Origin of the sequence: Chryseobacterium aurantiacum, from assembly GCF_003020585.1 — a bacterium.
In the GTDB taxonomy this organism is placed as follows: Bacteria; Bacteroidota; Bacteroidia; order Flavobacteriales; family Weeksellaceae; genus Chryseobacterium; species Chryseobacterium aurantiacum.
This window is the reverse complement of record NZ_PXUE01000007.1, coordinates 173,015-230,685: the sequence shown is the minus strand read 5'-3', so window position 1 is coordinate 230,685 and position 57,671 is coordinate 173,015. Positions and strand designations below refer to the sequence as shown.

Below are 57,671 nucleotides of genomic sequence, written 5' to 3'. Positions count from 1 at the left end.
TACCCCAATTAATACATCAAAAAGCCCTAAACGTAGATCCTGCATAATCTGAATACGTTCCAGAGTTTCTACGTCAGAGTGAATATATCTTGTTCTGATTCCGAACTTTACAAAATATTTGGTAAGTTCTTCAGCCATTTTCTTGGTTAAAGTAGTTACCAAAACCCTTTCGTCAGCATCAGATCTTTTTTGAATCTCTTCCATTAAATCATCAATCTGGTTCAAAGAAGGTCTTACCTCAATAATAGGGTCCAATAATCCTGTAGGGCGAATGATCTGCTCAATATAGGCTCCTCCGGTTTTTTCCAGCTCATAATCAGCAGGGGTAGCAGAAACGTAAATAACCTGGTTTTGTATACCTTCAAACTCTTCGAATTTTAAAGGCCTGTTATCCATTGCTGCAGGAAGTCTGAAGCCATATTCTACCAAAGATTCCTTTCTGCTTCGGTCTCCGCCATACATGGCATGAACCTGAGGCACCGTTACGTGGCTTTCATCAATCACCATTAAAAAATCCTTTGGGAAATAATCAATAAGGCAGAAAGGTCTTGTCCCCGGAAGTCGGCCGTCAAGATACCTGGAATAATTCTCAATTCCTGAGCAGTATCCCAGCTCTTTGATCATCTCAAGGTCCAGTTCGGTTCTTTCCTGAAGTCTTTTGGCTTCCAATGGTTTTCCGATAGAGCTAAAGAAATCAACCTGCTTTAGCATATCATCCTGAATATGTTTAATGGCACCATTTAATGTATCCTTTGATGTTACGAAAAGATTCGCAGGGTAAATCTGTATCTGATCAAAACTAGAATCTACATTTCCCGTTACAGGGTCAAAGCTTTGGATCTTTTCAATCTCGTCTCCAAAGAACTGAACTCTGATAGCATTATCAGCATAAGCAGGAAAAACATCAATTACATCTCCCTTCACACGAAATGTTCCTCTTTGGAATTCATTTAATGTTCTTGCATATAAAGCATTAACCAAGGAGTGAAGCAATGCAGTTCTTGTTACTTTGTCTCCAATAGCAATGGAAATTAAAGATTTATGAAATTCTGTTGGATTTCCAATACCATAAATACATGAAACGGAGGCTACAATCAAAACATCTCTTCTTCCTGAAAGAAGACTGGCTGTTGCAGAAAGACGCAGTTTTTCAACTTCTTCGTTGATGCTTAGATCTTTTTCAATATAGGTTCCGGTTGTTGCGATATAGGCTTCCGGCTGATAGTAATCATAGTAGCTGACAAAATATTCTACAGCATTTTCCGGAAAGAATTCTTTAAACTCCATGAAAAGCTGTGCCGCCAAAGTTTTATTATGAGCTAAAACCAAGGTGGGACGTTGCACATTTTGAACAACATTCGCTACGGTAAAGGTTTTTCCGGATCCCGTTACCCCAAGAAGAGTCTGGTACTTTTCACCAATCTCTATTCCCTCAGTAAGTTTTTCGATGGCAAGAGGTTGATCCCCTGTAGGTTTATATTCTGATTGAAGCTTAAAATCCATAAGAAAAGAATGTATACAACAAAAATACGAAAGAAATAATTAGGCCACATCAACTTTGTTTCTTTTCAGAATCAGATCATGTAATCTCTTTTATTTCAGCCTATTGTAATTTGTTTTTTAAATGAGGAATAGAAATTTAGTTACACTAATTTATGGCACTATTTTTCCATTCACTTTAGATCACCTAATCATAATGTTATGAAAATCAGTCAATTTTATATTCCTGTAATGAGTGTTTTTTTGATTTTATCTTCTTGTAAGGAGAACCAGGCAAACGCACAACAAGTTGGAAATGATGGAAGCGTTGAAACAGAAAGACCTAATTCTGAATACGAACCCGCATTCAAGGGGCAGACAAGAATTAAGGCAGTGAAAACAACTACAGTTTATCAAGTAGAGGTTTTAAATAAAGAATTGGGCAAACCTTGGGGAATTATCAATTTACCGGATGGCAGTTTTCTTATTACGGATAAAAGAGGTTCCATGAATGTTGTTTCAAAGGACGGAAAGAAGGTTTCTAAAATTGATGGGTTTCCAAAGGTAGATTCCAAAGGTCAGGGAGGAATGCTGGATGTAGCCCTTGATCCTGATTTTAAAACCAATAATATAATTTATTTCAGTTTTTCAGAACCATTTGGCAAGGGAAATTTAACTTCTGTGGCTAAAGGAAAGCTTTCTGTAGATCTTAAAACTATTTCGGAGGTTAAGGTGATTTTCCGCGCAGAACCTTCCTATGATGGAGACAAGCATTATGGCAGCCGACTGGTTTTTGATAAAGATGGAAATCTGTTTGTAAGCACGGGGGAAAGATCTGATAAAGAAACCAGAGTGTATGCCCAAAAAACGGATAATTATTTAGGGAAAATAATAAAGATTACAAAGGATGGAATGCCCGCGCCGGGTAATCCATTTATCGGAAAGCAAGGATATAAACCTGAGATTTATGCTTATGGAGTCCGAAATCCACAGGGATTGGCGATAGATCCCAACGGAAATCTTTGGGATGTAGAAATGGGACCGAGAGGTGGAGATGAAATCAATCTTATTGAACCCGGAAAAAACTATGGCTGGGGTGATGTAACCTACGGGATTGAATATTCCGGAGATAAAGTAGGGCAAGGTATTACCCAGAGAAAAGGAACAGAGCAACCGGTTTATTACTGGGATCCTGTAATTTCTCCTAGTGGTGTTACTTTCTACACCGGAAATATTGATGAATGGAAAGGAAACCTTTTCATTGGTTGCTTAAGCGGTGAGCATATTAACAGAATTGTAATGAAAGAGAGTAAAGTGGTAGGTGAGGAACGTCTTCTGACAGATCAAAATGAACGTTTTAGGGATGTACTGAATGGTATTGATGGTAATTTATACGCAGTAACAGACAGCGGAAAATTGTATAAAGTATCAAAAAAATAAAACAAAAACTCCTGAAATAGCTTCAGGAGTTTTTTTTTAAGTTTAGGAACAAAACGTTCTTTCAGTTTGTTTAAAATTTAAAATTAAGTCTGGCAAAAACCTGTCTTCCAGCAAAGCCCATTTGTACAGGATCGAAAATACCACCTGATTCTGTATTTCCTGTAGTTACTTGTGTTGTCTGTAATGTTGGGTATCTGTTAAATACATTTTTGCTTCCCAGTGTTAAGTTAAGATTCTTTGAAAACTCATATCCAAAAGAGACATCGGTGGTCACTTTTGGATTGTAGATTTGCTCTGCATCATCATATCCAATCAGAGTAACCTTATCAAACCTCACAAGTTGCAAATTAGCATTGAATCTGCTGATCTTGTAATTGAGATTTAGATTGATCTTTGTTTTAGGAGCAGATGCAAGTATAAATCCTCTTTCTCTCTGGCTTAAATAAATATTTTCTTTTCCGGCCAATTGTTCTGAGGTATTCACTTTCGTGATCTCCATATTATTATAATTTCCTGCTAAAGTGGCGGTCAGTTTTCCAGAACCTAAAGTCTCATTATAGCTTAGGATAACATCAATTCCCTTTGTTCGGGTGTCAATGGCATTGGAGAAGAACTGTGCCTGATCAATGTATGGATAATCTGCTTGAACACTAGGAGGAAGTTCATCCCTTGAAAAATTTCCTGTAAGAACAATCCTGTTCTTTACACTGATATAATAACCATCTATTGTTGCTGTAAACTTTCCGGTATTAAAAGTAAATCCGGCACTTCCGTTCACAGATGTTTCTTGTTTTAGCTGATCAATTCCCACCCTTTTTGCCAGATCACTGTCATTAGATGCCAATTGAATGGTTACCAGTTGACCACCCTGGAAATTGGTAAATTGCTGAGCATAATATTTCTGAGCAAGAGAAGGTGCCCTAAAGCCGGTAGAAACAGATCCACGGAAAGCCAACTGTGGAGTAATGGCATATCGCGTGGCAAACTTGCCATTTAGGGTACTTCCAAAGTCATTGTAATTCTCAAATCTTCCGGCGATACTGATCATCCATTTTTTTGTAATATCCAGTTCCGTATCTACATAGGCTGCAAAATTATTTCTGCTCTTACCAATATCTGTAGAATAACCCGGGAACCCCTGTGAGCCGCCTGGTCTTACCTCCCCACTTAAAGGATTTTTAACTAATAAACTTTCTGGTGTAGAAGGTGTTACCGGATTTCCATTGATGTCATACATCGTGTAAGAAGCTTCTTCTCCTTTGATAATTTCAAATTTTTCATACCTGAATTCCGAACCAAAGGCTATATTAAGTCCCTCCAATACTTTAAATTGTCTGACCGCATTAAAGCCTGTTGTATTTTGTAATAATGAATGTCCGCCAGCGTAGAAACTGGTAGGAGATTTGGGTCCCATGGTTGCGTTGAGGGTATGGGTGATGTCATAGGTAAATCTGTTATTACCAAATGCATTGTAAAAATCAACATCCCAATTGGCAACTTTAAATTTCAAGCCGTTATCAAAGGTGAAGTCTGTAATGCTGGTATCTTCAATCGGATTGAAACCTGTGGGGTAGATTTCAGGGATATTTCCATCGGCATCAGCTGTTCTGGTCCATGCATAGGCCTTGGTATTTCTATGGGAGAATCCTTGACGGGAATAGAAGGTAAGTCCATCAGACAATGGCACCTCAATATTTCCGAAAAAATAAACATTTTGAGCTTTTGCATCTCCAAAACGTTGTCTGGGTCCTAATGTTGGTTGGTTGTAAATGTCAGGATTAGCATTTCTTATCGCATAGTCTTTATTGATAAACTCTGCCGTGAAGTTTCCAAATCCTCCCTTTGATCCTATTTTTGTTCCCAGATTTCCATTGAAATTAAAGGTCATTCCATCTACCTCATGATCAGATACAATGTCATTGTTTCCAGGACTTTTAAAAAGATTAACTCCAGAAAAAGCATTTCCCTCAAAGCCTTTATTTCGATCATTAAGAATAACATTGATTACCCCTGCTATGGCATCAGATCCATATTGAGCAGAGGCGCCATCACGCAGAACTTCCACCCTTTTAATGGCCCCAATCGGGATGGTGTTCATATCATATCCCGTATTTCCTCTTCCCTTGGTTCCAAAGAGATTGATTAATGAAGATTGGTGGTATCTTTTTCCGTTGAGCAAAAGAAGGGTTTGATCCGGGCCCAATCCTCTTAATGTAGCCGGATCTACAGCATCGGCGCCGTCTGATCCCGACTGTTTATTAGAATTGAAAGATGGGGCTGCAAACTGCAAAAGTTGGTTGACCTCAACCTGTCCTGTTGACTGGCTTACCTGCTTGATGTCAATAACATCTATGGGCACGGGAGTATTGATGACCGTTCTTTTTTTGTTTCGGCTTCCTGTAATGGCGACTTCATCTATTTTTGATTCCTTTACCAGGGTGTCCTTTACCTGCTGGGCATAGGATAGGGTAGAAGCGCTAAGAAAAATGATGCTTATGTATTTTACCTTCATATTAATAATTTTGTGTGGTAGTTAAATCAAAATTATCAATATTTATTTTTAAATCATTATTAAAATTAATTAATTGTTATGGATATCCTAATTCAGTGTCATTTTTAATGAGCGAAAGAAAAATAATAATTGATTTATGTGTTTTTAATGAAAATTATCAATTTTAAAAACTGGCAATCATTCGGTTAAGGCCTTCTTCTAAAATTTCCTGAGAAGTAGAGAAGCAGATTCTGATATGTCCTTCGGCTCCTTTTCCGAACCATCTTTCTGATCCGGGAACAATAGCAACTTTCCCTTTTTGTAAAACATGTTGGGCAAATTGATCACTGGACATTCCGTTTTCAATCTTTGGGAATAATACAAAGGTGGCCTCAGGAAGATTAGGCGTTACTATTTCTGAGCGGCTCAGTATTTTAAAGGCAAGGTCACGGTTATGCTGCAGATGATTCAAAAACTCTTTATACCACGGCTTAGCTTTTTCCAGAGCTACACTTCCTGCAATTTGTGATAAGGTAGAGACCCCTTCTATGGTAGAATTGAAATTTGATTTTTCTATAAAATCTTCAAGAATTTCCTGATCATTACACAGAACGGCACCAATCCTCAATCCTGCAATTCCAAATGATTTTGAAAATCCATATACGGTAAAACTCTTTCTCTTTGCTTCATCAGAAACAGATGAATAGGTATGAAAATCTTTGTTATCATAAATAATATCACTCCATATCTCATCACTCATAACCCATACATCATAAGTAGATGCAATTTCAGAGACCTTTTTCAATGTTTCTTTTGAATAAACCTTACCAAGAGGATTATGGGGATTACATATACTGATAAGTTTCGTTTTCGGAGTAAGTAAGGAAACCAGTTTTTCAAAATCAATTTCTCCGGATGTGGTATCAACAGGGCATAGTTTCACTACACCACCTGCTATTTCCACAGATTTTTTGAACAAGAAATCAACAGGGTCAAGAATAATGGCTTCATCTCCTGGCTGTAAAACATAGGATGCTATCAAAAACATTCCCTGCGCTGCGCTATTCACGGCAAGAACATTTTCAGGAGAAAAGGTTCCTTGTTTTTCCAGATTAAAATGGTCTGCAACACTTTTTTTAAATTCCGGAAGCCCCGAAAACGGACCGTAGCTTAAATAACCGTCTTTAATATATTCGATGATTCCCTGTTCTATTTCCGGAGCGGTCCTGAAATCCGGATCAGCGGCAGTGAGGGGAATAATTCCGTCTTCAAGTGTAGCCCATCTTCCATTGTAGGCTTTTCTTTTTAATGCTTCAAAGTTGATATCGTTATTGCTGAACATTTTATTTATAAGATATGGGTAAAATATGGTCTGTATATTGGTCTATTGGGAGCAAAAACTGGTTCAGTAAAGCTCTGCCATTCCTGATATGGATTTCGATTTCCGGCTTTCTTTCTGCTTCATATTTTTTGAAAGCTTTGAGTACCGTACCTTCTTCAACTAAATATTTAGTTAAAATATGAGAATCCTTTAGTGCTGAGGTTACACCCTGGCTTGTAAATGGTATAAGAGGGTGTGCTGCATCACCAATGAATACTATATTTTCTGTATAGAAAGGATTGAGTTCTTCCAATTCATATACACACCATAAATGTACGTTTTCGTAACTTGATTTTCGTATAATGGATGAAACTAATGGATGCCATTCTTCAAAAACTTCAAGCATATACTTTTTTAGGTTATCAGAAGAGCATTCGTTAACCTTGTATTTTTCATTATCGAATTGAGAATACCAGAGAATGGTGTCATGAGAAAGCTTTAGGATTCCAAAGGTAAGCCCTCCCTGGTCATAATGAAATTTCATGAAGTCATTCTCAATACTGTTTGCTATTTCCTGGTCTTGAATAATGTTGACCACCTCATTTTCTCTTACTGTCCTCATCTTTTCATCTGCAAAAAGACTTCTTCTGATGCGGCTTCTGGAACCATCAGAAATAATGGCTATGTCAGCTTCAAGATAGCTTCCGTCAGGGTGTTTCAGTCTTCCCTTTTGCAAATCGCAGGGGATTATTGTTTTTTCATATGTTATTTTTTCCGGAGAGATGTTTTGGGATAAAAGATGGATTAATGAATGTCTTGAAATAGCAAAAACATTGTTGAGGTTTTTCTCTGCAAGTTTCTTTCCGGTATGGGAATATTGAACATATTTTTTTAGAAAGCTTCCATGTTCAAAAAGAAGAGCGGGGTCAATAATCTGGGTGAGATATTCAATTCCCTCTTGTGGAATAAGAAAACCATGACCTGCGAGATCCTCTTTTTTTCTTCTTTCGTAAATGTGGTAGTCTATCTTATTTTTTTCTAGATAATTCGCCATGCTTAAGCCGGAAATACCAGCGCCCACGACAGCAACTTTGTTCATTTTCAGAATAATAGTTTTTTTCAGGTTAGTGTTTAAATTATTTTTTAATCTGCATTTAGATCAGCACAAAATTAAAGTAAAAACATTCACTATTTTGAAAAAATAAATTATTTTGATTGCGGATTGTGGAAATGTTGGATGGAAAGCATAAGAAGCTGAAAAATAATTTAAAGCAATATTTTGAAGATGATGACTATTCAGAAGATGAGGTCATGAGAATCTGTTAATCATGAAGCTTTAATATAAAAAAACCGGAAAAAAATTCCGGTTTTATTTTTATGATTATGCTTTTTCAAGCTGAACAGTAAAGTGTCTTAAGATTTCTGGTTCCCAGGTAATTTTATATCCTTTAGCTATTTCTTCACGTCTTTCGTATACGTTCTTTATAGCTGCTGCAATATAGTCCATGTGGTTATTGGTATATGTTCTTCTAGGAATTGCAAGGCGCACAAGTTCCAGTTTCGGATAACGGTTTTGTCTTGTTTCCGGATCTCTGTCAGCCAATAATGTTCCGATTTCAACAGTTCTTATTCCGGCTTCCTTATAAATTTCAAGGCCCAAGGTTTGTGCAGGGTATTCCTCACGGGAAACATTTGGAAGGAAATTTAATGAATCAATGAAAACAGCATGTCCTCCTATTGGTTTTTGAACAGGAATTCCATATTCTATCAGTTTATTACCAAGATATTCAACCTGAGAGATTCTGCTTTCAAGATAAGCGAATTCGGTTGCCTCATCAAGACCTACAGCCAGTGCAGCCATATCTCTTCCTGCCATTCCGCCATAGGTAATAAATCCTTCATAAATGATTGTGAAATTGGATGCCTTTCTGAAAACTTCCTCATTGTTTAGAGCAATAAATCCACCGATGTTTACCAATCCGTCCTTTTTAGAACTCATCGTCATACCATCACCATAGGAGAAGATTTCCTTGCAAATTTCCTTGATGCTTCTATTCTCCTGACCTTGTTCTCTTTTTTTAATAAAATAGGCGTTTTCTGCAAACCTTGCCGAGTCGAAGAATACAGGAATTCCATATTGATCAGAAAGTTTTTTTACAGCTTTCATGTTCTCCAAAGAAACCGGCTGGCCTCCTGAAGAATTACAGGTAATGGTAATCAGGCAGAAAGGGATGTTTTCTTTAGGGTGACTTTTATAGATTTCTTCCAACTTTTCAAGGTTGATATTTCCCTTGAATGGATGTAGATCATTAATATCAAAAGCTTCGTCTATTGTACAGTCAATGGCATGTGCTTTTCTGAATTCAATATGTCCCTTTGTAGTATCAAAGTGAGAGTTACCCGGAACTACATTTCCTTCTTTTACCAATACAGAGAAAAGAACATTTTCAGCAGCTCTTCCCTGATGGGTTGGTAATAGATATTTGAAACCGGTAATCCTTTCAACAGTATTCTGTAGTTGTTCAAAAGAACGTGATCCGGCATAGCTTTCATCTCCGGTCATCAAGGCTCCCCATTGTCTGTCAGACATTGCTCCGGTTCCTGAATCTGTTAAAAGATCGATATATACATGTGAAGATTTTAAATTGAAGAGATTATAATTGGCTTCTTTAAGCCATTGTTCTCTTTCTTCTCTGGTAGATTGATAGATTTCTTCCACCATTTTAATGCGGAATGGTTCTGCGTACGGTAATTTCATGAGTTAAGTATGTTTTAAATTGTATGTAAAGAAAATGGGTTTGAAAATAATTTTCAAATTCATCAAAGTATAGATAAGGTACAGGAGCTTACTCCGGGGCCTTAAATATGTTTTCATCAGAATGGAATCCGGCTACACCGCCACTCACTGCAAACTTCATTGCAGAAGCTGCTGTCATTCCCACTACAGGTTTGATGTTTTTTTCTTCAGTAACAATTACCCAGCCCGATATTGCGTACGAGTGGGGAAGATATACCGCAACGTAATTATGCTTGTCAACGTCCGACATTTCTTTTTGGGTTAAAAAACCTATTCTCCAGATCTCCGGATTTTCGTTTGTTTTTACCCATACAGGATCGTTGAATTTTTTCTTGTCACCCACAAATGAAGACATGACGTCTTTAGTGGGAGTATAAATGTGTTTTACTCCGGGGGTCTTTTCCAATAAGCTATCCATGGTATCAAAGAAGAATCTCCCCACCACAAATTTATTACCCAAAAATCCTAAAATAGCAGTAAATAATATAGTTGAAACGAAAACAAGACCAGGAACCTGCTTGGCAAGCGAAGGGACAAGATTGTCAATAGCGCTGACAATATACCAGATTACAAAAATGGTCAGTCCAATGGGCCCAATAATAACCAATCCCTGAAAAAAGTTTTTCAGAAAAAAATTGGTAATACTTTCAAAGCTTGGTTTCTTCAACGTTTATTTTTTACTATTTATATTTTAACCGTGTATCGTTTCTTTATTGCCATAGGACTTAATGATATTGGCTTCATACTCAAGCCATGCATCCCAGCGCTCATTTACTTTTTCCGGATCTCCAAGCTGTCTTGCAAATCCTATAAAAGTAGTATAATGATTGGCTTCGGAGATCATGAGTTCTTTATAGAAGGTCTTAAGTTCTTCATCCTTAATGTTTTCAGTCAGAACCTTAAATCTTTCACAGCTTCTGGCTTCAATCATGGCGGCAAATAGCATTTTATCTACAATTAAATCCTCTCTGCTTCCCTGAATGATAAACCTTGCCAGCTCATTCACATAATCATCCTTTCTGGCTCTTCCGAAAGTGTAGCCTCTTTTCTTAATGATCTCATGAACCTGATTGAAGTGATCCAGCTCTTCCTGTGCAATGGCAAGTAGCTCTGTGACGATCTCCGGATATTCTGGAAGCATTGTGATCAGACCTATTGCATTGGTTGCTGCTTTTTGCTCGCACCATGCGTGGTCCGTTAAAATTTCTTCGATGTTTCCTTCTGCAATGTTTGCCCACCTTGGATCAGTGGGAAGTTTCAACTTAAACATGTTGTAAAATTTTTGTAAATTTAAGATAAATAGAATTAAAAAGTAGGACTTTATTTCAATTTGACAAGTAAAATGTTAAGAAGCGGTCTTTCTTCTTAGGGATTCCAAAATATTCCAACCTAGAGTGTCCACTTTTTTCAACCCTGTAGAAATGATGAACGCCAGAATGATATTAATAATATAAATAAGCCCCATCAAAAGCCACCAAGGCATATTTTCCTTTAATGGAACTACCAGAAAATAAACCAATGAAGAACTTATTCCCTGTGCAAAATAGAAGAAAATAGCATTTTTTCCGATGTAGGTGATGAAGTTTTCCTTAGTGATTTTTAATCTGTTGTATAGAACGAATAAGGTGACCAATGAGAATTGTGCCCAGATAATATAAGGGATTTTAGGAGGAAATTTATTTTTGTTGATCTTATAAAAAATTTCATTTCCATAGTACCAGAACATCCACGTTAAAGCTATGGCAACAAGAGCGTATAAAACAGGGATTGCTTTAGTGGGAATTCTATGTCCGCGAATTCTGTTTCCAATCAAAAATAAGGCAAGATAAAATGCTACATACCCCACCTGTCCTGCCGGATAATATTCAGGGAATATATTGAATAATAAGGTTAGAGCAAGGCAAAGGCCAATGAACCAATTAATATGCTTTGAAAAAAACCTTAAGATTAATACACCAAAAACGGTTAGAATAAAATAAACTTTCAGGTACCAAAAGCTTCCCATGACCACCGGAAATGTATCTGCATTGGTATACTGGTGGAGATACCAGTTGCCAAGGTTTTGCCATTGAGGGATTGTGGATATTTCTGTGGCAGAATATTTTGACCCAAAGGTTGAATAAAAACTCTGTAACCATTCCAGGGAAAAGAAAGTGAGACCAAAGACCTTAAAGAAATAATCTAAAGAGAAAAGAAACGTTACAAAGATCATATACGTGATTTGCAGTTTCAATAATCTGTAAAATGTTTTTTCAATGTTGGAACCTGATGTGATTCCGCTTAATGCATAGAAGAGGGCTACATCAAAAATAAGGGAAAATACCCTTACTTCTGTGGGAATATAAAATTGCCCGGACCAAAAAGCGGTATGGATAAAGATGATGGATAGGGTAGCCAATCCTTTTGCGAAGTCAATGTAGAGATCTCTGTTCATTATTATAGGATATGGCTCAAAAGTAAATAAACTTCTGTTATTTTTCAAATCAAATAAAAAGAGGCAGAACATGTTCGTCTACCTCCTTTCTTAAATATGCTAAAAATGAATGTTTCGATTATTGAAGGTGCTTAAATTCTTCTGCAGAAATTTCACCTGATTGAATTTTTCTCAACTCATCTATATACTGGCTCATGTAAGCATCAATTTCTGGATTAACAGAGTTTTTTGCCACTTTGTAAGTTCCGTTAAGAACTCCTTGATAGTAATAGAAAAAGTTATAGTCAAAATTTGAAGCATTAAGGTCATACTGTCCCAAAAGGAAACCTAAACGAACTGCAGATCTTCTTTGTGCAGGGGTTCCGTGGTGTCCGGGGCTAGATGTTTGGTAGTCTCCAATGCTTTGTGCGAACTCGTACGCTGCTGCAATCTCAGAGAAGTTGGTTTTATTATAACCATTTGGTCTTCTTAGATAATATCCTGCAAACCCATCTGCTTCCAGTTCATTGGGTCTTGCTGTGTTTTCCGTTACAGACGGAAGTCCGAAGATATATTGTAGCTGGTGGCCATATTCATGAGCCAGGATCATTGCATTTACGATGTCTCCGCCTTTGGTCTTTGCATCATAATAGATCGCATAACCATAATATATTTTTCCCGTAGAATAGGAAATGGCATTGTAGGTTGAGTTGAAGTTACTTGCATCATCTACAAATCGTAATGTAGGATTGCTTCTTCCCCAAAGGCTTGCAATTTTAGTCATTTGAGAATTCATGAAGTTGGTGTCTGTAGAATTCTGAAGTGAAGTTTTCAGAACGGCAGATGAACTCCAGTTGTTGTCTACGTAGTAACAAACTTTTTCAAGTTCAGTAGGTTGTTCAACCTTGGCACTAAGTGTTTCTTGTTGTGGTAGAGGGGTGTCTTCCATTTTGTCATCACTACATGCTGTCAGAAATGATCCAGCAATGGCGCCTGCTAGTAAGCAGAGATTAAAGTTTCTTTTCATATAATAATTTAGTTGGTGGAACGAAGTTATAAAATTATCTCTTATATATGAGTACATTATTATGAAAAATTATTCAAAACATAGTGAATTTGTTTTTTATTAAAAAAACATTGCTTTGATTGTAAGCTATTTAGAAATTTAATTGTATATTTGCACCTCGAAATAACTAAAAATTTTATAAACAATGTTTGCAATTGTAGAAATAGCAGGGCTTCAATACAAAGTTGAGCAAGACCAGAAGTTGTTTGTAAACCGTTTAAAAGGAGATAAAGGAGGAAAAGTTTCTTTCGATAAAGTTCTTCTTACTGTAAACGGAGCAATCACTGTAGGCGCCCCAGCTGTAAGCGGTATCACTGTGGAAGCAGAGATCCTAGACCACGTAAAAGCTGATAAAGTAATCGTTTTCAAAAAGAAAAGAAGAAAAGGTTACAAAGTGAAAAACGGTCACAGACAATCTTTAACTCAAATCGTAATCACTGGTATTACAGGTTTTGAAGGAGGAGCTAAAAAAGCTGCTAAAAAAGAAACTGTGAAAGCAGAGGTTCTTTCTGACCACGCAACTGTTAACTTTGGTGAAGATCATGAATTGAACTACCACCTAAAGAAAAACAACTTGTCTCAGTCTAAAGAGAACAGAGAAACTTTGATTACTTTAGGTAAAGCAGTTAAAGTTGAATTAGAAAAGAATATTCTTACTCATGAAGAAGTGGATGCTGCTATCATTAAGAATATCGATCAATTTAAAGCACTTAACAAATAATCCAGTAATAAAATGGCACACAAGAAAGGAGTCGGTAGTTCCAAGAACGGTAGAGAGTCTCACTCTAAAAGATTAGGTGTGAAGATTTTCGGAGGACAAGCAGCTATTGCCGGAAATATTATTGTTAGACAAAGAGGTACTCAACACCACCCAGGTGATAACGTTGGTATCGGTAAAGACCACACTTTGTTTGCATTAGTAGATGGTAAAGTAGTTTTCAGAAAGAAAGCAAACAACAGATCTTTCGTATCTGTAGAACCAAACGCATAATTTTAAGCGTTTTATAAAAATTAAAGCCTCGGTATTTTACCGAGGCTTTTTTCTGTTGTCAACATGTATTGACGGATGTTTTTCTTAATTATCATTCGTTGGTGAAAAATGTATATATTTGTTAACTATCAAATAACAAATCACTTGCGTAAGCCGAAAAGCATATAGAGTAGGCGACAAATTAAAACAAAATACCCATGAAAAATCTAAAAAAATTAACAAAGAAAAATTTGAAAGAAATTAATGGAGGAGCAGGAACATGCCCACCAGTTGCCAATTCTTGTATGTCTTGGTGCAGATGGACTGCCTGGCAAAAAATGCATTGCCCATCAAATGTTTATGAAGAGCCTTGCGAGTGTATTTAATGACTAATCACCTAGATCTATTGATATGAAAAATATTAGGAAAATTACCAAAGAACAGTTGAAATCAATCAAAGCAGGAAATGATTACAGATGTCCCGACTTTCTGGCAACTACCTGCATAGAATGGTGTGGATTAACTGCATGGCAGCAGCAATACTGCTTAAACGCTGTCATTGATCCTATGCCTTGTAATTGCTAAGAATTGAATCCTTTTCAACGATTATGATCTGAGAATGAGTTGATGAGGTAGGTTATAAAAATAGCAATGGCAGCTTCGAAGAAGCCGCCATTGCTATTTATCATATATTACCTTAGAATCCTACCTGGATTCCGGCTTTAACGCCAAATTTTGAAATATCAGGTCTGTCCAGATAATTACCCCTCCAGTTGAAATCTACCCTAAATAATCTAAGATTACCAATACCGATGTTTTCTATTCCGAATCCATATTCATAGTAGATGTGTTCATTGGGAGCAGAATATTTGAATCCTTCCACATTAATGGCCTTAGAGGCATCGCTTAGGGTTCCATATGCTGCTCTGATAAAGGCTACTTCTCTAAACTTTAATTTTTTTATCAATGGGATATAAGAAAGTATCTTACCATTGAAATGATGCTCCAAGTGAAGGGTAGTATAGGCATCCGTTACAAACTCATAATAGTTAAGCTGAGAGAATGAATTGGGAACCAGGCCATATGAAAGATTGGCAGGAATGATATTTTGCAATGCCAAAGGAACCGTATTAAAGTTCTTTCCAGCTTCAAAGTTGACAACTGTTTTTCCAATGGTTCCAATTAAGAAAGGCTTAGAGAACATAAACTGAAGCTTGTTATAATTAAAGTCTGCATTGAAAAGCCCCTCAATACCTCTTGTATATCTTAAAACAATCGTAGGTGCCAAATTTCGCGCCTGGTACCGGTCTATACCGGTTTGAGAGAATTTTGCTCCGGGTTTTGCTATTAAACTTATCGTAACATGGGAATCATTAACCGTTTTTCTTAATTGACCATCCTGATAATACATAAGGTTGAATTTCTCAGGGATAGCAGATTTAATGCTCTGCATCACTCCATCTACCCTTATCTGGATATTCTTCCAAGGCTCGATGGCCGCAAAAACACTAGTTTGATTGACAGAACTTAAAGAAATATTTTCTCCTCTTGCAAAAAATGTGCTTGAAGATAGAGAGCGGGATGCAACCCCATCGCCTGAAGTAAGCTGCCCTCCAAGCTGTACAATATCTCTGCTTGTTCCAGCACCAATCATAAATCTGTTGAGCCTATTGAACATATATCTTGCTTCAACACCATATTTTACCTGCTGATCCTTAAATCCATAGGCGGTATAAAACTGAACCCTCCAAGGGTCATTTAAGCCAAAATAGGTCCTTGCTCCTAATCGTATTCTGTCTCCTTCTACATCGTTTCTTCCATATATTGAGAATATAGGGCCAATATCAATGCCTTTAAAAGCGTTATAGTAACGTGAGCCAAGGGTTTCAAACAGCTTTACCATTCTGTTGAATTTCGGGGTTTGTTGTAGCTGATCCAACATTTGATAAACACCTTGTTCAGATTTGGATAAAGTGTCGGGTCTTGCCTTGGTCCAGTAAGCATCATCTTTATCCGTGAATTTATCTTCGTATTCTTCCTCTTTTCTTTTAAAAACATTCGGATCCAGAGGTTTATTGAATTCGTAATTAGAATAATCAACAGATCTCTTGGCTATAATGCTTTTGGATCCTTTCTTTTTAGAAAAAGGACTCATTTCAAACTCGGTAACGAGTTTTTTAGGCAAGAATGTTGTCTCGTCAGGGTTATCATATTCCAATTGAGTATAAACACTATTAATAAAGTTAACATTGATTTTTTGTGTTGACTTTAAGGTGGCTCCTATAACAGCATAGGTATCCGTGTCTATATAAAGGTTTCCCTGGAAGGCAAGTACATCTTTTCTTTTAGGCTGGTATCTTATCTGAAAAGCTTTTTCTCCTCGAATAGAGATGGTGTCCACCAAGCTATAATCGTAAGTTCCAAATCCGTCTGTTCCTGCAGGGCTTTGAAATCCTATATCAAAGTAATTTAGGGTATTGTCATAAATGTTGATATCCCGATATAGGTTCTTTGCTGAAACAGTAATCACCTGATTATCTTGAAAACCTGAAGTTTTTTGAGCGACCAGTGTTCTTTTGCTGTCTGTGCTCGGTTTATTTTTTCCATAGTTTTCATAAACCGCTTCATTTAGAAATATGGGAAGCCCAAGTCTTCCGCTTGCTGTAGAATCTGCATAGGTGAATATGAAGTCGAGCTTATTAAAGATCTTTTTCTTCATAAATGCACTGTCTATGTTATTCAGATCATATTCAATTTTTTCATATTCTTTGTACGAATAGGTGTCAAATTTTTCTAGCCCGTTATTTCTTTTCTGTGCCCATACTTTTTGCATGATGGCATATGCAGGATTTTCCTTTTTGTTTTTGTATTTGGTTTTTCCTGCCTGAATAACCACTTCCTGAATGCTGCTTACCTTGGCCTGAGAAAGTTGAACAAAAATATTCTCTGCATTTTCAGGAGTAATTTCCAGAGTTTCCGGAGTATAGTTTTTTCTGGAAAATTTTAATTTATGAATAAGACTGTCAGACTGAACAGTAAAACTTCCAGAAGTTGTAGTAAGGGTAGGAGTTTTGTTATCGTTGATGAAAATATCAACTTTGCTGAGTTCTTTATTATTTTTTTCGTCAACAATCTTACCGCTGGCCTTGTTTTGGGCACATACGAAACTGGTAATAGTCAAGAAAAAAAATATAAAATAGTGTTTTTTGGAGTTATTGTTTAACATCATTCGTTTCTTCAGGCAATTAGCACAAACAAAAAGTATGCAGTTTTTTAAAAAATATATAAAAAAGTAAAATATTTTTACTGTTCTACATAAAACGGCAAATTTAACGAAAATAGTACTATGATATGCTAAAAAATTTAGGGTAAATATGGAGACTTAAATTCTAAAGAATCAGGGCTTTAATAAAGAAGTGAAAAGCCATTATATTTATGAAATATTTTGTTCAGAAAATACTGTTTCTACAGCAAAATGAAATAGGAAATTGGTAAGAATCTCAATCAAAAAATGTATTATTTCAAATATATAGAGATGGTGTTGTATCGGTTGTTTTGTGGGGATAGTGTTTTTGTAGGAAGTAGTGAGTGGATCAAGGGCTGTAAAATGAAAAAGACCTACATTTCTGTAAGTCTTTTTGCTCCTCCTGCTGGGCTCGAACCAGCGACCCTCTGATTAACAGTCAGATGCTCTAACCAACTGAGCTAAGGAGGAATGTCCTTTGTTTTAAGTGGTGCAAATATAATAGGAATATCTGTACGATGCAAGTTTTTATCTCGTAATATTTAACGAAAATGGCTATCGATTTATTTTTCAATAAATTAAAATTCAATAAATTTTTACAATGATTGAAAGACCGGGTCAGAAAAATTACTTTTTGAGGTTTTGAAACAATTTTTTTGACTGCTCTTTCCCTTAAACAAAGACTTTTTCGATCTAAATAAAAACTGAATTTCTGAATTGTTAATGAATATAAAATGATCAAAATATCTGCGGATACTTGGTGGCTTAAATACATTCAGGGTGTTTTTATTGTTCATGTATTTCTGAGTAATGAATCTAAGGTTATTTCTCGTGTCATTAAATGAAATAGGTACTTATTAAGTTTCAATCTTGAAATGGAATTAAGTGCATTTCTGTTGGGTTTAGCTCATTAGGGTTGGAGATAACTGTTGTGGTGGTAAGGTTAATTTTTCTTGAGGTTTTTTGCTGAAAAGTGAAGCTGTAGGGTAGATGCATAAAAAAAGACCTACATTTCTGTAAGTCTTTCTTGGCTCCTCCTGCTGGGCTCGAACCAGCGACCCTCTGATTAACAGTCAGATGCTCTAACCAACTGAGCTAAGGAGGAATGTCCTTTGTTTTAAGTGGTGCAAATATAGGACGAATATTTATACCCTACAAATATTTTTAAGAAAAATTTTCAAAAAAATTATAAAGTTCCTGAAAGCCACTTAAATATATCGCTTCCGAAGATCAGTAACATTAAACCTAGTAAGAAAAGTACACCCACCATTTGGGCATTTTCCAATACTTTTTGAGGTACAGGCTTTCCTACGATCATCTCATACAATGTAAATAGAACGTGTCCACCATCAAGTCCCGGAATCGGAATAAGGTTTAGGAACGCCAACCATACAGAGAACATTGCTGTAAAGCCCCAAAAAGCGGTCCAGTCTATTGAAACATGACCTGCTGCATCTTTGTTCACTGGCATATTCTTTACAATGGCAATAGGACCACCTACTTTTTTGTATCCCTGAACTTTCTTATTGAAAATTAATTTAAACTGCTTAATCTGGTATGTTAAACTCTCAATTGTAAGTGTAAACCCTCTCTTAATGGAGCTAAAGAAACCATAGTCACTATGAACCATGTACTTTTTAATTTCCTTAAAAGAAAGAATCCCAATAGTTCCCTCTTTGGAAACAGGAATCTTTAGATCTTCAATTTGATTGTCTCTTGATACTTTAAAATCAATTACTTTCCCGGCATTAGGAACTACCAAAGGCTTCAGTTCGTCATAATAACTAATTGGAGTTCCGTTGATGGCAAGTATTTTATCACCAACTTTTAGTCCTGCATCCATAGTGGACTTGGTTACAATAGTATCAACAATTGGAGTCATCCTTGGTGTTAAGAATGATCTTGGTTCAGGATCATGAAACGCCATTACCTTTCCATCATCATTGGTAGGGAAAGTAACTTCTTTTCCGTTTCTTGAAACCGTAATTTCGTCACTTAATAAAACGTCTAATGCAAGTTTCTTGAAGTCTTTCTGAACTTTTCCGTCAACTTTTAATATTTTATCTCCATCCTGGAAACCCATTTTCTTTGCTGCTTGGGTATAATGAAGAGGAGTGGTTATTTTATCTGCTTCAAAGATGGTTTCTCCATTCTTACCAACCAATGCGGAGAAGATTAACCATGCAAGGAAAAAGTTTACAGTAACACCACCCAACATGATGATTAATCTTTGCCAAGCCGGTTTAGATCTGAATTCCCATGATTCAGCCGGTTTTTTCATTTGGGCAATATCCATGCTTTCATCTACCATTCCGGCAATTTTCACATAACCTCCGAAAGGAAGCCACCCAATTCCGTATTTTGTTTGCTCAGGATGCTTTCTCCAGTCAGAATCCGGAAGTTTAGATATATCGATAGGAACTTCTTCTTTCTTTCCGTTTACCTCTTTTACTTCAGTATCAGGCAGGTTTTGAGAGAAGAATTTATACTTCCACTTTCCATTAATTTTCTTCATAGAGAAAATTGAAAAATAAGGATCAAAGAAAAGGAAGAATTTTTCGGCTCTTGTTTTAAACCATATGGCCGGTAAGAAGTGCCCAAGCTCATGAAGAACTACCAGTATAGAGATACTCAGAATGAACTGAAAGAGTTTGATTGCTATTTCCATTAATAGATTTTAGATTTTAATTTGCAAAGGTAACAATTATCAAAACTATGCCAAACAAAAAAGCTCCCCGAAACGAGAAGCTTTGTCATATTTAAGGACTATTTGATTATAAATTGAATGAAACACCGAGACTTCCGTTGTTTCCTACCTCTGCAAACACGCCAATTCTCTCCGTAAAGAAGTAGCGCGCTCCGATATGTGCACCTATTCCAAAGTCTTTTCCAACCACTCCTACATCCACACCAGGGTAGATGTCCAATTTAGCAGGTAAGCTTAGGGCTTCTTGTAAGTGAAAATTTAGCCTCCCAAAAACAAACACACGATTGTCTTTATCATTGTTCTTGTAGTTGCTAAAATAACCGTTAAGTCCGGCTCCTACTGATATAAGTTTATTAAGCCCATAGTCGTAGGTCCCCGTTATACCGGTTCCATACCCCCATGCACTTAACCCCAACTGAACCTTTTGATCTCCTTTTCCTGTCCATGCCTGAGCATTGGCAGTGGCTCCGAAAAAGAATATCATCATCATAAAAACCAATTTCTTCATAAATTTTTTAATGTTTAATGATATTAATAAAAAATAGCTGTATCAAAAATGAAACCGAAAGACATTGAATACTACAAAAATAGCATACTTTAATAAATATTAAGAAATACGATTCCTCTTCTCCTGATAAATATAAAAGCCGTATTTTTATAAAGCAGATATTGAAATAATTTAAAAATAAAAAAATGAAGATTGTAGGACTTAATTTGGATATTGTCTGGAAAAATAAAGCTGAAAATTTTAAAATAATAGAAAAAGAACTTCAAAACCTTGAAGCAGATCTGTTTCTTCTTCCTGAAATGTTCTCAACAGGTTTCTGTATGGATTCTGCAGAGGTTTCTGATAGAAATGAAGAATCCCTGGATTTTTTAAAAAAAATGTCAAAAGATAAAAATGCTGCATTCTGTGGAAGTGCTCCTGTGGAAGAAAATGGTAATTTTTATAACAGGATGTATTTTGTAAAACCGGATGGTGAAGTTTCTTTCTATGATAAAAGACATTTATTTTCATTTTCCGGTGAAGATAAAGTATATACACCCGGTAAAGATAGGGTCGTCGTTGAGTATAACGGAGTAAGAATCCTGCTTCAGGTATGCTATGATCTCCGTTTTCCGGTGTTTGCGAGGAATAATGATGATTATGACGCTATTTTATATGTAGCAAACTGGCCTGAGAAAAGAGTAGGAGCATGGGAGCACCTTTTAAAGGCAAGAGCTATTGAAAACCTGTCTTTTGTATTCGGCTTAAACAGAATAGGAACGGATGGGAATAATCTTTTGTATCAGGAAAGTTCTCATTGCTTTTTTGCAGATGGAAGAGAAATCTCACATAAAGACGGAAATATTGTGTCCGCAGAACTCGATATGAACGAGCTGGAAGATTTTAGAAAGCACTTTCAGTTCTTAAATGATAGAGATCGTTTTTCAATCGATTGATGAAAGTAGTAAAAAAAATAAGGCTGAGTTTACAAAAACTCAGCCTTATTTTTAACCTTAAGTGTATTGCTGTAGAAGCTGGGTCAGCGTGTTGACATCATGTACTCCGCTTTCTTTCCAAAGAAGTTCTCCCTCTTTAAAGATCGCCAAAGTAGGAACACCCCGAACTCCATACTGTGCTGCCAGAGCAGGATATTGATCTACATCTACCTTTATAATTCTGGCTCCTTCGCCAATATTTTCCTTTACAGTATTTAAAACTGATGACTGAACCTTACAAGGCTGGCACCATGTGGCAAAAAAATCAATAAGTACAGGTCTATCGGAATTAATGATTTCCTGAAATTTTTGTGACATAATCTTGGGTTATTAATTTATTTTTTATCAGCTTGGTCTTGGATGCCTTTTACATTTTTCCAACTCGTTCCATCATAGGCCTCCACTCCGTTTTTCTTTAAAATTTCCATGGCTTGATCCGCCTGTACTCCCTTATTACAGAAAACAACCACTTTTTTACCTTTAAGGGATTCAATGTTATTCTGAATTTCAGCTAAAGGGATATTGATGGCATTCTTCGCCGTTCCTGCAGCATATTGTTCCGGAATTCGCACATCTACCAATGTTACATCTGAACTGGTTACTACTTCCTTGATGTTAGCTTTTGGAACTTCCGCTGTGTGAGTTGTTTTACAGGCACTTAGCATGAAAATAGACGCCAGAGCAAATCCTAAAAAATGAATCTTCATAAGCCTAAGATGTTTTGGATTGACAAACAAAATCGGTAGTTGGAAGTTTTTCCGTTTTTTTGATCCCGTTGAAACCACCCTCTATTTCAGTGAAATTTCTGATTCCGTGTGAGTTAAGGATGCTTGCTGCAATCATGCTTCTGTATCCTCCGGCACAATGAAGAAAGAAATGTTCAGAACCGTTAAGATTACGGGCCCAGTCGCTTATCGAGTCCAAAGGTCTGTTGTAGGCATTGTCAATATGTTCTGCAGAATATTCTGTCAGTTTTCTTACATCAATCACTGTTGAATCTGCTGTAAACTGCTCTGCAAACTCAGCAGGAGAAATTCTTTTCACTTCATCTACTTCCTTACCTGCACTTTTCCATGCTTCAAAACCACCTTTCAGATATCCTACCACATTATCGAAACCTACTCTGCTTAATCTGATAATTACTTCTTCTTCAGTACCTTCGTCTGTTATCAGAAGTAAAGGATGCTTTACATCTACGATAAGGGTTCCTACCCAAGGAGCAAAGTCTCCCTTTAATCCAATATTGATGGCATTCGGAACAAAACCTTTATGGAATTCTGCAGCACCTCTGGTATCTAGAATTAAGGCTCCGGTTTCTTCTGCCAATGCCTCGAAATCTTCAGGAGAAACAGGTTGTAATCCTTTATTCATGATTACATCCAGGCTTTCGTAGCCGTTTTTGTTCATGGCTACATTCATTCCGAAGTATTTAGGAGGAGCAGTTAATCCGTCAAGTACCTCTTTTATGAAAGATTCTTTATCGGGCTGGTTAAGTGCATAGTTTGTTCTTTTTTGATTTCCTAAAATGTCCACCGTTTCCTTTTGCATATTTTTTCCACAGGCAGAACCTGCACCATGAGCAGGATAAACAGTAATGCTGTCATCCAGTGGCATGATTTTGCTCTGAAGACTGTCGTAAAGAATCCCTGCAAGGTCTTCCTGAGTAAGGTTTGTAGCCTTTTGAGCAAGGTCCGGTCTTCCCACATCCCCTAAGAATAGGGTATCTCCTGTAAAAATTGCAGTTTCGGTACCATCTTCATCAATTAATAAATAGGTGGTGCTTTCCATGGTGTGACCTGGAGTGTGCAATACCTTGATTTTTATTTTTCCAATTTCAAAAATCTGATCATCTTCTGAAATAATTGCTTCAAATTCAGGAGCAGCAGTGGGTCCGTACACAATAGGAGCCCCGGTTTTCTTACTTAGATCCAAATGTCCCGAGACAAAATCTGCATGGAAATGGGTCTCAAAAATATATTTTAAAGTGACATTGTCTTTTTCCAGACGATCCAGGTAAGGTTTTACCTCTCTAAGCGGATCTATAATGGCAGCTTCATTTTCTGATACAATATAATAGGCACCCTGAGCCAGACAGCCCGTATATATTTGTTCAATTTTCATTGGGTATTTTTTTAATAGTTAAAGATACAAAGTATTAGATAAATTCTAAATGAAATGTTAAATCCCATTGATAGTTTCTTTCAATACTATGTTAAACGATTGTTTAATGTTCTTTGTTTTTCAGCAAAAAGAATGCCTTACATAGCGCTAATGTATAAATGCTGTTTTTTATCATGTTTAATTGCTGGGATAATTCTGTTATCCATATAATTACCGGTTTTTCCTGTCATGGTTTGAAATTTGCTTCAACTGTGGCAAAACTGTTTCCCAAGGCTGCTAATGGAAGTTCATCGGGAAATATCATTAAATATTTTATAAAAACTTTTATATTTATAAGTTTAAAAAAGTGATCAAATGGCAGACAAAGCACAATTTATTGAAGAATTAAATACTAAATACACTCCCAAGGGAGAGCATATTATATTAGGAAAAGGAATGCTGAACGGAGAAGTCGTTTCTGAAGTGAATGTAACTATTCCTTTGAAAACAATTAACCGCCACGGTCTTATTGCCGGAGCAACCGGAACGGGTAAGACAAAAACACTACAGGTCTTTGCAGAGCAGCTTTCCCATGCAGGAATCCCTTCCCTTGTATTGGATATCAAAGGTGACTTCTCGGGAATTGCAGAAGCGGGCCAGATGAATTCCATTATTGAGGAAAGATATGCTAAAACCCAGCTGCCTTATACTCCACAGGGCTTTCCTGTAGAATTGATGAGTATATCAGGAGGAAAAGGAATAAAGCTGAGAGCAACCGTAACGGAATTCGGGCCTGTTTTATTAAGTAAGATTCTTGAGCTTAATGATACTCAGCAAAGCATCATGTCTATTGTTTTCAAATATTGTGATGATAAAGGTTTGCCACTAATTGATCTGAATGACCTGAAGAAAGTCCTGCAATATGTGACAGACAATGCTCAGGGGAAAGCCGAACTTGCAGCCAATTACGGCTCAATAGCACCTGCGTCTTTAGGAGCCATTCTAAGGTCTATTGTTGCGCTGGAGCAGCAAGGGGCAGCTGATTTCTTTGGAGAATTAAGCTTTGATGTTCAGGACCTTCTGGAAACCAGAGATGGAAAAGGAGTCGTGAATATCTTGAGGGTTGCAGATATTCAGAATAAACCACAGTTGTTTTCCACCTTTATGCTTTCTCTTTTTGCGGAAATTTATATGACATTTCCAGAGGAAGGGGATAGCGGAAAGCCTAAACTTGTATTGTTTATAGATGAAGCCCATCTCCTTTTTGATGAAGCATCAAAGGCTCTTCTTTCACAAATTGAAACTATGGTAAAGTTGATCCGTTCCAAAGGAGTGGGGATTTATTTTATTACACAAATTCCAGGTGATGTTCCGGAAAATGTACTTTCTCAGTTAGGTTTGAAGATTCAGCATGCCCTAAGAGGTTTTACGGCAAAAGATAAAAAAGAAATTTCTAAGGCAGTAGAAAATTACCCTATTACAGAGTACTATAATGCTTCCAGTCTTATTCAGAATCTGGGAATTGGAGAAGCTTTTGTAACAGCCTTAGATGAAAAGGGGATTCCAACACCATTGGTTCATACTTATCTTATTTCACCGGAATCCAGGATGGATGTCCTCAGTGAAGCTGAGGTTTCAGAACTGACTGCCCAGTCGGCTTTGGTAGCAAAGTATGAAGAGCCAATAGATAGAGAGTCTGCTTATGAAATATTAACCAACAGAATGGAGCAGGCTGCCCAAAATCCCACATCTACCCAAAGAACAAGACCGGTAAAAGAAGAGCCGGGAATGTTTGAACAGGTATTACAGAGCCAGGCAGGACGAACTTTTACCAATACGCTAATGCGTGAAGGAGCAAAAGCAATTCTTGGAATGTTTGGGCTGGGAGGAAGAAGAAGATAGTTCCGAGGTATAATCTATGATGGCCTGCTATAATTTGATATTTTTTTTGTTATTTTAGCAGGTTATCTTCACCCATGAGGAAAGGTATTATCAGGGGGAAGAAATTAGGATTTTAATAAATTAGAAATAGCAGTTAAAGGGAAAACAATGTATTCAATTATAGATATAGAGAGTAATGGCGCAGGTTATAGGCATGAATGCATTATAGATATTGCCATCTACAGATACGATGGTCAGAAAATTACTGACCAATTTATATCCCTTGTCAACCCTGAGGGTGATATTACCCCGTTTGTACAGAAACTCACCAATATTACCCCTAAAATGGTAAAAACGGCCCCGAAGTTTCACGAAATAGCAAAAAGAGTAATTGAAATCACAGAAAATACAACACTTGTAGGACATAATATCGATTTTGATTACAGGATGCTTCGTCAATCATTCAGTCGGTTGGGTTATGATTTTAAAATCAATACATTAGATACTATTCCGTTAGCGAAAAAGCTGATCCCTGATGAGGTAAGTTATTCATTGGGTAAGCTTGTAAAATCATTGGGAATTCCATTGACGAATCACCACCGTGCTGATGGAGATGCCAGGGCGACCTTGGAGCTGTTCAAGCTTTTGATATCAAAAGATACTGAAAACGAAATTATTCAGAAGCAATATGATGAAACCAATGCCAAGACCTACATTAATAAGGTTAAAGAACTGACACAAGATCTTCCTAATGATAAAGGTTTTGTCTATTTTCAGGATGAGGCGGGAAGAATTATTTTCTCAGATTATGTACAGGATATTAATAAATTTTCCAAAAAAGTTTTTAATTCCAAATCAAAAAAATGGGAACAGGTTCAAACGAAAGTGGAACAGATTAATTTTGAACTTACCGGAACGGATATCATTGCAAAACTGATCCTTAACTCTAAAAATGTTAAGAAAAAAGAAGCTCTCCCTTTTGGATTATATTTCAGAAACAATAAATATGTTGTTGAAAAAAATATACTTAATAAAACGGAAAAACCCATCCTTAAATTCAGGTCATTTACTCAGGGAACAAAAGCCGTTCAGTTTATTGAAGCCATTGAAGAGTATAGTGATGCAGCCGTATTAAAGCAAAAAATAGAGTTTAGAAAAAGAAATGAACTTTGGCTGGGTACAGGAAGAAAATTAGGTGAGAAATTATTTTTAATTATTGAAAACGGAAAGGTGATGTCCTTTGGTTTTTATGAATTGTTTACCCAGATTCAGACCCTAAGTAAGCTGGCTAAACTGAAAATTGACCTCCCTTTGACTTCTGTTGATTTGAACAATGAGCTGCAATTAGCCCTTCTTCGAGGAGACTTTGAAACCTTACCGTTACCAAAATAATAGGGAAATCTATATTTTACAAGTTTTACGAGAAAGGAGATGCTTTTCAAATCATTTTTCTTAAAATAAAAAATAAATAGTATTTTTGCAAAAATAAAAATCAAGCAATGCAAAATTTTAAACAAATTAAAACTGGAAAAAAGGGAGCTGTAAAGTTCTCTAAGGTTTGGAATATTTAAAGGACTTGTCTTGCATAAAAAATAATTAATGTGGCAGGTTCTTTTTCGGAGGATCTGCCTTTTTTTATGTTAAAAATGAAATTATGAATTCAAAAGAATTATTAAAGATTGCCAATGAGTTTGGCACCCCGGTGTATGTTTATGATGCTGAATCCATCAAAGTTCAATACGAAAAGCTTACATCTTCTTTTTTAAAACACACAAAGTTTTTCTATGCAGCGAAGGCGTTGACAAACATCAATATCCTTAAGTATGTCAAGAACTTGGGTGCCTCTTTGGATTGTGTATCTATTAATGAAGTTAAACTTGGATTAAAGGCAGGCTTTTCGAAAGAAAAAATATTATTTACTCCAAATTGTGTGGACCTTGCAGAAATAGAGGAAGCAATGGCTTTTGGAGTTCATATAAACATTGATAACATTTCTATTCTTGAGCAATTCGGGAATAAATACGGAAATACTTATCCAATCTTAGTAAGAATCAACCCTCATATTTTCGCCGGAGGTAACTATAAAATTTCAACGGGGCATATCGATAGTAAATTCGGTATTTCTATTCATCAGGTTCGTCACATTGAAAGAGTGATGAAAAGCACAAACCTGAATGTTGAAGGACTTCACATGCATACCGGAAGCGAAATCAAAGATCCGGATGTATTTTTACAGGCTTTGGATATTATGCTGGAGCTTTCCGAGCATTTCCCGAACCTGAAATATCTGGATATGGGAAGTGGCTTCAAAATCCCTTACCAGGACAGTGAAGAAGAGACTGATGTTAGAACTTTAGGTAAAAAAGTAGAAAAAGTAATTTCTGAGTTTTCAAAAACGACAGGAAAGAAATTCGAGCTTTGGTTTGAACCAGGGAAATTCTTGGTAGGGAAAAGCGGTTACTTATTGGTGAAGGCTAATGTGATTAAGCAGACTACAGCTACTGTTTTCGTGGGGGTAAATTCCGGATTTAATCATTTGATTCGTCCAATGTTTTATGATTCTTACCATATGATTGAGAATTTATCTAACCCAAAAGGAGCTGAAAGAATTTATACCGTAGTGGGAAATATCTGCGAAACAGATACTTTTGCTTGGGACAGAAAATTAAATGAAGTAAGAGAAGGTGATATCCTTGCATTCCATAATGCGGGAGCCTACGGTTTTGAAATGAGTTCGAACTTCAATTCAAGATTAAAGCCGGCAGAAGTTTTATTCCTGGATGGAAAAGCTCACCTTATTCGTAAAAGAGACGAGTTTGAAGATTTGTTAAGAAACCAGATTGAAGTGGTTGTCTAAATCGGATCAAATAATAATATTGAATCGGCCGCCCACAAGGGCGGCCGATTTATTTTTAGATAACAAAAAATAGCCTGCTGTAAACTTTTAAACCAGCAGAATTTCAATAAAAATAACAAAGTTTTAATACTGGAACTGTCCGGAAGTTCCAATTAATTAGCTAAATTTGATAGTGTTAGAGGGATTTGTATCCTCTTATTACCATTCTTTGTAAAGAGAAAATAACCACCAAATCTATTAATTATGGCTAAAAATATAGCAGAGCAAATTGTTGAAATGCTCGAAAATGCCAATGTAAAAAGAATTTATGCAGTAACAGGAGACAGCCTCAATCATCTCAATATTGCAGTCAAGAAAAGCAGCATCCAATGGATTCATGTACGGCATGAAGAAGTAGGAGCTTACGCCGCCGCCGCCGAAGCAGAACTTGATGGCTTTGCGGTATGTGCCGGAAGCTGCGGGCCGGGGCACGTTCATCTTATCAATGGGGTGTATGAAGCACACAGGTCCCATATTCCAATGTTGGTTATTGCCTCCACTATTCCCAGTGACGAAATGGGGATGGATTATTTTCAGGAAACAAATACCATAAAGCTGTTTGATGATTGCAGCTATTACAATCAAATGATTACAAGGCCTGAACAGGTGCAAAGAACAATGCAGACAGCCATTCAGCATGCCATTTCAAAAAAAGGAGTTGCGGTAATAGGACTTCCGGGTGATGTTTCTGAGCTCGATGCAGAAGAAGCTTCTACTTCAACTCAAATATTTAAGACTAATCCCGTTATCAGACCATCGGACGATGAGCTGAAAAATCTGGCAACACTTATCAATGAAAATAAGAAAGTAACCCTATACTGCGGGATAGGAGCCTCCGAAGCCAGTGCAGAAGTGATCGAATTATCCAGGTTATTAAAAGCGCCCGTGGGATATTCATTTCGTGGGAAAATGGCCATTCAGCCTAATAATCCGAATGAAATTGGTCTTACAGGATTGCTAGGTTTTCCGTCTGCTTATCATGCCATGCACGAAGCAGATCTTGTTATTCTTCTTGGTACCGATTTTCCTTATCAAAAATTCATGCCTGTAAAAAATAAAATTGTTCAGGTAGATGAAAGCCCCGAAAGATTAGGAAGACGGGCGAAGCTTGAAATGGGACTTACCGGAGATATTAAACAAACCATTATGGCTTTGCTGCCCATGCTGAAAGAAAAGACAGACGCTGATTTCCTGAATGAACAGTTGGCGTTTTATGAAAAAGTAAAGGAAAACCAGCTCGAATATGTAAAAGATTTTGGTAAGGAAGACGCCATCCAACCGGAGTATGTGGCCCACACTTTGGACCGATTGGCCCAAAAAGATGCTATTTTTACTGTAGATACGGGAATGTGCTGCGTTTGGGGTGCCCGATTTATTACAGGAACCGGAGAAAGAAAGATGTTGGGTTCATTTAATCATGGATCTATGGCTAATGCAATGCCCATGGCCATTGGTGCTTCCTTGGCGCATCCGGATAAGCAGATTATCGCGATGTGTGGAGATGGTGGTCTGTCTATGTTATTAGGAGATATGGCTACAATTTTTCAGTATAAATTACCCATCAAGTTGATTGTTTTTAATAACAGAACCCTGGGAATGGTAAAACTAGAAATGGAAGTAGGGGGGATGCCGGATAATGAAACAGACATGATTAATCCTGATTTTGGATTAGTTGCCCAAGCAATGGGATATCCCGGAAAAAATGTGCATAAGCCCGAAGATGTGGAAAATGCTATTAAGGAATGCTTCAATCATAATGGTCCTTACCTGTTGAATATTTTCACCAATCCGAATGCTCTCGCACTCCCTCCAAAAATTGAATTCGATCAGGTGCTGGGAATGACAAAATCTATGGCACAGCTCATGCTGGGTGGAAAAATGGATGAGGTTCTTGAAACAGTGAAATCCAACTATAAACATATCAAAGGAATGTTATAGCCAGATTATAACCCTATTTTGAGTGGGAATACTTTTAAAACTTCATATTCGTATGAAGTTTTTCTTTTTTATAAAACTTCTAAATATTTACCTTTGTTCAATAATTTAAGAATAAAATCCACTATGAGAACGATACTTGTTTTTTTTGCTCTTTGTGTTGCTAGCTTTGCAGGGGCCCAAGAGCTTGAAGATAGAGACGATTCCTTTATTGTAGAGAACAATAAAAACCTTTTTAAAATAGATATTAAAGAACCCTTTCTACAGGTTGCTGCTAAGTGTAATGATTTTAAGCCTGCTTCTTTCGAGGGAGGAGCTTCAGCCTACAAAAACATATTGAGCAAATATATGTACACGTATCTGAATGCAGACTTTTATACGTTGAGCGGTGATTTTACATTTTCACTCATTATAGATGATAAAGGAAAAGTTATTGATGCAGTTGGTTCACCAAAAGTTCTTCACAGCGAGGCTTTCTTTGATGATATGCAGTATGTGGTAAGAAGAATTAAGAAAACTTGGAACCCTGCAACCTGCAATGGACAACCTGTAAAATCTGAAATGAGGGTAAGAATGAACTTCTCTTCATTATCTGTAGATATGTAATGCACGTTATGATGAAAAAATATTTTTTACTCCTGTTCTTATTTTTTAGCTTTATGGGGTACTCACAAGAATCCCAGACTAAGAATGAGAATGCAGGAACTTATCAAAATGCAGAATTTCCTGGTGGTGATGAAGCTTTCACCAAAGAGTTTTTACAAATGATATACTCTTATATTGATCTTAAGAAATATGCAGTCAACGGAAAATTTGTTTTTGTATTTGATGTAAATACAGCAGGTAAGGTTGAAAATCTTGATGTTTTACCAAAAGTAAAGAACAGCGAAATGTTTATTGATGATATGCGTTTCGCGATTAAAAAGGTAAAAAAGAAATGGAAGCCAGCCATGAAAGACGGTACTCCTGTGGTTTCAAAGAAAATCATTAAAATTAACTTTACATCAGATCATTTTGATCATGGAGATTAAAAAATCTTTTGACGATCAAAAGATGTAAAGATAAAAAGTATTGAGAACCTGCCTGGTATATAAATATTCTAATAAAAAAAGGAGTTATACTTCCTTTAGATTTTTCAATAATTTTTACTGAAAGATAGCCCTGACATTCTGTCACAATATTTTGTATCTTTGCAAACTTATCTGTTCGTAGATTAAAATTCACGGAGTAATCCCTTGTGAGTTTTAAATTCCGAACCTTAAATAGATTATCGTGCAGGAAAAATATATAGACGAGACAAAACAGGGTGAAGCTTTTGCCATTGCCGAAAGACCTGAGAATTCTAAAAAACTGTTTTTAGAAAGCTACGGTTGTCAGATGAATTTCTCTGACTCTGAGATTGTTGCATCCATCCTTAATGAACAAGGGTATAATACGACGATGAAAGTTGAAGAAGCAGATTTGATCCTGTTGAATACATGCTCCATTCGTGAAAAAGCTGAACAAACAGTGAGAATGCGTCTTTCTCAGTTCAAAAATCTTAAGAAAGAAAAACCGAATATGACGGTAGGAGTTCTGGGATGTATGGCGGAAAGATTAAAAACCAAATTCTTAGAAGAAGAACAATTGGTAGATCTTGTAGTGGGGCCGGATGCTTATAGGGACCTGCCGAACCTATTGAAAGAAACAGATGATGGAAGAGATGCTATCAATGTAATTCTTTCAAAAGAAGAGACTTATGCAGATATCAACCCTGTGCGTTTAGGTGGGAATGGGGTTACCGCCTTCGTTACCATCACCAGAGGTTGTGATAATATGTGTACATTCTGTGTGGTTCCGTTTACCAGAGGAAGAGAAAGAAGCCGTGATCCACACTCCATTATAGACGAATGTAAAGATCTTGCCAATAGCGGATATAAGGAAATTACCCTTTTAGGACAAAATGTAGACTCTTACCTGTGGTATGGAGGAGGTCCTAAAAAAGATTTTGCCAAGGCATCTGAAATGCAGAAAGCCACGGCAGTTAACTTTGCTCAATTGCTTGATTTAGTAGCCAAGGCTATTCCTGAAATGAGAATCAGATTCTCTACATCTAATCCTCAGGATATGAGCCTTGATGTATTCAAAATGATGGCGAAGCACGATAATATCTGTAAATATGTACACCTTCCTGTACAGAGTGGAAGCAATAATATGCTTGAAGCGATGAACAGACAACATACCCGTGAAGAATATCTTGAGTTAATCAGAAAAGCCAAGGAAATTGTTCCTGAAGTAGCCTTTTCTCAGGATATGATTGTCGGATTCTGTAACGAATCAGAAGAAGATCATCAGGATACATTAAGTCTTATGAAGGAAGTGGAATATGACTACGGTTATATGTTTGCCTATTCAGAAAGACCAGGAACTCCTGCGCACAAGAAAATGGAAGACAATATTCCGGCTGATGTGAAGCAGAGACGTCTTGCTGAGGTGATTGCCTTACAAGGAGATCTTTCCAGACAAAGAATGAAATCTTATGTGGGAAGAATGCACCAGATTCTGATTGAAGGAACTTCCAGGAAGAATGAAAACCAGTGGAAAGGAAGAAACTCCCAGAATGCAGTATGTGTCTTTGATAAAACAGAAGGACAGAAAATAGGTGACATTGTGGACGTTTTTGTTTACGATAACACCCAAGGCACACTTTTAGGAAGAATCACAGAATAAATTTAGGTTTTGATAAAAGCGGTTTACCTTTTTGCTCTATTTTCCTTTGTTCTGATCTCCAGTCAGGCAGAGAAAAATACAGGGAAATATCCGGATACTGTGGGCGATACTATATTTAATGAAAAACTGGATGATGCAGATTTTAAAAAATGCGGAGCAGGTAAAAACAGACCTTTCAGTTTCCAGTATTATCATGGGCAACCGCCGGTTGATTATAAAGGAGAAAAGATTGCTATTGTTGAAAAACTAAAAAAAGAAAATATATCCTCCGAAAAGCAGATTAATGGTTATGTTACCGTTAGATTTTTAGTAAATTGTGAGGGAAAGACAGGATGGTTCAGGCTGAAGCATATGAATTCAGAATTGAAAGATACCATCTTGGATGAAGAATTAGAAAATAAGTTATTAAAATTCACAAAATCACTCAATGGCTGGATGCCAAAAGAGGTAAAAGGTTTAAAAATAGACTATTATCAGTATTTAACCTATAAAATTGAAAATGGACAAGTTTCAGAGGTATTACCTTAGCTTTTTGTTACTTATAGTGTACACCAATACTATTGCACAGGTCAACTGTAATGCAGTAGAGGGTGAGGACTGCAAAAAAGCGTGTGAGTTATACAACTGGGCTTCAGATTTACAAGGCTCCTGGGAATCTCAGGAAGGTTTTGATAAAGCTATTGAACTTTGCCCGAGTTTCTCCAATGCCTATATGGAGAAAGCGGTTCCTTATCTTAAAAACGGAGATTTTGCAACCTGGAAAATCTTAATTGACAAGGCTGTTGCTTTAGATCCCAAAATGCATCTCGGATACAGAGGTTGGTGTAAATTCCAGTTTTTGAGAGACTATAGGGGAGCTATACAGGATCTGGAGGAATTAAAGAAATACTATCCTGAAGATCTAGGAAGATCCTTAAACGGAGACTATCATCTGGGTGTATTGAAAGCTATGTCCTACAGCGCCTTAGGGCAGAAAGAGAAATCCGCAGGTATTATAGAAAGACTTCTGGTTACCAGAGTTTATGTAAAGGGAATGTTTGATCATTATCAGCTGGGAGTAACCTATTTTGAGCTGGGAAGGTATGACAAAGCCCTGGAGAATTTTGAAAAACAAAGCAAGGAAAACGACTTTGCTGAGAACATATACTTTAAAAGTAAAGTTTCTAAGATTAGAAACAAAGATTATTTGGACTTGAAAATGTTAGCCCTAAAAACGTATGATGACGGAAAGACAATGAAAGACGTCTACACCCATCATTTCAACAAAATCTACAGAACACAGATAGAAGAACTGTAGAACATTAACATTGAATCAATAATCAAAAATTTACTTATGAGCAACGAGTTACAAAACATAAAAAACCGCTTTGGAATTATCGGGAATTTTCCGGCACTCAACAGGGCCCTGGAAAAATCTATCCAGGTTGCCCCTACAGACATCTCCGTTCTTGTTATTGGAGAAAGTGGGGTGGGAAAAGAATTCATTCCAAAGATTATCCATTCAGAATCCAAAAGAAAACACCAGCCTTATATCGTAGTAAACTGTGGAGCAATTCCTGAGGGAACCATAGATTCTGAACTGTTCGGACACGAAAAAGGAGCTTTTACAGGTGCTACAGCAACCAGAAAAGGATATTTTGAAGTTGCTGATGGCGGAACAATCTTTCTGGATGAGGTGGGAGAACTTCCGCTACAGACGCAGGTTCGTCTTTTAAGAGTACTGGAAAGTGGTGAATTTATGAAAGTAGGTTCCTCACAGGTTCAAAAAACCAATGTAAGGATTGTAGCTGCTACCAATGTCAACATGATGAAAGCTATTCATGACGGCAGATTCCGTGAGGATTTATACTACCGTTTGAATACCGTTCAGATCGACATGCCCCCTTTAAGAGAAAGAAAAGGCGATATCCATTTGCTATTCAGAAAATTTGCGATAGACTTTGCGGAAAAATACAGAATGCCTGAACTGGAGCTGGAGCCTAATGCCGTTCATTATATAGACAACTATTCTTTTCCGGGAAATGTCCGCCAGTTAAGAAATCTTGTTGAGCAAATGACTGTTGTAGAAAGAAACAGAAACATCACAGCAGAAAAGCTTGCAGAATACATTCCTATGGAAACCCATCTTCCAATGGTGGTTAATAATCAGAGTACACCCAAGCAAAATGACTTCGGAAGCGAAAGAGAAATTATGTATAAAATTCTCTTTGATATGAGGAATGATATTAATGATTTAAAATCCTTAACTTCGGAATTGATAAAGAACAGAGGAACGGCAGACTTAAGCAATCATGAGAAAAATCTGATCAACAGAATTTATACTCCGGAAAGCCAGCCACAAGTCAACTCCGGATCTTTAGTATATTTTGAAAATAATAACGATACACCCACTGTTCAGACACCCACCATTATTTCAAGTCCTGAAGATAGCTATGAAGACTTTGAAGACATTGAAATAGAAGAGAACAGACCAGAATCACTTTCTCTTCAAAACAATGAAAAAGATTTAATTATCAAAGCACTGGAGAAGCATAAAGGGCGAAGAAACAGAGCAGCAGATGAACTGGGAATCTCACAGAGAACTTTATATAGAAAAATAAAACAATATAACCTGGAAGATTAAACACAATACAAGAATGAAAGTAATTTTAACTCCTAAACCAATCAATTTTAAACTCGGAGAATATATTAATAAAGGTTTTGAGCTTTTAAAGAAAGACTTCGGTAATATTTTTCTGGCATTTTTAGTATGCTGCCTTATGTCAATTATTCCTTTTTGTGGACTATTGGCAATGGGTAATCTATATAAATATCTTCAAAAGCTTAATAGAAATCAAGCTGCAAGTCCCGGAGATATTTTTGACTTTAAAGACTTTATGCCTTATTTTATTCTGCAGTTAATTGTTTTTGGAGGTGTTTTAGTACTTTACATTCCTTTATTTATTGTGATGACTGTAACCGGTGGTATGTCAAATAATAATGATAACCCGGCGGTAGTGCTTTTCATGATTCCTTATATGTTTTTAATAATAGTGGCTATCTATTATTTCGCATTGAAAGCTTTCTATATTACCCCATTAATCAGCCTTAAAGGAATTAATGATATAAAAGAAGCTTGGAATATTTCAAAAGTAATGAGTAAAGGAAATCTCCTGTCAATTTTTCTTTTCTCAATAGTAATAGGTATTTTAGCTCAGATTGGTGTTATTGCCTGCGGGGTAGGAATTTTTCTTACGATGCCATTTTTATATACTGCAAATTATTTTGCCTATGAAGATGCTATTCAACAAATTGAACATGATGAAATTACTGAAATTGGATCTAAAAATGAATTTTAAAAATAAAAATATTAGTCTGAAGCAGCCAATACTGGTTGGAGTTCTTTTTGCTTTGCTAGGAGTTCTAAATTCTTGTTATAGCTTTACAGGATCATCCCTTACAGATGAAAAGACCGTTCAGATCAATGAGTTTCCCAATAATGCAACCCTTGTAAACCCTGCATTATCACAGCAGTTCTCAACAGACATTCAAAATAGATTTGTACAGAGAACAACCCTGAAAGGAACCAAAGAGAATCCTGATATCTTGATTGAAGGAGAAATTACAGATTATGCCATTACGCCAACTACTATCAGCTCTACCACATCGCAAACTCCAGCGGGTGGAGTGATACAGCAGGCACAGAATAAGCTTACAATTACCGTAAAGGTACATTATGAAAATAAAGTACACCCGGATTCTAGTTTTGATAGAACCTATTCCGATGAAGCAGCTTTTAACAGCAACTTGTCACAATCCGATATCGAAGCTTCACAGGTGAAAATTGTAACAGAGAGAATTATTAATAAGATTTTTAACGACATTGTAGCGAATTGGTAAGATGAATCCCAGAGTTTTAGAATTAATAAAAAATCCGAAAAATATTCAATCAGAAGACCTTGGCCTTTTGAAAGAAGAGATTCACTCCTTTCCCTATATTCAAAATATAAGGGCACTTCATTTATATGGAGTACATCTATATGAAAAAGAAAATTATCAGAAAGAACTTTCCATAACGGCAGCTTATACTACTGATAAGAAAATTCTTTATCAACTGATTAATGGAAAGATTCAACAGGAGCCTAAATCTGAGCCTGTAGAAGAAAAACAATCCTCAAAGATTGTTGAAAAACCGCGATATGCCTATAAAGAAAAAGGCTTTCCAATAAAAAGAGAAGAAACTGTTCCTGAAAAGAACGAAGAAGAGGATAAAGAATCCTGCCTATTGCAAACCTCAGAAGAGGTGAAGCATATCTTTGTGAATGGTGAAAGAAACAGAATCTTATTCGAAGGGGAAGAAAACTTCCTGGATGAAGAAAATACTGAAACCATTGATCTTGAATCTACATTAGAATCGGGAACCCTGGTTACCCAAAAGAAAGAATCCATATCAGAAGAATCCATTGACAATACAAAAGAGGAGGCGCAGGCTGAGATTGAAGAAAATGCAGGTGAAGACTTTACTCCAACAGCAGTTATTGATGAAGATGTAATCATTTCAGAAACTGAAGAAGAAAAAGTGGAGGAAGAGGAAAATCTAAGTTTTGAAGAAACAGAGTCCTTAGTGCCAACAGAAAGTATTGAAGAAAATAAAGCTGAAGAATCAATTGAAGCTGAAGCCATCATTGAAAGCGAAAATATTTCAGTTTCTGCCCCAGAAGAGGTACAAAAAGAATCTGAGGCTGAACTAAGCTTCCACGGAACTGAAGCATTTCTGCCAGATGTCAAAATACAGGCAAATAATGAAGAAGTGACAGAAGTTGCTGAAATTTCCCAAACTAATGTAAATAAACATGAGGAGGAAATGAGACGCCTGATTGAGGAAGTGGAGAAAAAAATGAAAGAGACAAAGTCTGCTCCGCAACCAGAAACAGAAGAGGTGATTGCCTCCGAAGATCACGAGATTAGCTTTGCCGAAACACAGAATTTCCATTTTTGGTCTACAAATCAAGATAATCCAGAATCGGAAGAAATAAAATCAGAACCTGTACAGCAAGAGGGAATTGTAGAAAATGCAAAACCTGTTGAAGTTGTTGCTCAGGAAGAGATTATAGAAGAAAAAGAAGAAGAAACTCCTGAAGTTCAAACCTCTTGGAGGCCAATGAGCCTTGAATCTAATATGCCGGATTCCCTAATCAAGAAGCCAGTAGAATCGGCACCCCCTGCAAAGGAAGAGTTGCCTGTTACAGAGTCTGAAAAAATTGAAACCACAGAACTTATTGATAAGACGGAAGCTGAACCGGAAGCAGCAAATGAAGATGTTGTACCGGTTGTGGAAGAAATCTCTGAGCTTGTAGAAGATCAGCCTGAAACCAAGGAAGATTCAAAAGAAATTGAAAGTAAGGGAACTCCAAAAGAAGAAGCTCCTGTAATGAATGTTTCATTCTTCGGGTCAGATATTTCAAGTCTAAGTGTTGAAGAAGCCAAGAAAGAAAATAAGAAAAGCTCAGTAAGCGAAGAAACAATACAGGAGGTTGCGGTAGAAAGTACCCCTCAATCCTCCATAGATAGTAATGTTCCAGGCTTTATCAATACCTGGCAAAGTTGGCTGAAAATAGATAGGCCGGAAGAGACCATAAAAGAGAAAGTTGAGATCAAAGAGAAAGCAATTGAAGCTTTTATTGAAAACAATCCTAGGATCAGCCAGCTAAGAGAAGAAAGTTCTTATGTTGTAAAAGAAAAGAATGATGATATCTCGCATTTGATGACAGAAACATTGGCTAATCTTTACTTTGAACAAAAGCTATATACCAAGGCAATAAAGGCATTTGAAATATTAATCAAGAAAAATCCTGATAAGAAAGAGTATTTTCAAACCAAAATCAAGGACATAAAAGATTTTAGAAGTAAAAACTAAATAAAAAAAGTACAGCTGTAAAGGCTGTACTTTTTTGTATATCAATTTTCAGGGACGCTTTTACTGCCCCGTAATTTTTTCCAGGCCTTTCGTCCAAAGATAACCACAACAATTAATAAGATAATAGCTAAAATAGCCGCAATAATAGGGGCTACCATAGCAAGAACAGACATAATGCCGGCACCGGCCGTTTCTGAGGTTCCTACGACGGAATTTCCCAGTCCTCCCGTAGTGGCTGTAGAAGCAGCCCTTATTCCTGCAAAACCAGAACTAATGGTGGCTGCCGTTCCTCCACCGGCAATTAATGCCAATGCCCATTGCGGAAATGTTCCCAGCTCAGCAAACTGACTGGCAAATAAAATAGAACCGGCAACGGTAGCCATAGGAATGGTGACAGTATCCAGTAAATGATCAACAAAGGGGATGTAATAGGCAAGAATCTCGGCAACTGTTGCTATTCCGGTGGTAATAAGTGTTGGCAGACCTGCAAGCCACTCAAACTGCTCACTCATAGGGATCCAGTGAAAGTAAGATGCCAGGCTTACCATAAACATAGGTAAAAAGACCCTGAAGCCCGTTGCAGCAGCTAACCCAATGCCTATAAAGGCACTGATTACATAGGAAAGGTAGGGAATATTGTCTAACATATTCGTTTTCAGATTTAATGTTTCCTATAAAATTACAAAAACTATCTGAGATTTGATATGTTGTGAAATTTACGTTAATACAGGAAAAATAAAAATCCGCAAAATCTGCAAGCAAAAAAATTACAGATCTTCATAAACCTATAATGGGATTAGCTATTGAGAAGCCGAGATAGCTTCATAGGAGAATAGCGAAGAGTATTACTTTTTCTGTGCCTCACACAATTTTAGAAACTGGGCTTCCACGTCCTGAAACTTTTGAGGCATTTCTGGAGAAACCCAAAATAACATTGCAATAGTATTTTCTCCAAAAGCCGCCTTAAATACATCCTTATTCAAACGATAACACTCCCTAAGCAGTCTTTTTACACGATTTCTATGAACCGCTTTTTTGAAATATCTTTTTGAAACTGATACGCCAAACTTCCCGCTTTCTATCGGAAGAGCAGGCTTGTCTTTCAAAATGATAATTCTTAGATTTCCAGAAGTTCGCCATTTACCTTTTTCAAAAAGTAAACCGATCTCTGTATTCATTTTGAGCTTTTCCGCTCTGGGATATTTGGTGTTCTGCATTAATCTTGTTTCACTAAAGAGTTGATAACTTCAGCAGCAGCATACAAACCGAAAATTGCAGGCATATAGCTTATTGTTCCGTAAAAAGATCTTTTATAATTGGTTCCGTCAGTCATTTTTAAGCTTTCCTCATCCTGAATATCATTGGCAAAAACACAACGAACCCCTTTGTCAATTTTTACCTTTTTCAGTCTTTTTCTTACTTGTCTTGCGAGGTGGCAATGTTCAGTTTTACTAATGTCCCTAACCAGTACTTTGCTTGGATCGGTTTTTCCGCCGGCTCCCATTGAGCTTACAATTTTTATCTTTCTTCTTTTGGCAGCAATAATCAAACAAAGTTTTGGAGTAACACTGTCAATGCAGTCCAAAACATAATCAAATTTTGCAGAGTCTAAAACTTCATCCATTCTTTCAGGATTTAGAAACTCATTGATTTTGGTTAAATTAAGATCAGGGTTGATATCTAAAAGCCTATCTGCAACAACCTCTACTTTATGTTTTCCAACAGTAGAACGTAAAGCCGGTAACTGTCTGTTCACATTGGTAATGTCAACTGTATCACCATCCACGATCGTCATATTTCCTACTCCGGCTCTAGCCAGAAATTCAGCAGCAAAAGAACCTACACCGCCTAAACCAACAACCAAAACATTGGCTTTATTCAATTTTTCCAAACCTTCTTCTTTTACCAGAAGCTCCGTTCTTTCCAACCAGTACTTATCCATTTCTAATCGTGTGTAAATTTTCTAAAATTTGTTCATTGAGTTGTTCCAAAGAAATATCTTTTATCTCCGAAACTTTTAGGTACAATTCTTCGATCTTAAAATCTTCATTGTCAGTTTCTAAAAAGAGTTTATCTAGTGGAGTGCTTTTTAAAATATCCTGCAAAGATAAATTATACAAAACAGCTTTTCCAAAACTCAGGTAAAAATTATTGGCAAGAAGATCCTCAGCAATTCTCTGTTTCTTATTAAAACCATGAATAATCATAGCCTGGGTGGATTTTTTCTTAAAAGAGATTACCTCGTAGAATTTTCTCACACAATGAATAATAATTGGTTTTTTTACCTCATTGGCTATTTTAATCTGTTGTAAAAAGACTTCTCCTTGAATTTTTTGATCAATGGGAACCATAGAATCCAGGCCGCATTCACCGATGGCAAAACAGTTTTGAAGCATCATGCTTTTCATCCAGCTAAGCTGTTGGTTGATATTAGTAACATCAATATCACGGGGATGAATACCTATTGAATAAGGAAAATCTGGAGGAATTTCTTCAATGTCCAGATTGTAAATTCCATCTCGGATATTTTTTTTATGATGGTGAAAATCAAAAAATTCCATTTTCAAAAATACTATTATTTAGAATTAATTAAAAATTATTAAACAATCGTTTATAAATGTGTTAAAAATTTCTTAACTTTACTCAAAGTACACTTCATGAAAAAAAAATTTACAGAAAAACAGATTCACATACTGGATATTGCAGAAGAGCTGATTGCAAAAAAAGGATACGAAGGAACTTCTGTAAGAGATATCTGTTCTAAGGCAAATATAAACGTTGCCATGATCTCTTATTACTTCGGTTCCAAAGAGAAAATGATGTCTTACCTCTATCAGTACAGGGTGTTGAAGACCAGAGAGAATTTCTCAGAATTTGCAGACACCATCAAGGAGGGAAAGCCTGAAATGCAGATGCGCGAAATGATAAAATACATCGTTTCCCAACTATTCAAATACAATTATTTTCACGGGTTTGTCACGCAGGAGCTTCGCCATACAGAGAACCTGAAAGATGAGTTGCTGGACTTCTATCAGCTGTTTGTAAAGAAACTGGATGAAGTAATTAAAAAAGGAGTTGCCTCCGGAGTCTTTACTTTTACCCCCAAACCAGAAGATATTCTTACCATGATTATTGGTTCCACATTATTCGTGATCCGAAACAAAAACTTTTATGAACTTTACGTACCAAGTAAAAATGAAGAAACCTACGCAAAAGAAGCTGAGAAAAAAGTGAGAATGAATCTTTTATTGAGCGTTTTTGCTATTTTGGGATACGCTGCAGACTAATTTTACGTTAAATATTCATAAAAAAAAATCTATTGACAAAAAAGTTATATTTTTGCAAATTAGTAAATCGGCTGTGTAATCCGAAAACTGTTGAATTTTTTATATGAAAAAATATATTTTAGGTCTTTTTGCTGTAGCAGTAATTGCCTCATGTGTAAGCCAGCAGGAAAGAGCAATGAAGAGCGCTGATAAAGAGTTTATCTTAAAGGCAGCTAATGAAAACTTCGCGAAGAAAAAGTGGAAAAATGCATTGGCTCTTTACGACAGACTTGCCAATCTTGTGGCGGGAACAGATGACTTTCCAAATGTAGGTTTCAATACAGCTTATGCCAACTACTATGATAAGAACTATAAGCTGGCAGGTCATCAGTTTAAAAACTTTGCAATCAATTTTCCAAAAGACCCAAGAGCAGAAGAAGCAGCTTATATGTCTGCATTATGCTACTATGAGGGATCTATGGATTACAACCTGGACCAGTCGAGTACAGAATTGGCAATCAATGAGCTTCAGGACTTTCTGAACAATTATCCAAATTCTGAAAGATCAAAAAATATTTCTCAACTTATTGATGAGTTGTCTTACAAATTGGAATTCAAAGCCTATGAAAATGGAAGACAGTATTTCAAAATGGGACAGTATAAAGCAGCTAATGTAGCATTGGAAAATGTATTGGAAGATTTCCCAAGTACAAAGCTTCGTTCAAAAATTTATGATTATATCATGAAATCACGTTATGAATTGGCAACAAAGTCAATTTATGACCTTAAGGACGAGCGTATTGAAAGTGCATTAACCTACGCAAAAATGGTAGAAAAAGAGCTTCCTAATACCGAATATTCCAAAACCGCAGCTGACCTTAGAGTGAAGCTGGAGAAAGAAAAACAAAACTTTGTTGTTGTTAAAAAGCAAACTGAAGAAAGAATAGCAGCTTTAACAGCAAGACAGAAAAAAGAAGCAGATAAGCTGGCTAAGCAAAATAAATCTGATCAGGAAATTAAAGATCAGATCAGTAATGAAAAACAAGCAAAGCAGATGCAGAGGGATAGTGCAGCCCTTCAGACACCTCCGCCTGCGGCGACTTTCAAAATTCAAAGATAATTCGTAAATTTGCCATCTTAAAATAAAATAATTTTCTCAAAATGAGTGTAAAAGATACAAAAGCAGAAGTAAATACTATCACTTACGATAAGGATAAGATTGAAGATAAAGTAGGTTCAATCTATGAAGCTATTGTTATCATGGGAAAGAGAGCAGAGCAGATCAATGCGGAGATCCGTACGGAGCTTCACAACAAATTAGATGAATTTGCTGTTCACAATTCTACATTAGAAGAGGTTTTCGAAAACAGAGAGCAAATTGAGATCTCTAAGCATTACGAAAAGCTTCCAAAGCCAACTTCAATCGCTATTGAAGAGTGGTTAAACGAAGATGTGTATTTCAGAAAAACAGAGGATAGAAAATAATCATCTGTGTTTTTTATAAACGAAGGTCATAAAAGAATTCTGTTCTTTTATGACCTTTATTGTTTTAAACCCTTATTGTGGGAAAAAATAAGTATTTTAGTGTTTCAAAAAAATTAAAGCTAAATGAGTGTTTCCGGTAAAAAGATACTTATCGCCGTTTCAGGAGGAATTGCGGCTTATAAAGTTCATTTTCTGATAAGGGATTTTGTGAAGAAAGGAGCTGAGGTACAGATAATAATGACTCCCGATGCAGAACATTTTGTAACCAAATTAAGCCTCTCAACATTATCCAAGAAACCTGTTTACTCTGATTTTTATGGAGATAACGGTACCTGGAACAGCCATGTGGAATTAGCCTTATGGGCAGATGTCATGATTATAGCTCCATGTACCGCAAATACATTGGCTAAAATGACTCATGGGATGTGTGATAATCTCGTTATCGCGACCTATATGTCAGCAAAATGTCCCGTGTTTATTGCCCCGGCAATGGATTTGGATATGTATGTACACCCATCCACCAAGAAAAATCTGGAACTTGCTGAAAGTTTCGGACACACAATTATCCCCGCAGAAAACGGTGAACTGGCGAGTGGACTCATTGGACAAGGCAGAATGGCCGAGCCCGGTACTATTTTTAATACTATTGAAGATTATTTTACAGATAATACAGCCACAAATAGTCTTGAGGGAAAAACAGTACTGATTACTGCCGGACCTACTTATGAAGCGCTTGATCCGGTAAGGTTTATAGGAAATCATTCTTCAGGAAAAATGGGCTTTTCTCTGGCTGAGGAAGCTTCAAAAAGAGGAGCCAGAGTAATTCTAATCTCGGGGCCAAGTTCCCAAATCCTTAATGACAAAAATGTAGAACTTCATAAAGTAACTTCAGCCAAAGAAATGCTGGCCAAGGTATTTGAATTCTATGATAAAATAGACATTGGTATCGCGAGTGCTGCGGTTGCAGATTATGCTCCAAAGGAGATTGCCAAAGAGAAAATCAAGAAAAATGATGAAAATCTCACCATTGAGCTGGTTAAGAATCCTGATATTCTTAAAACCATGGGAGAAAAGAAAACCCATCAGTTTTTGGTAGGCTTTGCTTTAGAAACTCAAAATGAAGAAGAAAATGCAAAAGGGAAGCTGGAAAAGAAAAATCTTGATATGATTGTTCTTAACTCTTTGCGTGATGAGGGGGCAGGCTTTAAAAATGACACCAATAAAATAAAGATATTTACAAAGACTGAAAAGAAAGAATTCAATCTGAAATCTAAAGATGATGTCGCCAAGGATATTCTCAATTTTGTTGAGTCTCAGATTTTAAAATAATTTTAATAAATTTCCGTTCTCAATTTTTAATAGACAATGAAAAAAATTATAAGTTTATTTTTTCTGTTTTTGATATGTAACCTTGGTTTTTCTCAGGAACTACTGGCTACAGTCCAGGTAAATTCTCAGCAGATAGGAGGAAGTAACCAGCAGGCATTTAAGTCACTGGAAAAAAGCCTTAGAGACTTTATCAATAATACCAGCTGGACAGGAAAGAAATTGCAGAATTTTGAAAAGATTAAATGTGGATTTGCCATTGTGATTTCAGAAAGAAATGTAAACAAATTCACAGGTACAATTGTTGTGCAGGCAGTACGTCCCGTTTATAACACAACATACGAATCCCCTTTACTGAATCTTCAGGATAAAAGATTCAGTTTTGAATATATTGAGAACGAAAACCTTATTTTTAACGAAAGACAGTTTTCCGGCAAAAATCTTACGGATGTCATCAGTTTCTATATTTATCTTATTTTGGGATATGATGCAGATAGTTTCCAGTCAATGGGAGGAAGCCAGTGGTTTGCAAAAGCTCAGCAGATTGCCCAAAACTCTCAGAACAGAAACTATGACGGATGGAATACCATTAATGAGCCAAGAAGCCGTACAATACTGATCAATGAAATAATCAACCCTAACTGGAGCCAGTTGCGTTCTACAATGTATACCTATCACAGGTCAGGAATGGATAATCTTTTCAATCAGGATCAGACCGCAGGCAAGAAGGTGATTTTCGATGCCCTGATGCAGCTCAAGAGATATGAAAACTCATTTCAGCAAGGATTTTACTTCAATCTGTTTATGGATACTAAAAGTGATGAGATCTTTAACGTTTTCAATTCCGGAAATAATGGCGGCCTTATTCTTAATGACTTAAAACAAACCATGATTATTCTTTCACCGAAAAACGCAGATAATAAGTGGAATAAATGGAAGTAATCAACAATCGGGGAAAGATTGAAGAAATTATTGACAGAACCCTCAATTTTTGGATTGAGAATGATCTCAATAAACTTCCTTGTGATATTGAGCCCCGGATCAGTCTGATGAAGAATGGAAATCATGGCTTCCTGTTAAAAGTTCCATTACAGATACCGAACTTCAAGAATTTGAAGAAGAAACCGGATTTGTTTTCCCAGATGATTTTAAAATATTTCTGAAACATAAGCATTTTTATGAGCTCCAGATTTCAGAAGTTTCATTTTGCCCACTACCAATCAATAGCTGGAGAGCCTCTCTCCGTGAAATGATGTTTGATACCTATCCAAGAAAATTTCTTTTCGACAAGGGATATGTTCCCTTTGCAGTATATAGTGATTGGGGATTGCTATGCTTTGATACCCATAACAATAATGCTGTAGTTCGCTGGGATCATGAGGATGTTGATTCTTTTGAGTATCAATACAAGGACTTTCACGAATTACTTATTGAAATTTCAAAAGAGTAGGTTGGTATATTAATCAATATTTGTCATTTCCGCTTTCATTAAAAAAACTTATTTTTACCATTCAAACTCCAATTGGATTATAACCGGAATATCAATGCTTTCGAGAATTTACATTAAAAACTTTGCCTTAATTGATACCTTAGAAGTATCATTGAAAAATGGTTTACAGGTAATAACCGGTGAAACAGGTGCCGGTAAATCCATTATTCTGGGAGCGCTACGACTTATTCTAGGAGAAAGGGCTGATGTGAAATCCATTGCAAAGACAGAGGAAAAAAGTATTGTAGAAACGGAGTTTGATCTTAACAATCAGTTTAAGAAGTTTTTCATTGAAAATGATCTGGATTACGAACATCAGACCATTATAAGAAGAGAAATTCTTCCATCAGGAAAATCTCGTGCATTCATCAATGATGTTCCTGTAACATTGGATGTTCTTAAAGAACTTTCTTCCCAACTGATTGATATTCATTCCCAATTTGAAACATCCAATCTTTTTACATCAGAATATCAGTTTAAAATTATTGATGGACTTTCTGAAAATAAAAAGATTATAGAAGAATATCAGCAGGAATTTTCGGATTTTCAGAATCTGAAGATGCTGCTTAAAAAATTAAAGACCCAACTTTCAGAATCTACCAAAGAAAGCGATTATAAAGAATTTTTGCTTAATGAGCTGGAAGAGTTAAAGTTGGATGATGTAGATTTTGAAGATGTTCAGAATCAGTTGTCTATTCAGGAAAACGCTGGAATGATTTCTGAAAATGTAGGACAAATCTTATCAAGATTCCATCAGGAGGAAATCGGAATTTTGTCTTTCTTTAATGAAGCAAAAGCTAAACTTTCCAGAATATCTGAAGTCTCTACCAGTTTTGCAGAGCTGGATCAAAGGCTTGAAACATCTTTTGTAGAGCTGAAAGATATTATTTCCGAACTAGAACATGAGGCGGAAAAGGTAGAAATCAACCCTGAAAACCTTGTATTTCTTACAGAGCTGAACAATAAGATCAATGCACTATTTCTTAAACATAATGTTTCAGATCTTAATGAACTGATAGAAATAAGAAACGAATTAGCAGGAGATCAGAAAGGAGCTTCAGAATTGGAATCACAGATTGCAGAAACTGAGGAAAATATTTCTAAAAAAGAAAAGACCCTTCAAGTCCTTGCTGAGAAACTTTCTAAAAATAGAAAAAAGAACGTTCCTGTTTTTATTAAAAAAGCAGAGAATCTCCTTAAAAAATTGGGCCTTGAAAAAGCAAAAGTTGATATAGAATTGCAGGAAGCTGTAGAATTTAATCAGTTTGGAAATGAAAATATCCAACTATTATTTCAGGCGAACTCAGGATTCCCATTAAAGCCGATTCAAACAGCAATTTCAGGAGGTGAAAGATCAAGGGTTATGCTTGCCGTGAAGAAAATTATTGCGGAAAGCGATGAATTACCGACCCTGATTTTAGATGAGATTGATACCGGAGTTTCAGGAAAAGTAGCAGAGGAAATCGGAAATCTTATGCGTGAAATGTCTGAAGATATGCAGCTGATCGTTATTTCTCACCTTGCACAGGTTGCTGCTAAAGGAAATGACAATTACAAGGTTGTAAAACAGGATGTTGCCGGGAAAACTCAATCCACCATTATTGCTTTGAGTGATGAAGATAAGCTGAACGAAATTGCCCAATTGCTTTCCGGAAGCAAAATTACAGAGGCAGCTCTTGCACAAGCAAAAGAGTTGATTGGCTAGGGCTTACTGCTCCCTTTCAAAATCATTTTTAAAGAAAGTTTAAGATTTAAAGATCTGCTGGAGAAAGTCATATTCCTTGGCTCATGACAGCATGTCTATTTTGAAAACAGCCCTATTTTTAAGCATTAAAAATTAAAGATTTTTTACCATCCACCCTTGAATTCTCTGATAAGTTTAAATAACTTTACTACAAAAAGACGGATGAGTACGATAGAATCACAAAATGTAACTGATTATCCTAACAGCAATACCATCTTCATGGTCTGGAAACTTCATGATAGTCCACAGCTAAAAGATGTTTTTCAGAAACTATGTGCCTTGGTGCTAAATCTTAATAATTCCGGTTTTAACAGATTTCCGGACAGTAGGGTAAGTTGCGTGATGGGAATAGGTGCTGATGCATGGAAGAAACTAGAACTTCCGACACCATTACCCAAAGAGCTGGTGAATTTTGAAGAAATAAAAGGTGATAAGCATATTGCTGTTTCTACACCAGGTGACCTTCACTTTCATTTAAGGGCAGACAACAAAAGTCTGATCTTTGATATGGCTGTTGAAATATCCAGGCTGTTGAATCCTGTTGCAGAAAGCATTTTGGAAATTCATGGATTTAAATATTGGGATGCAAGATCGATTCTTGGCTTTGTAGACGGAACAGAGAATCCACATGGAGAGGATCGGGATTATTTTGCAAAGATTGGAGACGAAGACCTGCCGTATAAAGGAGGAAGCTATCTGTTCGTTCAAAAATATCTTCACAATATGGATGCATGGAAAAACTTGTCCACAGAAGATCAGGAAAAAGTAATAGGAAGATCCAAGGAAAATGATATTGAAATGTCTGACGAAGTGAAACCATCCAATTCCCACATTGCTTTGGCCAATATTGAAGGTGAAAATGGTGAAGAGCTAAAGATTGTAAGAGACAATATGCCTTTTGGAAATCCCTCTACCAATGAGTTTGGAACCTATTTTATTGCCTATGCAAGTACATTTACCACTACAAACAAAATGCTGACTCATATGTTTATTGGAAATCCTCCCGGAAACTATGATAGAATATTAGATTTCAGTACAGCAGTTACCGGAACACTTTTCTTTGTTCCTACCAGAAATATGCTGGATGACTTCTCAGGATAAAACCAAATAAGAACAAAGAGGTTCTATCAATTCCTTTTATCTCGATTTAAATGATATAAAAAGCCCCGGAATTTCCAGGGCTTTCTACTATTTAATCTATATTCTAAAATTATTTTAAACTACCGACCATATCTTCAGGTTTTACCCATTCATCGAATTGCTCAGCTGTTAAAAGACCCAGATTGATGGCTTCCTCTTTTAGCGTTGTACCATTTTTATGGGCTGTCTTTGCAATTTTTGCAGCATTTTCATATCCAATGTGAGGATTTAAAGCTGTTACAAGCATTAAGGATTTGTCAACAAGTTCTTTAATTCTCTCATGGTTTGGTTCAATGCCTACTGCACAGTGATCGTTAAATGAAATACATGCATCAGCAATCAGTTGTGCGGATTGCAGGAAGTTATAAGCAATTACCGGTTTGAAAACATTCAATTCGTAATTACCCTGAGTGCCTGCAAATGAAATGGTTGTATCATTCCCCAAAACCTGAGCACAAACCATTGTTAAGGCCTCATTTTGAGTAGGATTTACTTTTCCGGGCATAATGGAAGATCCCGGCTCATTCTCAGGAATATGAATTTCCCCGATCCCGGAACGTGGCCCCGATGCCAATAACCTTACATCCTGAGCAATTTTAAATAGAGAAACAGCAAGCTGCTTTAAAGCACCGTGGCTTTCCACAATGGCGTCATGCGCTGCCAATGCCTCAAATTTATTTTCAGCTGTGATGAACGGGTGACTGGTAAATTGGGCAATATATTCAGCAACCTTTACATCATACCCATTTGGGGTATTCAATCCTGTGCCTACAGCCGTTCCTCCAAGAGCAAGTTCAGCAAGGTGTGGTAGGGTGTTTCTTAAAGCTCTTAAACCAAACTCCAATTGAGCCACATAACCCGAAAACTCCTGGCCTAATGTAAGCGGAGTTGCATCCATAAGGTGGGTTCTTCCGATTTTTACCACATCCTTGAACGCTTTTGATTTTTCTGAAAGGGTATTTTTTAACTTTTCAACCGCAGGAATGGTTGCCTCTACTACTTTCTTGTAGGCTGCAATATGCATTGCTGTAGGATAGGTGTCATTGGATGACTGAGATTTGTTGACATCATCATTGGGGTGAATTTCAGATTTGTCACCTAATGTTCCGCCATTATTAACGTGTGCTCTGTTGGAAACAACCTCATTTACATTCATGTTGGATTGTGTTCCCGAACCTGTCTGCCAGATCACCAAAGGAAACTGATCATTGAGTTTTCCCTCAAGGATTTCATCACAAACCTTGGCGATCATATCTCTTTTTTCAGGTGAAAGTACACCCAAATCAGCATTGGTATAGGCCGCCGCTTTTTTTAGATAGGCAAAAGCCTCAATAATTTCATGAGGCATTGATCCCTCAGGGCCAATTTTAAAATTGTTTCTTGAACGTTCTGTTTGTGCTCCCCAAAGTTTATCTGCAGGTACCTGCACCTCTCCCATGGTGTCTTTTTCTATTCTGTAATTCATTGTGATTGAAATTTTTATAAAGTTACTGATAACCGTAGAAATTCACAATTTATAATCATTATAAATATCAATCTAAATGACTGATTTTGCTCATATTTTTTAAGAGGAGCCGTATTTTTGTACAAACAAAAAATTGAATGGATTTTAGATATCAGGATCCGTATCCGATTCAGAAGGATGATACGGTGTATAAAAAGCTTACATCAGATTATGTAAAGGTTGAAAAACTGGGTGACAGAGAAATTTTGACAGTTGACCCAAAAGGATTGGAATTATTGGCTGAAGAAGCTATGGCAGACGTTTCCTTTATGTTGCGTTCTTCCCACTTGGAAAGCCTTAAAAGAATTATTGATGATCCTGAAGCTACAGATAACGACAGATTTGTTGCCTACAACCTACTACAGAATGCTGCCGTAGCCGCAGAAGGAGCTCTTCCTTCTTGTCAGGATACCGGAACAGCTATTGTAATGGGTAAGAAAGGTGAAAACGTATACACCGGAGTGGATGATGGTGAATTCTTAAGCCGTGGGATCTTTAATACCTACCAGAAAAGAAATCTAAGATACTCTCAGGTAGTACCTTTAACAATGTTTGACGAAAAGAACTCAGGATCAAACCTTCCGGCACAGATCGATATTTATGCTAAAAAAGGAGATTACTATGAATTCCTTTTCTTAACAAAAGGGGGAGGTTCTGCGAATAAAACATTCCTATACCAAAAGACAAAATCTTTATTGAATGAAAAATCTCTTGAAGAATTTATCAAAGAGAAAATTTCAGATTTAGGAACTGCAGCTTGTCCGCCATATCACTTAGCATTGGTGATCGGAGGTACATCAGCAGAAGCTAATCTTGCTGCAGTGAAAAAGGCTTCAGCAAAATATTATGATAATCTTCCTACAGAAGGAAATGAAGCCGGTCAGGCATTCAGAGATCTTGAATGGGAAGCTAAAGTTCAGAAAATCTGTCAGGAAAGTGCCATCGGAGCGCAATTTGGAGGAAAATACCTTACTCATGACGTAAGAGTAATCAGACTTCCAAGACATGCTGCTTCTTGTCCAGTAGGAATGGGTGTTTCTTGTTCAGCAGACAGAAATATCAAAGGAAAAATTACAAAAGAAGGAATTTTCCTTGAGCAATTGGAACAAGATCCAAAGAGATTCTTGCCGGCTACACCACCACATTTGGAAGAAGCTGTTGAGGTTAACCTGAATAAGCCAATGCCTGAGATTTTGGCTGAACTTTCAAAATACCCAATCAAAACAAGATTAAAACTAAACGGAACATTGATCGTAGCAAGAGATATTGCTCACGCTAAGATCAAGGAAATTATTGATAGCGGTAAACCAATGCCGGAATATTTCAAAAATCACCCAATCTACTATGCAGGACCGGCAAAAACACCAGAGGGTATGGCTTCAGGAAGTTTTGGGCCTACTACAGCAGGAAGAATGGATGTGTACGTTGATGAGTTCCAAAGCCACGGAGGAAGCATGATTATGCTGGCGAAAGGAAACAGAAGTAAGGACGTTGCTGATGCTTGTAACAAGTACGGAGGTTTCTATCTTGGATCAATTGGAGGACCGGCTGCTATTCTTGCAAAAGACAATATTGTGTCTGTAGATGTAGTAGACTTCCCGGAATTGGGGATGGAGGCCGTAAGAAAAATTGAGGTAAAAGACTTCCCTGCATTCATCATTACCGATGATAAAGGAAATGATTTCTTTGCTAATCTTGCCCACTAATTAGTTTAAAATTAAAATAAATTAGAAAATAGAGCCTCTATCTTTTGTGTAAAAAGGAAAAAAGTTCTATTTTTGCCTAAAATCTTTAAGAGATATGATAACGATTTTATCAGCATTTTGGCCGTTTTACCAGTTCCTATGGACTGTATTCTTCATTACTATGTTCTTAGTGGGGTTCTGGTGTATTTTTATGTTCTTCGGATTAGTAATCCCAATGTGGCTAACTGAAGGTTTGAAAGAGTACTTCGGAAAAGTGAAGCCTTTCGATCCTGAAGATATCAGAAGAAAACTTGTTTCTGAGCAGGAAGGGGTAGAGGTAATCTACAGCCAGCCTAAAGGAAACGGACCTTTCATTCACGATCACGGACATCATCATTAATTGATTGTCATTGCTTTTTCACCTTAATTCTGAAAAAGTAATATCAAAGCAAAACAACATATATAAACCGCTTAATTTTTTAGGCGGTTTTTCTATTTATTATGTCTCAGATGTTCCGGAGATACTCCGAACTTCTTTTTAAATGCACGGGTAAAGTTCTGGATATACTCATAGCCACACTCAATGGCGATTTCCTTAATCATCATCTCCTTGTCAGTGATTAATTTTTTCGCCCTCAGCATTCTAAGCTCCGAAATATAATGTGAAATGGTAGTATGATATTCTGCCTTAAATTCCTTTCTGATCATATTTTGGTTAACTCCCATGAACTTTCCAATTTCTTCTGCCTTTATATTTCGATGGTAATTTTCATCAATAAACTTTTTGACCATTTCAGGATTCTTGGATGTTGATTCCAATATATTTTTTTCATTGAATTGTTCAAAAATAAGAATCAAAAGCTTGATGATTTTAGCTTCAATAAATAATTTCTGCATCACTCCTTTTTTAGAATAGCTTAATATTTCTTTAAGTATCATATGCATTTCAACCGTCATATTCGGAGGAGTTGCCTTCTGGAGGAAAACAAAATTATTATGAATCATACTTTTCAGAATTTCTGCCCCTTCTTCATTGGATTCAGAGTGAATCAGGTTTGAAACATACCTATAGTTGAGATGAATGTGTAAATATTTTAAACTTTCAGGATCATCAGTCCATAGCTCTGCATTACTTTCCCGGGATGAGTAATGAAGGATGTATTGGTTTTTTTTGAACAATAATGAAGTACCACAGTCATGAGCTTTCAGATGGATATTCGGACTTAGCAAAAAAAGAAGATTAAAGCTAGATTGATCCTCATGAATAGATGATCTCGAAATCCTTTCAGAATCGGGGGCTTCCTGTATTACAATCTCGATGTTATCGGATTTGAACACTATTTCACTTCTCATACAAGAAAATTTACGGTTACGGTACAACTTAAAGCAAATCCTCAATAGGATAACTAAAAATTGGGAAATGATAACCCGGAATTAATTACGAGGAGTACTTTTGCGCAAAATTAAATTAAATTTAGAATAATTAAAAATAATATTTATGATTGGAGGTTTATATTTTGCAGTAAGAAAACTGGGAGTAGGAATAATATTAATACTCATGGCAGGAAGCACACTATATGCACAACAGGGTACAGGAGCTCCCCAGAGCTGTAATAATGGAGATCCCGGAAGTAATACCGGAGATGTGGGCTGTGTTTCATTTACATATCAGGGACAGCCCGTAACTTATACTACAGTACGTGGTGGAGACGGAAAAGTTTGGCTTCGACAAAACCTTGGAAGCTCAAGAGTTGCCAATGCAATAAATGATGCAGAAGCCTATGGAGATCTTTTTCAATGGGGAAGATGGGATGACGGACATCAATTGAGAAATTCAGCTACAACATCATCTCCCTCTGTGAATAACCCAAAAGGTCTACAGGGAATAAATTCTTATATTACCGGTACTCCTGCTTGGTGGGATACAAATGGAGGCGGTGATAAATGGACAGGATCCGGCTCAGCAGATGTATCAGAGACCGTTGGTATTGATCCTTGTAAGGCAATAGGCCCGGAATGGAGATTGCCTACACAGAGTGACTGGGCCAATATTCTCCCTATTGAAGGGATTACTAATCCTACAAAAGCTTTTGAAGGAAGTCTGAAATTACCGATGGGAGGATTTAGAGGTTCAGAGGGAGGCTTTACATTTGTAGGACAAAGAGGCTATTTTTGGAGCTCTACTGCTACAGGAACAGGTGCGAAATATTTATATATAGGGGCCACAGTTACCAATGCAGCAGCGGGTTCACCAAGGTGGCAGGGAGCATCAGTAAGATGCATTAAAACAACTGCTGGATTAGGTACTTCAGAAACTAAAACTAATCGTTCCACTACCGAAGTCTATCCCAATCCTACCAATGGAATTCTTATGGTAAAGGCTGATTCCAAAATTGAGGAAGTAAAGGTTATAAATGCTGTAGGGCAAAGAGTTGCAGTATTGTTTTCAGATAGTCAAATCAATATGAACGGACTTTCGCAAGGATTATATATGATTGAATTAAAATTAAAAAACGGTCAATCAGTCTTTAAAAAAATCATGAAGAAATAATATTTTTTTAGGATTAAAATCAATAGTCTTTAGAATTCTCGTTACATACAAAATAGTTCATTACAATTACTTTTATTGAAAGGCTCATGAAATTTTTCATGGGTCTTTTTTCTTACCAGGCGATGTGGGCCTTTTTTTGGATATTTAAAAAATTACTCTACCTTTGCAGTAGATTTATCAAGAAAGGTGGAGGGATTTGGCCCAAAGAAACCTTAGCAACCGACACAATTCCAGAAGTGTAAAGGTGCTAATTCCAACCCGATGGGGGAGATAAGTGAAGTCAATATTCTTATATGAATTCCATTTCTTGAAGTCTTGTGTATCTGCAGAATGTTCTGTGGAGAAATAGTATTAATTGGCAAGAATAAAGATGAAAAAACTAAGTATAGCTGTAGTACTGCTTGGGACAATTTTAGTTGGAGCTCAGGAGCAGGAAGATAAAGGAAAACAAATTGAAGATATTATTATCGTAGGAAACCGAGGTGCTAAAAGAACAAAACTGGAAACTCCGGTTCCCGTAGATGTTATCAATATAGATAAAATTCAAAAATCATCACCGCAAATGACAGCTCAGGATCTCCTGAATTATGTTATTCCATCCTTTAATTCCGTAAGACAGTCTGCTTCTGATGGTACAGAGCATATTGATCCCGTAACCTTACGAGGGATGGGGCCGGATCAGGTTTTGGTATTGCTTAACGGAAAAAGAAGACATACCACCTCTTTGGTGAACTACCAGAATACAGTTGGGAATGGTTCTGTGGGAACAGACTTAGGCACCATTCCTATCATCGCCATTGAAAAAATTGAAGTTTTAAGAGATGGTGCTGCAGCACAATATGGTTCAGATGCCATTGCGGGGGTTATCAATATCATCCTTAAAAAAAATACCGGAGCTTCAGCAAGCTTAACCTATGGATTAAGTGGAAGAAATGATGGAGATACCTATCAGGCCGGAGTTAACTATGGTGCGGCTCTGGGGAAAAATGATGGTTTTGTGAATCTCTCATTACAGTTAAGCCATAGAGGGAAAACAACAAGAACTCAAAATCATGACCTTGATATTTTTGGAAGCAATTTTGCTTATGAATTTGCTGATAATCCAGATGTTGCACGGGAAAAAGACGATGCCATCATTAGAGAGAGGGGGCTAACACGAGATGATTTCAATTTTCAAATCGGAGATGCACAAATCCGACAAGGGCAGCTTTTCTTTAACTCAGAATATCCTTTGAATGATCAATTTAAACTGTATTCATTTGGAGGCTTTAGTGTAAAAGAAGGGAAAGGGTATGGTTTCAGAAGACTTCCCAGCGAAACATCAAATGTTGTTTCATCCATTTATCCCAATGGTTTTCAGGCGGTATTGGGATCTCAGATCTATGATGTTTCCTATGCTGTAGGAGCAAAATATAACGTCAACAATTGGATGCTTGATCTGAGTAATACATTTGGAAATAATACGTTCAACTATAACATTAGTAATACCAATAACGCTTCTTTAGGAGCAAAATCACCTACCCGTTTTTATGCAGGAGCCCATAGCTTTTTGCAAAATACCATTAATCTGGATGTCTCTAAAAGTATAAAGAATTTCAATATAGCCTTTGGTGGAGAATTCAGATTTGAGCAGTACCAGATTAAGGCCGGAGATGAAGCTTCTTATGCACAATATGACACCAATGGCAACATTGCTTCGGACGGATCTACGGTAAGCGGAGTGGGAGGTTCGCAGTCTTTTATTGGCTTTTCTCCACGTAATGTATTGAAAAAAGACAGACATTCAACGGCGGTGTATGGTGATTTTTCATATGATTTAGACAAAAAATTAAATATTGATGTTGCGGCAAGATTTGAAAACTATTCAGACTTTGGAAATAGCTTGAACGGAAAACTGGCAATAAGGTATGAGTTTGTGAAGAATTATGCCGTAAGAGCGGCTGTGGGAACAGGGTTTAGGGCGCCATCACTTCAACAGCAGTATTTTAACAATTCCTATGCAGACATTTCTCCCACCGGCTTGAAGATTGTTACCAAAGGAATTTTTAATAATGACAGTAAAGCAGCTGAAGTTCTTAATTTTGACCGCTTGAAGCAGGAAACCTCAGTTAACGGAAGCGCAGGATTTACATTAAAGCCAGCAAAAGGACTATTCATTACCGTAGATGGGTATATCATTAAAGTAAAAGACCGAATCGTTATTACAGGGAATATTACAGATCCAATACTATCTGATCCCAATGTAGTAGGGAAAGGAAACGAGGTAGAAAGCGGACGCTTTTTTGCCAATGCCATAGATACAGAAACCAAAGGGGTAGATGTTGTGGTTTCTTATGATTGGAAATTGGGAGGAGGAAATCTTAATATCAACCTTGCCGGAAATTATACAGAAACAAAAATTACAGATTTTCATTTTCCAGAAAATATTAACACCCCGAGAGATCAATACTTCGGGCCGGATCAGATCAACATTATTGAAACGCTTTCCCCAAAGACCAAAGCTTCATTAGGTTTGAACTACGGAATAGGAAAATTTAATTTTCTCGTGAGAAATACCTACTTTGGTAAAGTAATAAGAGATGGTTTCCCTTTTGGAGAAGTTCAGGAATTTTCCCCAAAGGTAGTTACCGATGTTAGTGTGGGATATGATATCA

Annotated in this window: 53 protein-coding genes, 2 tRNA genes and 1 riboswitch (2 of these 56 running past the window's edge); of the genes, 32 read left to right on the top strand and 23 right to left on the bottom strand. The window is 36.7% G+C overall.

The window, feature by feature from the left end:
• On the bottom strand, positions 1-1,503 hold the 5' portion of the coding sequence (gene uvrB / locus C7D53_RS19645; protein ID WP_106918091.1) for an excinuclease ABC subunit UvrB. It extends 489 nt beyond the left edge of the window; only the first 1,503 of its 1,992 coding nucleotides appear in the window; it begins with the start codon at positions 1,501-1,503; its stop codon lies beyond the left edge, outside the window.
• A 198-nt stretch (positions 1,504-1,701) separates the two neighbouring features.
• On the opposite strand from uvrB, the gene C7D53_RS19640 reads away from it, so the two are divergent.
• Positions 1,702-2,919, top strand: a complete 1,218-nt coding sequence (locus C7D53_RS19640) for a PQQ-dependent sugar dehydrogenase (RefSeq protein ID WP_106918090.1) — start codon at positions 1,702-1,704, stop codon at positions 2,917-2,919.
• Positions 2,920-2,989: 70 nt separating this feature from the next.
• Here C7D53_RS19640 and C7D53_RS19635 read toward each other — a convergent pair whose 3' ends face one another.
• From C7D53_RS19635 to C7D53_RS19600, 8 genes are all read right to left on the bottom strand, one after another.
• Positions 2,990-5,431 (bottom strand): TonB-dependent receptor plug domain-containing protein, encoded by a 2,442-nt coding sequence (locus tag C7D53_RS19635; protein ID WP_106918089.1) that lies wholly within the window; start codon positions 5,429-5,431, stop codon positions 2,990-2,992.
• 163 nt (positions 5,432-5,594) lie between these two features.
• On the bottom strand, positions 5,595-6,752 hold the full coding sequence (locus tag C7D53_RS19630; protein ID WP_106918088.1) for a pyridoxal phosphate-dependent aminotransferase: 1,158 nt from the start codon (positions 6,750-6,752) through the stop codon (positions 5,595-5,597).
• 1 nt (position 6,753) lies between these two features.
• Positions 6,754-7,830, bottom strand: a complete 1,077-nt coding sequence (locus C7D53_RS19625; protein ID WP_106918087.1) for an FAD-dependent monooxygenase — start codon at positions 7,828-7,830, stop codon at positions 6,754-6,756.
• A gap of 282 nt (positions 7,831-8,112) precedes the next feature.
• Positions 8,113-9,489, bottom strand: coding sequence for a tryptophanase (locus C7D53_RS19620; RefSeq protein ID WP_106918086.1), 1,377 nt, complete (start codon positions 9,487-9,489; stop codon positions 8,113-8,115).
• An 88-nt stretch (positions 9,490-9,577) separates the two neighbouring features.
• On the bottom strand, positions 9,578-10,195 hold the full coding sequence (locus tag C7D53_RS19615) for a DUF502 domain-containing protein (protein WP_106918085.1): 618 nt from the start codon (positions 10,193-10,195) through the stop codon (positions 9,578-9,580).
• Between the two features lie 24 nt (positions 10,196-10,219).
• Positions 10,220-10,798 (bottom strand): tRNA-(ms[2]io[6]A)-hydroxylase, encoded by a 579-nt coding sequence (gene miaE / locus C7D53_RS19610; protein WP_106918084.1) that lies wholly within the window; start codon positions 10,796-10,798, stop codon positions 10,220-10,222.
• Between the two features lie 75 nt (positions 10,799-10,873).
• Positions 10,874-11,962 carry an acyltransferase family protein gene (locus tag C7D53_RS19605; RefSeq protein ID WP_106918108.1) on the bottom strand — a complete coding sequence of 363 codons (1,089 nt, stop codon included), beginning with the start codon at positions 11,960-11,962 and terminating at the stop codon, positions 10,874-10,876.
• Positions 11,963-12,080: 118 nt separating this feature from the next.
• Complete coding sequence (locus C7D53_RS19600; protein ID WP_106918083.1) at positions 12,081-12,968, bottom strand: neutral zinc metallopeptidase; 888 nt, start codon at positions 12,966-12,968, stop codon at positions 12,081-12,083.
• A 184-nt stretch (positions 12,969-13,152) separates the two neighbouring features.
• Here C7D53_RS19600 and rplU point away from each other — a divergent pair, with 184 nt between their 5' ends.
• The 4 genes from rplU (at position 13,153) to C7D53_RS21045 (ending at position 14,562) form a co-directional block, all read left to right on the top strand.
• Positions 13,153-13,728: a 50S ribosomal protein L21 gene (gene rplU / locus C7D53_RS19595; protein WP_076357125.1), complete on the top strand. Its 576-nt coding sequence runs from the start codon at positions 13,153-13,155 to the stop codon at positions 13,726-13,728.
• Positions 13,729-13,740: 12 nt separating this feature from the next.
• Positions 13,741-13,998 (top strand): 50S ribosomal protein L27, encoded by a 258-nt coding sequence (gene rpmA, locus C7D53_RS19590; protein WP_027372929.1) that lies wholly within the window; start codon positions 13,741-13,743, stop codon positions 13,996-13,998.
• A 197-nt stretch (positions 13,999-14,195) separates the two neighbouring features.
• Complete coding sequence (locus tag C7D53_RS21050; protein WP_162926227.1) at positions 14,196-14,363, top strand: bacteriocin-like protein; 168 nt, start codon at positions 14,196-14,198, stop codon at positions 14,361-14,363.
• 25 nt (positions 14,364-14,388) lie between these two features.
• On the top strand, positions 14,389-14,562 hold the full coding sequence (locus C7D53_RS21045; RefSeq protein WP_162926226.1) for a bacteriocin-like protein: 174 nt from the start codon (positions 14,389-14,391) through the stop codon (positions 14,560-14,562).
• Between the two features lie 112 nt (positions 14,563-14,674).
• Here C7D53_RS21045 and C7D53_RS19585 read toward each other — a convergent pair whose 3' ends face one another.
• From C7D53_RS19585 to C7D53_RS19565, 5 genes are all read right to left on the bottom strand, one after another.
• Positions 14,675-17,158: a DUF5686 family protein gene (locus C7D53_RS19585; protein ID WP_228422443.1), complete on the bottom strand. Its 2,484-nt coding sequence runs from the start codon at positions 17,156-17,158 to the stop codon at positions 14,675-14,677.
• Positions 17,159-17,618: 460 nt separating this feature from the next.
• A tRNA-Asn gene (locus C7D53_RS19580) sits at positions 17,619-17,692 on the bottom strand.
• A 557-nt stretch (positions 17,693-18,249) separates the two neighbouring features.
• Positions 18,250-18,326, bottom strand: a tRNA-Asn gene (locus C7D53_RS19575).
• Positions 18,327-18,407: 81 nt separating this feature from the next.
• Positions 18,408-19,889, bottom strand: a complete 1,482-nt coding sequence (gene rseP / locus C7D53_RS19570; RefSeq protein ID WP_106918081.1) for an RIP metalloprotease RseP — start codon at positions 19,887-19,889, stop codon at positions 18,408-18,410.
• A gap of 106 nt (positions 19,890-19,995) precedes the next feature.
• Positions 19,996-20,436 carry a DUF6646 family protein gene (locus C7D53_RS19565; RefSeq protein WP_106918080.1) on the bottom strand — a complete coding sequence of 147 codons (441 nt, stop codon included), beginning with the start codon at positions 20,434-20,436 and terminating at the stop codon, positions 19,996-19,998.
• Between the two features lie 185 nt (positions 20,437-20,621).
• On the opposite strand from C7D53_RS19565, the gene C7D53_RS19560 reads away from it, so the two are divergent.
• Positions 20,622-21,371, top strand: a complete 750-nt coding sequence (locus C7D53_RS19560) for a nitrilase-related carbon-nitrogen hydrolase (protein WP_106918079.1) — start codon at positions 20,622-20,624, stop codon at positions 21,369-21,371.
• A 57-nt stretch (positions 21,372-21,428) separates the two neighbouring features.
• Here C7D53_RS19560 and C7D53_RS19555 read toward each other — a convergent pair whose 3' ends face one another.
• From C7D53_RS19555 to C7D53_RS19545, 3 genes are read right to left on the bottom strand one after another with little or no spacing between them, the layout of a single operon-like run.
• Complete coding sequence (locus C7D53_RS19555) at positions 21,429-21,728, bottom strand: thioredoxin family protein (RefSeq protein ID WP_076357119.1); 300 nt, start codon at positions 21,726-21,728, stop codon at positions 21,429-21,431.
• Between the two features lie 17 nt (positions 21,729-21,745).
• On the bottom strand, positions 21,746-22,117 hold the full coding sequence (locus C7D53_RS19550; RefSeq protein WP_106918078.1) for a rhodanese-like domain-containing protein: 372 nt from the start codon (positions 22,115-22,117) through the stop codon (positions 21,746-21,748).
• A gap of 4 nt (positions 22,118-22,121) precedes the next feature.
• Complete coding sequence (locus C7D53_RS19545; protein WP_106918077.1) at positions 22,122-23,531, bottom strand: MBL fold metallo-hydrolase; 1,410 nt, start codon at positions 23,529-23,531, stop codon at positions 22,122-22,124.
• A 354-nt stretch (positions 23,532-23,885) separates the two neighbouring features.
• Between C7D53_RS19545 and C7D53_RS19540 the strand changes: the two genes are divergently transcribed.
• The 13 genes from C7D53_RS19540 to C7D53_RS19480 all read left to right on the top strand — a co-directional run bounded on the left by C7D53_RS19540 (position 23,886) and on the right by C7D53_RS19480 (position 38,827).
• Positions 23,886-25,412 (top strand): helicase HerA-like domain-containing protein, encoded by a 1,527-nt coding sequence (locus C7D53_RS19540; protein WP_106918076.1) that lies wholly within the window; start codon positions 23,886-23,888, stop codon positions 25,410-25,412.
• Between the two features lie 147 nt (positions 25,413-25,559).
• Positions 25,560-26,783: a 3'-5' exonuclease gene (locus C7D53_RS19535; protein WP_106918075.1), complete on the top strand. Its 1,224-nt coding sequence runs from the start codon at positions 25,560-25,562 to the stop codon at positions 26,781-26,783.
• A gap of 262 nt (positions 26,784-27,045) precedes the next feature.
• Positions 27,046-28,248, top strand: a complete 1,203-nt coding sequence (gene lysA / locus C7D53_RS19530) for a diaminopimelate decarboxylase (RefSeq protein WP_185126717.1) — start codon at positions 27,046-27,048, stop codon at positions 28,246-28,248.
• Between the two features lie 243 nt (positions 28,249-28,491).
• Positions 28,492-30,225, top strand: coding sequence for a thiamine pyrophosphate-dependent enzyme (locus C7D53_RS19525; protein WP_106918073.1), 1,734 nt, complete (start codon positions 28,492-28,494; stop codon positions 30,223-30,225).
• 123 nt (positions 30,226-30,348) lie between these two features.
• Entirely contained in the window at positions 30,349-30,828 is a 480-nt protein-coding gene (locus C7D53_RS19520) for an energy transducer TonB (protein ID WP_106918072.1), read from the top strand.
• Between the two features lie 8 nt (positions 30,829-30,836).
• Entirely contained in the window at positions 30,837-31,253 is a 417-nt protein-coding gene (locus C7D53_RS19515) for an energy transducer TonB (RefSeq protein WP_162926225.1), read from the top strand.
• 241 nt (positions 31,254-31,494) lie between these two features.
• A complete protein-coding gene (miaB, locus tag C7D53_RS19510) occupies positions 31,495-32,931 on the top strand; it encodes a tRNA (N6-isopentenyl adenosine(37)-C2)-methylthiotransferase MiaB (RefSeq protein ID WP_106918070.1) in 1,437 nt (478 codons plus the stop codon).
• 9 nt (positions 32,932-32,940) lie between these two features.
• Positions 32,941-33,459, top strand: coding sequence for a hypothetical protein (locus tag C7D53_RS19505; protein WP_106918069.1), 519 nt, complete (start codon positions 32,941-32,943; stop codon positions 33,457-33,459).
• Positions 33,431-34,228 (top strand): tetratricopeptide repeat protein, encoded by a 798-nt coding sequence (locus C7D53_RS19500; protein ID WP_106918068.1) that lies wholly within the window; start codon positions 33,431-33,433, stop codon positions 34,226-34,228. The genes C7D53_RS19505 and C7D53_RS19500 overlap by 29 nt, the downstream gene beginning before the upstream one ends.
• Positions 34,229-34,264: 36 nt before the next feature.
• On the top strand, positions 34,265-35,554 hold the full coding sequence (locus C7D53_RS19495; RefSeq protein WP_106918067.1) for a sigma-54 interaction domain-containing protein: 1,290 nt from the start codon (positions 34,265-34,267) through the stop codon (positions 35,552-35,554).
• Positions 35,555-35,567: 13 nt separating this feature from the next.
• Positions 35,568-36,269 carry a DUF4013 domain-containing protein gene (locus C7D53_RS19490; RefSeq protein ID WP_106918066.1) on the top strand — a complete coding sequence of 234 codons (702 nt, stop codon included), beginning with the start codon at positions 35,568-35,570 and terminating at the stop codon, positions 36,267-36,269.
• Positions 36,259-36,810, top strand: coding sequence for an LPS assembly lipoprotein LptE (lptE, locus tag C7D53_RS19485; RefSeq protein ID WP_106918107.1), 552 nt, complete (start codon positions 36,259-36,261; stop codon positions 36,808-36,810). Before C7D53_RS19490 ends, lptE begins: the two co-directional genes overlap by 11 nt.
• Position 36,811: 1 nt before the next feature.
• Positions 36,812-38,827: a tetratricopeptide repeat protein gene (locus tag C7D53_RS19480; protein WP_106918065.1), complete on the top strand. Its 2,016-nt coding sequence runs from the start codon at positions 36,812-36,814 to the stop codon at positions 38,825-38,827.
• Between the two features lie 41 nt (positions 38,828-38,868).
• Here C7D53_RS19480 and C7D53_RS19475 read toward each other — a convergent pair whose 3' ends face one another.
• From C7D53_RS19475 to C7D53_RS19460, 4 genes are all read right to left on the bottom strand, one after another.
• Complete coding sequence (locus tag C7D53_RS19475) at positions 38,869-39,474, bottom strand: DUF4126 domain-containing protein (protein ID WP_106918064.1); 606 nt, start codon at positions 39,472-39,474, stop codon at positions 38,869-38,871.
• A 198-nt stretch (positions 39,475-39,672) separates the two neighbouring features.
• Positions 39,673-40,044, bottom strand: a complete 372-nt coding sequence (gene rnpA / locus C7D53_RS19470) for a ribonuclease P protein component (RefSeq protein ID WP_106918063.1) — start codon at positions 40,042-40,044, stop codon at positions 39,673-39,675.
• Entirely contained in the window at positions 40,044-40,769 is a 726-nt protein-coding gene (locus C7D53_RS19465) for a tRNA threonylcarbamoyladenosine dehydratase (protein ID WP_106918062.1), read from the bottom strand. Before C7D53_RS19465 ends, rnpA begins: the two co-directional genes overlap by 1 nt.
• Positions 40,762-41,388 carry a TatD family hydrolase gene (locus C7D53_RS19460; protein ID WP_106918061.1) on the bottom strand — a complete coding sequence of 209 codons (627 nt, stop codon included), beginning with the start codon at positions 41,386-41,388 and terminating at the stop codon, positions 40,762-40,764. Before C7D53_RS19460 ends, C7D53_RS19465 begins: the two co-directional genes overlap by 8 nt.
• Positions 41,389-41,484: 96 nt before the next feature.
• Here C7D53_RS19460 and C7D53_RS19455 point away from each other — a divergent pair, with 96 nt between their 5' ends.
• From C7D53_RS19455 to C7D53_RS19415, 9 genes are all read left to right on the top strand, one after another.
• Positions 41,485-42,114, top strand: coding sequence for a TetR/AcrR family transcriptional regulator (locus C7D53_RS19455; RefSeq protein ID WP_053327537.1), 630 nt, complete (start codon positions 41,485-41,487; stop codon positions 42,112-42,114).
• A gap of 103 nt (positions 42,115-42,217) precedes the next feature.
• Positions 42,218-43,213 carry an outer membrane protein assembly factor BamD gene (locus C7D53_RS19450; RefSeq protein ID WP_106918060.1) on the top strand — a complete coding sequence of 332 codons (996 nt, stop codon included), beginning with the start codon at positions 42,218-42,220 and terminating at the stop codon, positions 43,211-43,213.
• Positions 43,214-43,254: 41 nt separating this feature from the next.
• A complete protein-coding gene (locus C7D53_RS19445; RefSeq protein ID WP_047424579.1) occupies positions 43,255-43,578 on the top strand; it encodes a DNA-directed RNA polymerase subunit omega in 324 nt (107 codons plus the stop codon).
• Between the two features lie 123 nt (positions 43,579-43,701).
• Positions 43,702-44,907: a bifunctional phosphopantothenoylcysteine decarboxylase/phosphopantothenate--cysteine ligase CoaBC gene (gene coaBC, locus C7D53_RS19440; protein WP_106918059.1), complete on the top strand. Its 1,206-nt coding sequence runs from the start codon at positions 43,702-43,704 to the stop codon at positions 44,905-44,907.
• 36 nt (positions 44,908-44,943) lie between these two features.
• Positions 44,944-45,846: a type IX secretion system protein PorD gene (porD, locus tag C7D53_RS19435; RefSeq protein ID WP_106918058.1), complete on the top strand. Its 903-nt coding sequence runs from the start codon at positions 44,944-44,946 to the stop codon at positions 45,844-45,846.
• Entirely contained in the window at positions 45,837-46,067 is a 231-nt protein-coding gene (locus tag C7D53_RS19430) for a hypothetical protein (protein ID WP_106918057.1), read from the top strand. The genes porD and C7D53_RS19430 overlap by 10 nt, the downstream gene beginning before the upstream one ends.
• Entirely contained in the window at positions 45,992-46,354 is a 363-nt protein-coding gene (locus C7D53_RS19425; RefSeq protein ID WP_106918056.1) for an SMI1/KNR4 family protein, read from the top strand. The genes C7D53_RS19430 and C7D53_RS19425 overlap by 76 nt, the downstream gene beginning before the upstream one ends.
• Before the next feature lie 94 nt (positions 46,355-46,448).
• Positions 46,449-48,098, top strand: a complete 1,650-nt coding sequence (locus C7D53_RS19420) for a DNA repair protein RecN (RefSeq protein ID WP_106918055.1) — start codon at positions 46,449-46,451, stop codon at positions 48,096-48,098.
• Positions 48,099-48,299: 201 nt separating this feature from the next.
• Complete coding sequence (locus C7D53_RS19415; protein ID WP_106918054.1) at positions 48,300-49,238, top strand: Dyp-type peroxidase; 939 nt, start codon at positions 48,300-48,302, stop codon at positions 49,236-49,238.
• A gap of 109 nt (positions 49,239-49,347) precedes the next feature.
• On the opposite strand, the gene fumC is transcribed toward C7D53_RS19415, so the two are convergent.
• Positions 49,348-50,742 carry a class II fumarate hydratase gene (gene fumC, locus C7D53_RS19410; RefSeq protein ID WP_106918053.1) on the bottom strand — a complete coding sequence of 465 codons (1,395 nt, stop codon included), beginning with the start codon at positions 50,740-50,742 and terminating at the stop codon, positions 49,348-49,350.
• 137 nt (positions 50,743-50,879) lie between these two features.
• Between fumC and C7D53_RS19405 the strand changes: the two genes are divergently transcribed.
• Entirely contained in the window at positions 50,880-52,487 is a 1,608-nt protein-coding gene (locus tag C7D53_RS19405; RefSeq protein ID WP_106918052.1) for a fumarate hydratase, read from the top strand.
• 94 nt (positions 52,488-52,581) lie between these two features.
• Complete coding sequence (locus C7D53_RS19400; protein WP_185126716.1) at positions 52,582-52,866, top strand: hypothetical protein; 285 nt, start codon at positions 52,582-52,584, stop codon at positions 52,864-52,866.
• Between the two features lie 92 nt (positions 52,867-52,958).
• Here the strand turns inward: C7D53_RS19400 and C7D53_RS19395 are convergent, their stop codons facing one another.
• The gene (locus C7D53_RS19395; RefSeq protein WP_106918051.1) at positions 52,959-53,819 is read right to left on the bottom strand and encodes a helix-turn-helix transcriptional regulator; all 861 of its coding nucleotides are present in this window, start codon (positions 53,817-53,819) and stop codon (positions 52,959-52,961) included.
• A 145-nt stretch (positions 53,820-53,964) separates the two neighbouring features.
• Here C7D53_RS19395 and C7D53_RS19390 point away from each other — a divergent pair, with 145 nt between their 5' ends.
• Together C7D53_RS19390 and C7D53_RS19385 are read left to right on the top strand one after the other, a co-directional pair.
• A complete protein-coding gene (locus C7D53_RS19390) occupies positions 53,965-55,017 on the top strand; it encodes a T9SS type A sorting domain-containing protein (RefSeq protein ID WP_106918050.1) in 1,053 nt (350 codons plus the stop codon).
• A 171-nt stretch (positions 55,018-55,188) separates the two neighbouring features.
• Positions 55,189-55,294: riboswitch (SAM riboswitch) on the top strand.
• A 93-nt stretch (positions 55,295-55,387) separates the two neighbouring features.
• Positions 55,388-57,671, top strand: the 5' portion of a protein-coding gene (locus C7D53_RS19385) for a TonB-dependent receptor plug domain-containing protein (protein WP_106918049.1). The gene runs 161 nt beyond the window's last position; the window shows 2,284 of its 2,445 coding nt (coding positions 1-2,284); it begins with the start codon at positions 55,388-55,390; its stop codon lies beyond the right edge, outside the window.

Excerpts from the sequence above, each read along its gene's own strand:
- C7D53_RS19640 (WP_106918090.1), top strand. The coding sequence starts at position 1,702 with ATGAAAATCAGTCAATTTTATATTCCTGTAATGAGTGTTTTTTTGATT.
- C7D53_RS19635 (WP_106918089.1), bottom strand. The coding sequence starts at position 5,431 with ATGAAGGTAAAATACATAAGCATCATTTTTCTTAGCGCTTCTACCCTA.
- C7D53_RS19630 (WP_106918088.1), bottom strand. The coding sequence starts at position 6,752 with ATGTTCAGCAATAACGATATCAACTTTGAAGCATTAAAAAGAAAAGCC.
- C7D53_RS19625 (WP_106918087.1), bottom strand. The coding sequence starts at position 7,830 with ATGAACAAAGTTGCTGTCGTGGGCGCTGGTATTTCCGGCTTAAGCATG.
- C7D53_RS19620 (WP_106918086.1), bottom strand. The coding sequence starts at position 9,489 with ATGAAATTACCGTACGCAGAACCATTCCGCATTAAAATGGTGGAAGAA.
- miaE (WP_106918084.1), bottom strand. The coding sequence starts at position 10,798 with ATGTTTAAGTTGAAACTTCCCACTGATCCAAGGTGGGCAAACATTGCA.
- C7D53_RS19605 (WP_106918108.1), bottom strand. The coding sequence starts at position 11,962 with ATGAACAGAGATCTCTACATTGACTTCGCAAAAGGATTGGCTACCCTA.
- C7D53_RS19600 (WP_106918083.1), bottom strand. The coding sequence starts at position 12,968 with ATGAAAAGAAACTTTAATCTCTGCTTACTAGCAGGCGCCATTGCTGGA.
- rplU (WP_076357125.1), top strand. The coding sequence starts at position 13,153 with ATGTTTGCAATTGTAGAAATAGCAGGGCTTCAATACAAAGTTGAGCAA.
- rpmA (WP_027372929.1), top strand. The coding sequence starts at position 13,741 with ATGGCACACAAGAAAGGAGTCGGTAGTTCCAAGAACGGTAGAGAGTCT.
- C7D53_RS21050 (WP_162926227.1), top strand. The coding sequence starts at position 14,196 with ATGAAAAATCTAAAAAAATTAACAAAGAAAAATTTGAAAGAAATTAAT.
- C7D53_RS21045 (WP_162926226.1), top strand. The coding sequence starts at position 14,389 with ATGAAAAATATTAGGAAAATTACCAAAGAACAGTTGAAATCAATCAAA.
- rseP (WP_106918081.1), bottom strand. The coding sequence starts at position 19,889 with ATGGAAATAGCAATCAAACTCTTTCAGTTCATTCTGAGTATCTCTATA.
- C7D53_RS19565 (WP_106918080.1), bottom strand. The coding sequence starts at position 20,436 with ATGAAGAAATTGGTTTTTATGATGATGATATTCTTTTTCGGAGCCACT.
- C7D53_RS19560 (WP_106918079.1), top strand. The coding sequence starts at position 20,622 with ATGAAGATTGTAGGACTTAATTTGGATATTGTCTGGAAAAATAAAGCT.
- C7D53_RS19555 (WP_076357119.1), bottom strand. The coding sequence starts at position 21,728 with ATGTCACAAAAATTTCAGGAAATCATTAATTCCGATAGACCTGTACTT.
- C7D53_RS19550 (WP_106918078.1), bottom strand. The coding sequence starts at position 22,117 with ATGAAGATTCATTTTTTAGGATTTGCTCTGGCGTCTATTTTCATGCTA.
- C7D53_RS19545 (WP_106918077.1), bottom strand. The coding sequence starts at position 23,531 with ATGAAAATTGAACAAATATATACGGGCTGTCTGGCTCAGGGTGCCTAT.
- C7D53_RS19540 (WP_106918076.1), top strand. The coding sequence starts at position 23,886 with ATGGCAGACAAAGCACAATTTATTGAAGAATTAAATACTAAATACACT.
- C7D53_RS19535 (WP_106918075.1), top strand. The coding sequence starts at position 25,560 with ATGTATTCAATTATAGATATAGAGAGTAATGGCGCAGGTTATAGGCAT.
- lysA (WP_185126717.1), top strand. The coding sequence starts at position 27,046 with ATGAATTCAAAAGAATTATTAAAGATTGCCAATGAGTTTGGCACCCCG.
- C7D53_RS19525 (WP_106918073.1), top strand. The coding sequence starts at position 28,492 with ATGGCTAAAAATATAGCAGAGCAAATTGTTGAAATGCTCGAAAATGCC.
- C7D53_RS19520 (WP_106918072.1), top strand. The coding sequence starts at position 30,349 with ATGAGAACGATACTTGTTTTTTTTGCTCTTTGTGTTGCTAGCTTTGCA.
- C7D53_RS19515 (WP_162926225.1), top strand. The coding sequence starts at position 30,837 with ATGATGAAAAAATATTTTTTACTCCTGTTCTTATTTTTTAGCTTTATG.
- C7D53_RS19500 (WP_106918068.1), top strand. The coding sequence starts at position 33,431 with ATGGACAAGTTTCAGAGGTATTACCTTAGCTTTTTGTTACTTATAGTG.
- C7D53_RS19495 (WP_106918067.1), top strand. The coding sequence starts at position 34,265 with ATGAGCAACGAGTTACAAAACATAAAAAACCGCTTTGGAATTATCGGG.
- C7D53_RS19490 (WP_106918066.1), top strand. The coding sequence starts at position 35,568 with ATGAAAGTAATTTTAACTCCTAAACCAATCAATTTTAAACTCGGAGAA.
- lptE (WP_106918107.1), top strand. The coding sequence starts at position 36,259 with ATGAATTTTAAAAATAAAAATATTAGTCTGAAGCAGCCAATACTGGTT.
- C7D53_RS19480 (WP_106918065.1), top strand. The coding sequence starts at position 36,812 with ATGAATCCCAGAGTTTTAGAATTAATAAAAAATCCGAAAAATATTCAA.
- C7D53_RS19475 (WP_106918064.1), bottom strand. The coding sequence starts at position 39,474 with ATGTTAGACAATATTCCCTACCTTTCCTATGTAATCAGTGCCTTTATA.
- rnpA (WP_106918063.1), bottom strand. The coding sequence starts at position 40,044 with ATGCAGAACACCAAATATCCCAGAGCGGAAAAGCTCAAAATGAATACA.
- C7D53_RS19465 (WP_106918062.1), bottom strand. The coding sequence starts at position 40,769 with ATGGATAAGTACTGGTTGGAAAGAACGGAGCTTCTGGTAAAAGAAGAA.
- C7D53_RS19460 (WP_106918061.1), bottom strand. The coding sequence starts at position 41,388 with ATGGAATTTTTTGATTTTCACCATCATAAAAAAAATATCCGAGATGGA.
- C7D53_RS19455 (WP_053327537.1), top strand. The coding sequence starts at position 41,485 with ATGAAAAAAAAATTTACAGAAAAACAGATTCACATACTGGATATTGCA.
- C7D53_RS19450 (WP_106918060.1), top strand. The coding sequence starts at position 42,218 with ATGAAAAAATATATTTTAGGTCTTTTTGCTGTAGCAGTAATTGCCTCA.
- C7D53_RS19445 (WP_047424579.1), top strand. The coding sequence starts at position 43,255 with ATGAGTGTAAAAGATACAAAAGCAGAAGTAAATACTATCACTTACGAT.
- coaBC (WP_106918059.1), top strand. The coding sequence starts at position 43,702 with ATGAGTGTTTCCGGTAAAAAGATACTTATCGCCGTTTCAGGAGGAATT.
- porD (WP_106918058.1), top strand. The coding sequence starts at position 44,944 with ATGAAAAAAATTATAAGTTTATTTTTTCTGTTTTTGATATGTAACCTT.
- C7D53_RS19430 (WP_106918057.1), top strand. The coding sequence starts at position 45,837 with ATGGAAGTAATCAACAATCGGGGAAAGATTGAAGAAATTATTGACAGA.
- C7D53_RS19420 (WP_106918055.1), top strand. The coding sequence starts at position 46,449 with ATGCTTTCGAGAATTTACATTAAAAACTTTGCCTTAATTGATACCTTA.
- C7D53_RS19415 (WP_106918054.1), top strand. The coding sequence starts at position 48,300 with ATGAGTACGATAGAATCACAAAATGTAACTGATTATCCTAACAGCAAT.
- fumC (WP_106918053.1), bottom strand. The coding sequence starts at position 50,742 with ATGAATTACAGAATAGAAAAAGACACCATGGGAGAGGTGCAGGTACCT.
- C7D53_RS19405 (WP_106918052.1), top strand. The coding sequence starts at position 50,880 with ATGGATTTTAGATATCAGGATCCGTATCCGATTCAGAAGGATGATACG.
- C7D53_RS19400 (WP_185126716.1), top strand. The coding sequence starts at position 52,582 with ATGATAACGATTTTATCAGCATTTTGGCCGTTTTACCAGTTCCTATGG.
- C7D53_RS19395 (WP_106918051.1), bottom strand. The coding sequence starts at position 53,819 with ATGAGAAGTGAAATAGTGTTCAAATCCGATAACATCGAGATTGTAATA.
- C7D53_RS19390 (WP_106918050.1), top strand. The coding sequence starts at position 53,965 with ATGATTGGAGGTTTATATTTTGCAGTAAGAAAACTGGGAGTAGGAATA.